Raw genomic sequence first — 56,253 nt, 5'->3', positions numbered from 1 at the left:
AGCTGCATCACAGGAACATAATGCATCAGCAGCATCCCAAGCATCAAAGGACTCGCAAGCACATAAGGAATCAGAAGCTAACAAAGAATCAAATGATAATAATGACAAAGATACATCAGAGGGTTCAGATGAGAATAAAGATACAAATGCAGATGGCAGTCAAGATGTAGATGACAATAAAGACAATGGCTCATCAACAGGATCAGATACAGACACATCAAAAGATTCAGATCAATCAGATACTGATACAAATACTGATACCGATACTGACACAGAAGAAAACCAATCAACTGACGAAGCTGTTTGGACTGAAACTGCCCAAAGTGGTGTGGTAACTGTTGGTGGATCACTTGCTAGTCTACAAAACGATAATAATGAAATTACTACTCGTTCACTTGCCGCAAATACTGCATGGCAAACTGACAAGTTCCGTACAAACAGCAAGACTGGCCAAGTTCAATACCGTGTTTCTACTCACGAATGGGTAAACGCAAGTAATGTCTCATTTGCTAAGAATGGTGTTGTTTCAGCATTGAGCAACATTACTAACCTTTCTGGCAGTCATTCAGTTAATTTAGCTGGACCTACTGGATTCGTTTATGCTCTATTCAGCGCTAATGGCAGCCGTTCAAGCCGTGGCCTTGCAGGAAATTCTGCTTGGTTCACTGATAAGTCAGCTACAGATGCACAAGGTAACACTTATTACTGTGTATCAACTGATGAATGGGTAAAATTCAGCAATGGTGTTTCCTTCAACTAATTGAATAGTTTTACTGAGAAGATCCCCGCTTAGGCGAGGATTTTTTTGTATCTAGTTTTCAATTATTATAATAAGGGTATAATTACTCTAATGAGGGAGAGAAAATGGCAAAATCATTAAGAACCACAATCAGAGCATTCGTTTATGAATTATGCGTCTTAGGTGTTATCTACTATGGACTAGTAATTCTCAAAGTAATGACAAAGGACTTTAATTATTGGGCATTATTGATATTCCTAGCCGTTATTTTCATCGCTCAGTGGGTCTTCTTTTATCGTAAAGAAGTCACCCGTTAAATTAAAAAAATTATTACAGGAAGGTGGATATTTTTATGACGTCAATCTATGATTTTTCCGAAAAGGAAATGAGTGGTCAAACGATCGACTTTGCTGATTATAAAGGTAAAGTTTTATTGATCGTCAATACCGCAAGTAAATGCGGCTTGGCACCTCAACTAGAAACAATTGAGAAGTTGTATAAGAAGTATCATGACCAAGGACTGGAAGTGCTCGGTTTACCTTCCAATCAGTTCCATCAAGAATTAGGCAGTGACGAAGAAACTAGCGAATACTGCCAAATGCACTATGGAGTGACTTTCCCAATGACACAAAAAGTAGTCATCAATGGTAAGGACGAAGATCCACTCTTCACTTACTTGAAGGATACTGCCGGCCATGGTCGGATCAAGTGGAACTTCACTAAATTCTTGTTAGGACGCGATGGCCAAATGGTCGACCGCTATGCACCAACGACCAATCCTAAGGCAATTGAGCCAGATATTGTCGCTGAACTAGCTAAAGAATAGCATCACGTTTACTAAATTGAATACAATTGTTAGGCCTGTAATTGACATCGATAGAGGAGTCAATTACAGGCCTATTTTTTTAAAAAATTAATCAAATTATAGAACGATATTAAAAGTAGAGTATAATTTAAGTTGCATTTAATTAGGGGGGATTACTAGTGAAAAAGGGGATATTTATACCATTTTTAGCCTTTTTTCTATTAGTCATCGCCGGCTGTAGCTCAAATCAAGCTGGCAAGACTGTCCACGGCGGATCAATATCGAAACAGTCGGTGACTAAGGTCAAAAAGGTTTTTTATGACGAATTAAGCAAAAAAGACAAGCGCAATATGAAATTCAAATTTACTGAAGCAGAAGATGAGACCGCAGATAATTTTGCTGATCCTGTCTATGTGCTTTCAATGAAGGTCACTAATAAAACTAAAAAAGTGGTCAAGTTTGATAAGAGTAAATTTATTGTCTATACTTCTCCGCAAACGAAGTTTCAATCTGTAAAATCAGGTACTCTTGTGGTTAAGCCTGGCCAAACTAAGAAGATTCATCAGTTGTTTGAAGGAGTCGCTGAACAATCGCTTGTCGGTAGTGGTAGTGAGTTTATCTACTTGAATAAAGATAACCGCTTGGCAGCAGCTAACTTTACGAAAGGTACCCTAGGGACCCAATCTGATAAAGATGATTCTGATACGTCAGATACTGACGATTCAGATACTTCTGATACAAGCGATACGGACGATACTGATTATGACACGGATGAATCCGATTCAGACTACGATTCCGATGATACTGATTATGATAGTAGCGATACGGATACGACCGATACCGATGATGATAGTGAATATCCTCCATTAACTCTTGAACAGGCTAAGCAACAATTGTTGAATGGGTTTAGTGACGCTCAGAGTTTTGGTGGCAGTACCATTGACGAATTGACACCTTCACGTGGTACTAGGCCGTGGAGTTTTATATCTGAGTATGGAGAAGCATGGGTATCATATGATGATGGTGGAGTTAAGGGCCCTGGAGATCATGAGGAAGTTTACCCTTAAAAGCAAAAATGTGTTAAGTTCACACAATGAACTTAACACATTTTTTTATACTTGGTCTTTGTCGACTAATCCGAAGGCTAAGACGATCAGGCCGATTACTAAAGCAACGATGAAGTAGAAGAAGATGGTGGTGATGGAGATTCCTAAACCTAATGACATACCGATCAGGTAAGGTCCGATTGTGGCACCGATTCTTCCGATTGATTGCGTAAAGCCGATACCCATACCACGAAGTTCCATTGGATATTGGGTTGGTGTCAGAGCAATCATGATTCCCCATGCACCTAGGGTGAAGAATGACAGCATGGCTGCACTGGCAATTACTAACCAAGTTGTTTGAGCTGTTCCAAAGAGGAAGGCACCGATCATAGTACCTACTAGGTAAATCGCCATAACTGTTTTACGACTGATTTTACCCATCAAATAAGCTGCTAAGAAGTAGCCTGGCAATTGAGCAAAACTCATCAATAACGTATAGCCGAAACTATGAACGACTGAGAATCCACGTTTGATCAAAACACTTGGTAGCCATAAGAATAATCCGTAATAAACGAACATGATCACGAACCACATGATACTTAAGCAAAGTGTCGTCCGCCAAAATTCTTTTGACCAAATTTGTGTGAAAGCATATTTAACATTGAGCTTTTCGTTTTTGACATTAGTCTCATCTGGTAAATGACGACGGATAACTAATGTATAAACAGCCATCAATGAAGTAACGATTACAGTTGGACGCCAACCGAAGTGGGGCATGAATAAGAAAGCTAAAAGTGACGCAAAGATCCAACCGATTGCCCAAAAACTATCGACTAAGATTAGCATCCGTGAGCGTTTGTGACCAGTAAAAGCGTCAGCGATGATAGTTGTTGCAACTGGTAATTCACCACCAAGACCGATACCAGTAACGAAACGGACTAACAGGAATTGCGAGACGTCCTGCGTAAAGGCCAGAGCCAAATTACTGATTGAGAAAATCAGCAGGGTAACGATGATAATGTTCTTTTTGCCAAAACGGTCCGCCAGATAACCAAAAAGGACCGCACCGATCATCATACCGACCGTCGTGATCGAACTAACTAGACCAACTTGGCCATCGGTCAAGCGCCATTCACCTTTGATCAGGGGCATGATAAACGACAATAATGCCACATCAGCAGCATCAAAAAGCCAAGCAGTACCAATGACCATCAACAGCTTGATACCACTATTTTGCTGTGTTGTTTCCAAGATAATACCTCCAAAATTTATAAAGAAAATCAATTATTTCTATTAAAGGTAAAATTTACCTTTAATAGATTAAAACAAGACTACCACGAGTCATGTTAGGGGTCAAGCAATCATTTCAAGCGATAAAGTTTTGCCGGCCGACCACTCTTGCCGTGTCTGACGCCAACCTCTTGAAACAAGTGGACGTGGGTCTTTCTAAAATTGGAATTATCGATATTTGCAACAGATTCTTTTAAGAAAGCAGCATAGACGATCCGAGCTTGTTTGAGTGTAAAATTTTGACCGAGAATTAGTAGGATGGTGGGTAAATAGTCGAGTCGATTAGTGATACGTCTGAATGCTTGACGCAGGATCAAGGAGTAATCTGAGATCAAATTTTCTTCTTGATCAGCTTGAGGAAGTTGTTGATAAAATTCATCTTCAGAAATTTCATCTTCGAGAGTCTTGAAGGTCAAATTTCCGTAATTTAAAGTGTATTGCTGTTTAAGATGACCGACTGAAAACCATTCAGCCTGTTTGGCTCCGTAACCAGCCGTCAATTTGGGAGCGGACGGCAGGTATGTCATGTACGTCAAGGCAATATTGCGGCCTTTGTTCGACCGATTGATGTTGCTAAAGGTGGCTAGTTGTTCGGTGTAAAAATTTGGTAAGTCGAGACCGATTTTTTCACGGATCAAGCGCAGTGAGGCATCATCAGCACTTTCGTCACTGCGGAGTCTAGTTGCGGGCAGTCCCCAGCGACCGATATTAGGCTCCAGAGAACTTTGGACTAATAAGACGAGGACTTTTTCACTTTCTGGATCGAAACTCCAGATGATATTGACGACATTGATCGATAAATCTTTGATTGGTTGTGATTGATTCATAGCAATAAGGCTTCCTCCATAGATTATCATTATTATAATTTACTTTGTGAAATCTGTGTAGGACCAAACAGCAGCAAAAAAGCCTGAATCAAAATTTTCAGGCTTTTAGGAACGTGTTAAATTATCGGTCGGTTGAGCGAAAAGGGAAATCGTATTGTCGTAAATGTGTCGAGCGGTGTCGGATTTATTCATCGTGTAAAGATGGATGCCGTCGACGTCGTTAGTGACCAAGTCAACGATTTGATCGATTGCGTATGCCATGCCGGCTTATTTTAAAGCAACTGGATTATCTTGGTATTTTTCGAGAATGGCCACAAATTTTTTTGGAAGATGAGCTGAGCAATTCTCGATCACGTGTAGAGCTTGCTTACGATTGATGATCGGCATGATCCCAGCCAAAATCGGTACGTTGATGTCAGCAATCGCACACTCTTCTTGGAAATGATAAAACTGTTCATTATCATAGAAAAGTTGTGAGATCAATTGGCCACAACCAGCATCGACCTTAGCTTTAAGATGTTTGATATCATCGATCCGATTATCGGAGTCAGGATGGACTTCAGGATAACAAGCGCCAGAAACTTGGAAGTTGGGTTTTTCTTGTTTGATAAAGCGCGTCAGGTCGCTGGCATAGCGGAAATCTTTTTCCGGAACGTATCCGTCGATGATGTCACCTCGTAAAGCTAGGACTTGGTTGATGTTCATCGCTTCTAACTGGTCCAAGATCCGGCTGACTTGTTTTTTGGTGACGTAAGCGGCTGGCATATGGACCATCGTCGAACATTTTAATTTGTCGTGGACATATTTGGCGAGATCAATGGTAGTTTTTTCGTAATTTAGTTTATGGTTGCTACAAGTGACGCTGATAAAGCTTGGATCAAGGTTCTTCAATTCATCTAATGTATCAGTTAGTTTGTCGACCCCACCTTGTGAATTTGGTGGAAAGACTTCAAATGACAAGCGAGGTCCAGTATTCTTCTTTGCCATATTACAGTTTCTCCTTGGCTTCCTCACGTACTTCTTGAGCAGCCTTCGTTAAATTCTCCACACTAGCTTTAGCTTCTTCGACACCACGAGTCTTCAAACCACAGTCGGGATTGATCCAAACCTTTTGTTCAGGGACTTTCTGCAAGATCTTGTGGATAGTGTTTTTGATCTCTTCGACTGAAGGGATACGTGGTGAATGAATGTCATAAACTCCTGGTCCAACTTGGAGCTTGAAATGCTCCTGTTGCAGAGCATCGAGGATCTCTAAGTTGGAACGTGAAGCTTCAAAGGAAATAACGTCAGCATCCATATTTTGGATAGCAGGAATAATATCAGTAAATTCGCTATAGCACATGTGGGTATGGATCTGTGTTTCGGGTTGAACTTGACTATGAACTAAGCGGAAAGCGGGAATTGCCCAGTCCAGATATTCGGAGTACCAGTCGGACTTACGCAATGGCAGTTTTTCTCGCAATGCAGCTTCGTCGATCTGGATGATTTTGATGCCGTTTTTCTCCAAGTCGAGAACTTCGTCTTGGATTGCTAGGGCGATTTGAATGGTCGATTCACGTTGAGAAATATCTTCACGTGGGAAGGACCAATTCAGGATCGTCACTGGTCCAGTCAACATACCTTTGACGATCTTGTCAGTCTGGCTTTGAGCGTAGGTCGACCATTTGACGGTGATCGGTTGGTTACGGGCCACGTCGCCCCAGATGATTGGCGGTTTAACGCCTCTAGTGCCGTATGATTGGACCCAACCGTTTTTGCTGAACAAATAACCATCGAGATTTTGACCGAAATATTCGACCATGTCGTTTCTTTCGAATTCACCGTGGACTAAGACGTCGAGCCCGATATCTTCTTGCCACTTGAGCCATTCGTCAATGTGACTAGCAATGAAGTCGTCGTATTGTTCTTGAGTGATCTCGTGCTTTCTAAATTGAGCCCGAGTTCGTCTGACTTCACGCGTTTGTGGGAATGAGCCAATAGTCGTAGTTGGTAATAGTGGTAAGTCGAATTCAGCCTTTTGAATCTTAGCTCGTTCTTCCAAATCAGGATGACGAACGAATGAGTCTTCATTTAAAGCCTCAACACGTTGTTTTACAGCGGGATTTTCTTGAACTCGAGGTTTAGCAAATAGAGCTTGATTGCGTCGTAAGGCTTCTGAACCAGCACCATCAAGAATTGCCTGTAATTCAGTTAGTTCAGTCAATTTCTCTTCGGCAAAAGCAAAGTGATTTTTGATCTCGGGAGCAAAAAGTTCATTTTTGACGGTGTAAGGTACATGCAGTAGCGAGCAAGACGTCGAGATGACCAAATTCTTGACTTGCAATGATTTTAACAAGTTAATCGTTTGCTCGTAATGGTTACGCCAAATATTTTTTCCATTGACCACGCCAGCAAATAAAATCTTGTCATCAGGGAAATGTGACTTAACTAATTCAGCGGTTTTACGACCTTCGTGAAAGCCTAAGCCGATAGCCTGTACCGGCAAGTTGATTAAATCTTCGTAAACATCACGGACATCGCCAAAATAAGTCTGCAGTAAAATTTTGATTTTAGGATGATCCTTCAATAGTTCCTTATAGATCTTCTTGAAAAGTTGATACTTGTCACCAGTCACATCTTTGACCAGTTCAGGCTCGTCCAGTTGGATCCATTCAGCTCCAGCTTGTTCCAGTTGGTCGAACAAGACCTTATAAGTGTCGACCAATTGATCGTAAAGTAAATCAGCTTTAGTATCATGAAATTCACTGATGCTCAACAACGTGAAAGGACCAACGATAACTGGTCTAGTAGTAATTCTAGCGTCCTTTGCTTCCAAAAATCCGTCGATGATCTTGTGAGCATTCAATTCAATCTTCGTATCTTTGAAAAATTGAGGTACCAAATAATGGTAGTTGGTGTTGTACCATTTCTTCATTGGCAAGGCTTTGAAGTCACCTTTTGGTCCATGGTAACCACGTGCGAGAGCAAAATATTGATCCAGTTCGGAAAGCCCTAGTTCTTTAACATCTTCAGGGATGATATTGAATAAGCAAGCTGTATCCAAAGTGTTGTCAAAGAAAGAAAAGTCATTACTGGGTATTTCGTCGATCCCGGCATCTTTGACCAAGTTCCAGTGCTTCAAACGCAATTCTTTGGCAGTTTCTTGTAACTGTTCGGCACTGATCTCGTCCTTCCAATATTTCTCTGTAGCATATTTGAGTTCACGGTTTTCGCCGATCCGAGGAAAACCAATAATTGATGTTGTCATAAATAAGTCCCCTTTAGAGTAGTAGTCGTTGGATATAAGATAACACCATATTTGCTTATTGAATAACTGCTAAAAATATGTACGCGTTATAGTTTTAAGTTATAAGATGACGTATACTTAAGAAAAAATTTGGAGGTGACCTATGCGAATCCAACAACTAGAATATTTAGAAACGATCGTCAAAACAGGTTCGATCAATGAAGCAGCTAAACAGCTTTATCTGACCCAGCCAAGTTTGTCCAAGGCAATCAAAGAATTGGAAAAAGAAATGAATATTCAGATCTTATTGCGAAGCAAATTGGGAGCGACTTTAACTGACGAAGGTCGTGAATTCATGGTCTATGCTCGGCAAGTCCTCGATCAAGTTCAGTTATTAGAAGGGCATTATCAAAAAAATGCTATTCGTAAACAGTCATTTTCAGTTTCAGCCCAGCACTATGCCTTTGTGGTCCATGCCTTCGTGGAATTGATCAAAACGGTCAAAGCTGACGAATACCAATTCACTTTACGAGAAACAGAAACTCGCAATATCTTGACTGACTTGACCAGTTTTAAAAGTGAGATCGGTATCTTGTATTTGAACGAATTCAATCATCAGATCATGGATAAGCTGTTCAAAGAACATGATTTGGAATTTACGCCACTGTTCAAGGCGCTACCACACGTTTTCGTCGGTCGTCCAAATCCCTTGACTAAGAAAAAATCGGTCACCTTAGATGACTTAGAAGATTATCCTTATTTGTCATATGAACAGGGCGATAATAACTCATTTTATTTTGCTGAGGAAATCTTAAGTACTCTCGTCCGCAAGAAAAATATCAAGGTCAGCGATCGAGCAACGATTTTCAATTTGATGGTCGGTTTGAACGGCTATACCATCAGTTCAGGAATCATCAGTAGTAAGTTGAATGATGACAAGATCGTGGCGATACCTTTAGAAGTCGATGATTCAATGACCTTAGGCTGGATCAAGCACAGTCAGGCGCAATTGAGTCCGATAGCTCAGTCATATTTAGAAATGCTCAAAGAACATATCCGCGGTTACGGTTTCGAAATAATCGATGATACAAAAAAATAACCACTATTTGAAATTTATTCAAATAGTGGTTATTTTTTAATAATGATCTTTTGAGATATGTTCAATATCCATTTTTTCGAGGATCTCGAGCAACTTCTGTTCATCATCCTTGAGGACGTAACCATTACGATAGAAGATGGAAACATTGAAGTTTTCTGGTAAAGGATTTTTGATGTCCAAACTAACAATATTATGGTCATATTGATTGATCTCGTCGCCGACTAAAATGCCGATGCCGATGTTAGCCCGGATCAAACTCTTATACCACGAGATATCAGGCGTTCGTTGGATGATCTCAGGTTTGATACCGGTGTGGTCGATATAGTCTTGCATGATTTGACCGTGAATGAACTGACCGGCGAACCCGATGAATTTCTCCTCGGACAAATCGCGAAAATCGACAGGTTGACTTGATTTGGCCAAGGGATGATTTTTACTGACGATGAGTTTGAAAGGACGGGTGCCTAAGTGTTTTGCCATCAAATGTGGGTTGTTGATCGGCAAAAGCGAACCAATGGCCGCAATGTCGATATCGCCATCTTGTAGCTGTTTCAACAATGAATGCGAGCCACTTTCAATCATATTCAATTTATCCAAAATGTTGGCCTGAGCTAACTTGCCGACTACTTGGGGAAAATACAGACTACCAATGATTGGCGGCAGTCCAAAGCGGATCTTCTGACATTTAGCTGCTTGGATTTCTTTATGGGCAAGTGCCAGGTCCTTTTGGATCCGTTTAGATTTTTCGAACAGCAATTTGCCGGTACGGGTGATCTCGTTTTTTTGATGGACTCGATCAATGGTGATCAGTTTGGTATCAAACTCTTTTTCTAAACGTCGAATGGCTTGGGTGATGGTTGGTTGAGAAACGTGGAAGATTTCAGCCACTTCGGTGAAATTCTTCTTCTCGACCAATTTTTTAAAATAATCCAAGTCCCTCGTGTTCATATTGTCCTCCATTTTTTACCACATACCGATTAGTTTCATCCAACCTGAACCGATGACGATCCAGATAACAAAGTAAATTATACCGAGAATCAAGTTCATTCTCCACCATTCGCTTTGCTTGACGTAACCAGATCCGTATAGGATCGGAGCAGGACCGTTACTATAGTGAGTCGTTGATGAACAGAGATTTCCGAAGAAACCAAGCATCAAGGCACCAAGCATCGGTGGGACACCTGCTGAAATAGCGACCGCTAGAAAGGCACTGTACATTGCTGAAATGTGAGCGGTCGAACTAGCGAATAGATAATGAGTATAGAAGTAAGCAAGTAATAAAATGATCAAAACAAAGATCCAATTCATTCCTTTAAGACTGCCACCGATGGCATTGCTCAACCAAGGGATGAAACCTAATTTGTTGAGTTGTGAAGCCATCATGACTAGGACTGAGAACCAGACCAAAGTGTTCCAAGCACCTGATTCATTCAGGATATCTTTCCAAGACAAGATCCCAGAAAGGATCAAGAGCGTTAAGGCGATGAAGGCGGTAAGTGTTGCATCGATCCCAAGCACACCACCGAGGATCCAAAGTAGTAGGGCGATGACGAAGATAACTGACATCAACTTTTCAGGTAAACTGAATTTACCCATTTGACTCAATTGTTTATCGGCCCAACCTTTGGCATCAGGTGTTTTCTTGATTTCAGGTGGGAACATTTTGTAGATCACAAATGGGATAACAATCAAAGAAACTAGACCAGGGACGATACCGGCGAGGAACCAGTTCATCCAAGAGATCTTAACCCCCATTTGACCAGCCAACGACTGTGCCAAAGGGTTTCCGGCCATGGCAGTCAAGAACATGGCAGCGGTGATCATGTCACCATGGAATTCCGAGAAGATCAAGAATGATCCCATTTTTCGTTCAGTGCCTTTTTTCGGATCCGAACCAAATTCTTCAGCTAAAGATTTGATGATCGGATACATAATACCACCGGCACGAGCGGTGTTACTTGGTGTAGCAGGAGCAAGGACTAAGTCGACACCGAGGAGTGAATAAGATAGTCCTAAAGTGCTTTTACCGAACATCCTGACGAAGAGGACGGCAATCCGTTTCCCAAGTCCAGTTTTGATGAAACCTCGAGAAATGAAGAAAGCCATCGCAATCAGCCAGATACTGCTATTACCAAAACCACGATAGCAGTATCCATTTTGACCGTACCAGTCAAAACAGTGATCGTGAAACCAATGATAGCCACGGCCCCGATTGGTAATGGCTGAGTGATACAGCCGATGATTGTTGCCACGAAGATAGCAAACATGTGCCAAGCAACTAAGGAAACGCCTGCTGGCTTAAATGGTGAGAGCAACCAAATAATTAGGCCAACGACGATCGGTAAAATAAATTTTCGATAATTCAGTTTTTCAAGAGTCATGATTATTTAGAGACACGACCTTGCTGTACATATTTGAAGGATTGTTGACCAGCTTGTCTCCCAAAGATAACTGTTTCGGCAATCGAGTTTCCGCCGATCCGGTTATTACCGTGTAAACCTCCGGCAATTTCCCCAGCTGCAAATAATCCCTTGATAGCATGGCCTTTTTCGTCTAAGACCTCAGTCTTATCATCGATCGAAACGCCACCCATCGTGTAGTGGACCGCAGGTGCGATGTGGATCGAGAAGAAAGGTCCAGTAGTGATACCACGATCCATGCCTGTTGTCCGTTTGAACTCTTTATCCCCAGTTTCGATAGCGGAGTTCCAGTCAGAAACGGTCTTTTCTAAAGCCTTAGGATGAAGTTTGATCTCAGCGGCTAATTTTTCTAAGGTTTCGCCAGTCGAAACTAGACCAATATGGTCATAAAATTCGATGGCTTTGACCCGGTCGCGGATGCCTTGATCAAAGATCAAATAAGCACCATGTTCGTTCAGATCATCGATAGCTGCGGTAACGTTCTTTCTAGTATCGAGCTCGTTGACGAAACGTTTTCCAGCTTTATTGACCAAGATAGCACCTTCACCACGGACAGCTTCACCGATCAAGTAAGGATGATCAGTATCTTGTTGAACAGTCGGATGAACTTGGACTTGATCCATATCGACTAATTTAGCACCGACATCGGCGGCTAAAGTGATACCGTCACCAGTAGCACCAGGTTGGTTAGTTGTTTTGTAGCCCTTGAGGTCTGGACGATATTTAGTTAGTAATTCTGGATTGGCACCAAAACCACCAGTTGCCAAGATTACGGCTGGAGCACTGATATTGACCGTTTTGGCATCAATGTCAACTTCGACGCCAGCTATTTGGTCATCACTCTTTAAAAGCTTATTGACATGGACATCGTTGAATAATGGGATATTGTTTTTCTCAATTTGTTTCAGCAATTCGGTCACTAGAAAGCCACCGATCGGTGCCATTGAGCTTGGGCGATGTGTCCGCATGACGCCCATTCCGCCGGTGATCGTCAGGTCATCCAAGATGATTTTGTGTTCCTTGAGCCAGTCGATAGCTAAGGCTGAATGAGTCGTGAAATACTTCAACAACTCAGGATTGTTCTTTTTGCCGCCGCCTTTGAAAGTATCGTCATAGAAATCCTGCATACTGTCGACAATTCGGTGGTCGAGCTGGACTGAAGTCTCACTGGCGTTCATTCCTGAAGATGCTCGGGTCGTGTTACCTCCGATAGCCGGCATCTTTTCAAGGATGACCGGGTTAAGACCTAGTTCATGAGCTTGCAAGGCACTAGTCAGACCAGCGCCACCGGAACCGACGACGATCAAGTCGTAACTAGTTTGCAACTCTTTGATGTCAGTAGGTTGAAACTTATATTTTGCCATAATTTCCTCACTTAATAATTATTTTTGATCGATATTAGTCATATTGATAGGAACGACCCATTGGTCAAACTGTTCAGCAGTTAACTTGCCTGATTTGATGGCAGCTTCACGCAGGGAGGTACCTTCTTTTTGAGCAGTTTGAGCAATCGTTGCACTTTCGTGATAGCCAATATGTGGTGAAAGGGCTGTAACTGTCATTAATGATTGATCAACCAATTCTTCCATTCTTTCTGAATTGACAGAAAGTCCATGGATCATCTTGTCAGCAAAGCCTGTCATTGTTCCGGCTAATAAGTCGGCTGACTCAAGAAAGGCACTGATCAGAACTGGTTTATAAACGTTCATTTCAAAATTACCTTGGGATGAAGCTAGGTCAACAACAACGTCATTTCCCATGACACGGACGGCAGCCATCGTAATTGCTTCAGCTTGGGTCGGATTGACTTTACCTGGCATGATCGATGAACCGGGTTCGTTAGCAGGAATGTTCAATTCGCCATAACCTGAACGAGGACCTGAACCTAAGAAGCGGATATCATTGGCAATCTTCATCAGATCAGCAGCTAATGTCTTCATTGCACCATGAACGACATTTAGTCCTGAATGATGTGCTAAACCATAGAATTTATTAGTTTTAGCAGTGAATTTGATACCATAAACTTCGCTCATTTTATCAGCGATGATATCTGAGAAACCAGGGGCAGCATTCAAACCAGTCCCAACAGCTGTTCCACCCATCGCTAATTCAGCCAAAGTTGGTTTCAAATCATTTAGATATGAAAGGTCATGTTCTAAAGCTGATACGTAGCCACTGACTTCTTGTCCAAAAGTCAATGGAGTAGCATCTTGCAAATGAGTCCGGCCAATCTTGACTGTCCGCCAGTACTTATCTTGTTTGATTTTCAATTCAGATATCAAATGTTCCAAAGCTTTTTCCAATTCAGCTCCTGCAACTGCGGCTGTGATGTTCATAGCAGTTGGGAAGATGTCATTAGAACTTTGACCTTTGTTGACGTCATCGTTTGGCAAGATCTCAACGCTGTCATCGAGTTTTGCAGCCATATGAGCGACAACTTCATTACAATTCATGTTGGTCTGGGTACCAGAACCTGTTTGATAAATTACCAGTGGAAAATCTTTGCGAAGATCAACATCATCTAAGGCCAACAATTCATCGATGGCTTTAACAATCAAATCTGCTTTTTTACCGTCGATCGATTTAACTTCTTTATTAGCGATAGCTGCAGCTTTTTTGATCTGCAATAAAGCTTTGATGATATCAAGTGGCATCTTTTCACCAGTTGGGAAGTTGTTCCGAGAACGTTCCGTTTGAGCTCCCCAAAGTGCAGTCTCAGGAATTTTAACTTCACCTAAGGTGTCAGATTCAGTTCTAAAATTTGTCATAGTAATTACCTCCAGTTGTTGTTGACAAGCAATTCTTAACTTTGTGATATTTATAGCATATTAGTGTGCTACTCTTATAGTCAAATGTTTAAAAGGTCATTAATAATATTTATGAGATTGCTATGTCAACAATTTCAATTTGAACCACAATTATTTCATTTATCGGAATAAAGATTTGTTAATGTTTATAATTTCACAATATAGTTAATTTAAAATTTTGAACGATTGAAACAGTAAGATTTGGTGTGATTCGTGTAAAATATATCATGTGAATATCTAATTTTGGTATATTAATATGAATAAAAGTTTTATAAATGGGGAATGTTTTATGGAAACAGCTGCAAAAAATGGTCACCGTCGATGGTGGGCCTTAACAGCTTTATGTTTAGCAGTATTTATGTCGTTACTAGATTCAACTATTGTCAACGTCGCTTTGCCGACGATCCAAACAGAATTGCGAGAATCCTATTCAGATCTGCAATGGATCATCAATGCGTATACCTTGGCGTTTGCCATGTGTTTATTACTCGCGTCGAAATTTGGTGACCTGTTTGGACGAAAAAAAGTCTTCATGATTTCTTTATCGATCTTTACTTTGGGATCGTTAGCGTCGGCTCTTTCGCAAACACCGATGCAATTGAATTGGTCACGGATGATTCAAGGTATCGGTGGTGCAGGTATGATGAGCTTATCGATGACTATCGTAGCCGAGACCTTTGATGATCGAGAGCGGGGGATAGCCTTTGGTGTCTGGAGTTCAGTCGTCGGGGTGGCGACAGCTTTAGGGCCAGTTTTAGGTGGCTTTTTGATCCGTTTCTTTGATTGGCGGGCAATTTTCTTCATCAATCTGCCGATCGGTTTAATAGCTTTGTTTATGAGTTTTAAATTTGTTGATGAAACGCTTGGTATCAAAAACGAAAAAATTGATTGGCTGGGAATGATTTTTTCAACTGCCATGATCTTTTGCTTCGTTTTTGGCTTAGTTCAAAAAGAAGTTCATCCAGCTTGGAAGTGGAGCAATCAAAATGTTTGGCTTTATTTCGTACTAGGAGCCATATTATTGATCTTGTTCCTGATCACTGAAAAGTTATTCGCAGAACCAATGATCGATCTGACACTATTCAAGTCATGGTCCTTTAATGGCACTGCCTTAGCATCGTTTTGTTTAGGCGCTGGACTATATGCATATCTAACATATTTGACCATTTGGATGCAAAACTATTTGAACTATACCGCAGAACAGACCGGTATCAGACAATTAGCCATCGGTCTGATGAGTTTGATCATTGGGCCAATCGCTGGTATTTTATCCAACCGTTTTGCTAAGCGTCGGCTGATTGCTGGTGGCTTGTTGTTAATAGCTTGTGGACTATTTGAAATCGAACAAGTGGTTTCGATGAGTGTGACTTATCCTGATTTCGTGATTGGATTTATCATTTTAGGTATTGGGAATGCCATCGTCAACCCACCGCTGTCGTCAGCAGCTGTTGAAAGTGTTGAAAATAAATTCGTCGGGATCGCCAGTGGGGTAGTCAACGTTTTCCGTCAATTAGGAAGTACGTTTGGGATCGTTATTTTAGGTATGGTATTGAACAATCATTATCAAGCTTCTATTGGTAAACAGATTGATAATTTATCGGTTCCAGAATCTGCTCGAAATGCGATTACTAAAAATTTCCAAGAAGCTGGACCAGTTTCTAGTCACGACACATTAAAAGTTGTTCAACATTATTTTGACCAGTTGATCAATGGTAATTTATTGATGGAAGATATTAGAAGAGATATCTTTATCGCATTTAATCAAGGTTATAAAACAGTTTTGTTAGTTTCGATAATGATCGTTTTGATCGGTGCAATTATTGCTATTTTGACTATCCGAGATAAAACTAAACAAACTAATATAAGTGAAGAGTAAATTTAGACAAAGTAAAACAGCCATTCCAGATTTGATCCGGAATGGCTGTTTTTGTTGAAATACTTAATCAAGGGTGTCCTACAAGATAACGCACAATTTACTGTTATTCAAGGAGATTGGGTTGGAATTTTGATTTTGTATTGTTAGATTTTGAAAAAACATGTTATCGAAAGCACCTCTTAATGCTCGAATAAAGTGTTGTGCTTTGTTGTGATTTTGCATTAGTGCGTGCGTTCTATCTTTATAGCGAAAACGTGCAAGAAACAGGCAGTTTGTTCCGCTTAACCTGAAATCGGCTCTTATTCCAGAACCGGGAATAAGTTCCGATTTCAGGTTAATGCTCGCAAACTAACCGCCTGTTTTTGCACTCTGATTTGAAACGTGCTACCAAAGGTAGTTTGTTCCGCTTAACGTGTAACCGGCTCTTATTCCAAGTTCAGGAATAAGTTCCGATTCCTCGTTAATGCTCGCAAACTGTGCACCTTTGGTACCACTCTGCTTTTTTAACTTTCGGCTTTATGGATTTCTCCTAAGACATCATCGTTTGAGAAATCGTGAGTCATATAGGCTGGATTATCTACGGGTAGATGTTGTTCTAGGCTGTCGAATTGTTGGAAGGTCACTTCTCCAGTTACTGATGCGAAGTCGAGGATGTGGCCACCGAAGTCGTGTTCGTCTGACATGAAGTGACTGTGGAAGCCTCCGACTGCTGCACCATCGAAAATTTGAGGTGAATAGTAACTCAACAAGGTTCCTTCGACTGACTTACGAGTGAAGATACTTTGATTCTCAGCTGTTTTAGCTAAAGTTGCGTAAGGTTCGGTCGATTTTTGAACCGCTCTGGTCGTGATGTTCTTAAATGTACCTTTGACTTTGATCGAGTAGAAGGTATTGGCACTTTGAACTTTTTTAGCCACGATATCTTTGAGTTCCTCACGTTTAACATCTTCGACGGTCGTCAAAGGATTGTACGCTGCGAAGTGACTGTTGGCAAAAGGTAGTGTGAAAGAACCATCAACTACATTGACGTTTCCTTTACTATCTACTTGATAAGGAGTGCCATCTAAGATGATCAATTCACCATCGAGACCCTCACCAGTACCGATACCAGTGTCGCCGTGTTGCAATAGTTCTTGCATCGATAAAGTTCCTTCAAGTAGTCCAGGAACTAATAAAGCTAATGTTCCGTGTTGATATAAGATGTTCGAGTTAGTCATAATGAATTCCTCTCTGTCTAAAATTAGTTCACGTAATCGTCCAATAGAGTTGATAATAACTTAATATTGTCGCTGTAATCAACCGGAATGTCGATCACAGTTGGACCCTCTTTAGCAAAAGCCTTTTTCAAGGCTCCGTCAAGTTCATCAGCACTATCGACGTGGATACCAGTAGCGCCAAAACTTTCAGCATATTTGGCAAAATCGACAGAACCAATAGCAACACCAGAGTTACGGCCGTATTTAGCTTCTTCTTGGAATTTGACCATATCGTAATAACCATCATTCCAAACTAGTTGCACGATATTTAAATTCAAACGGACAGCAGTCTCTAACTCTTGACCAGAGAAGAGGAAACCACCATCACCAGCAACTGAAACAACGTGGTGGTCAGGACGCTCTAAAGCAGCTGCGATAGCCCATGGCAAAGCAACGCCCAGGGTCTGCATACCATTACTGAAAAGAAGATGTCTTGGTTTGTAGCTACGGAAGTGACGAGCCATCCAGATATAGTGGGAACCAACGTCAACAGTGACTGTTGTGTCATCATTGACCTGATTTTGTAATTTGTTGATGATCTCTAATGGATGAACACCTTTAGCATCTTTGCGTTCAGGCACAGCATCTTTAGATAAAAAGTTAGTTTGCATTTGATGCAAATGAGATTTCAAATCATCATTCAGTGAAATATCAGGTAAATCTTGACTCAACTGATTCAAAGTTTTCGCAATGTCAGCTTGGACCACTAAATCTGGTTGATAGTCGTTAGAAATTTCTGGAGCAATACTATCAAGGTTAATGATCTCACCAGTCCGGTCAACGTTCCAAAGACGAGCTTCGTATTCAACTGGGTCATAGCCAATCGTGATAACTAGATCGCTTTCTTTAAGCATCGCATCACCGATTTGGTTACGGAATAAACCGACTCGACCAAAGTAGTTCTTTTCGAGGTCACGGTTGATAACACCAGCACCTTGGAAGGTTTCAACAACTGGGATCGAGAATTTTTCGAGGAAGTTTCTGATCGATGCAGTAACTTCTGAATCAGATGAACGCATTCCTGCTAAAATAACCGGAAGTTTGGCGTTCTTGATTTTTTCAATGATTTGATTGATAGTTGCCTGATCAGCACCGCCTTGTTGAATCGGTGTCAATGGATCGATTGTTTCAGTAGTAACGTTATCATCGAGCACATCTTTTGGTAGGGAAATAAAAGTTGCACCTGATTTAGGAGCCATTGCTGTTTGATAAGCGTTGGCAAAAGTTTCTGAGATGTTGTTTGAATCTTGAACTTCGACGCTATCTTTAGTAGCTGTGCTTAGAAGTTCTTTACTAGGAATACTTTGGTGAGTCAAACGAGCCACATCGTTACGTGGGACTTGGCCACCTAAGGCAACGACTGGGTCACCTTCAGAAGTAGCAGTGATCAACGCAGTTGCTAAGTTGGAAACTCCGGGGCCGGAAGTAGTAGCGACCACGCCAGGTTTGCCAGTTAGACGTCCGATACCGGAAGCGATAAAGGCAGCGTTTTGTTCGTGACGAGTGATGATTAGTTTGGGTGCTTTAGGATTATCACTGTATTGCATCAAATCGAACAATTTGTCGACTTTTGCTCCAGGCAATCCGAAGACGTATTTGATACCTTGATTGATCATTGATTCAAATAATGCTTCTGCACCAGTTTTCTTGTTAGCCATAAATATCTCCTTGTGAATAAGTGGTTAGAATGCTATTGTTATAAGATAAATCGTTAGTGTTGATTTGTCAACACACAAAAAATCGGGAGCAATTTTATGAAAAATATTGGATACCTAGCTCAAGACATTTCTATTATCCACCGCCAGTATTATAAAGATACTCGCGAACAATTCGATCAATTAAAATTAAATCCGACTGCCGCTTGTATTTTATTGTCAGTGGGTGACTATCCTGAAATTACGCAAAATCATGTCGCCAGACTTTTAGTGATCGACAAAGGCTTAGCAACACGAGAGATCAAAAAGATGGAACAACTTGATTATCTAGAAAAACACGATGGGGCAGGTAAGACAAAGTTGTTGCAGCTGACTGAATTAGGCCAGCAAATGGTCGAAAAGGTCCAACAGATCAGGACTGATTGGTGGGAAACGAAGTTTCAGATTCCAGGGCTAAAAAAGGATGGTCCTTTTGTTGATACTATCGAAACTGTCGTTAAAACCATCACTGACCCAATTGACGAGTAATATTATACAAACAAAACAAGTTTAAAAGCGTTCAAAAAAATGGCAGTATTTTTAGAAATAATGAAAAAAGATCTCCTTGATTTGATGAATAAATCATCCCAAGGAGGTCTTTTCATTTGTTTCTGAAATTAATCAAATAACGTATTGATGATAAATATATTTGTATTTTTTGCGAATTATAAAAATCCGCCAATAATGCTCATTTTTTAGTTGCTCTTTTTAAAGTAAACTCGAACCAATAAATGAATATTCGAGTAGAAATATTGGATTATCAAAATACTTGGATTTAATTAATTAATAATTAAATGAGTCATCCTAGAATATAACAAATATATGGAAATAAAAATAATTAAAATGAGTATCGTACGATATATAAAAAAAGTTACCTTTTTTGACTTTAAACGTTTCACAATATTGATGCTGATTATAGATTGATAAATGGTTCTGACGATATTCTAAATTAAGATTAGTCCGATAAAATACTGATATTACAGTATTTTGATGATTCAAAAAATAATCAAAATCCAATTCACACTGCTTTTTTATCATTGCTCGCAATTGTGAAATTACTTGTAAAAGAATATGCGGAGAGTTATGCTCACTCATAGATATAAATGTAAATTTATATCGTTCTTTTAATTAATTTTAAAAGTGAAGGGGGGACTTCATGTCATTGTTCAAAAGAGCTTTTGTCTGTGTTTCAGTTGCACTGTTGGCGGCGCCAATCGTCGCCAGTGGGACAGTTGGAGCTGTTTCGGCAGCCACTACTGACAACCACATTCGGACAACTGAGCCGGCAAAGCCCAATTCAAATTTGAAAACACCATTAAGGGATGCTAATAGTATTTTCAATTTGAGACTGAAGAAGCAAAATGGAGGCTATGCATTCGTTGGCAGCATAGTCGCTTCGGGGAATAATGTTATTCAGAAAGGCGAAAAATTGGTCGTCTCATTCGACCGCCAAAATGTCGATCTGAAGCATAGTACCGTTATCAATCAAAAGGGGGATGTTCCATATACAGCCACCAAAGATACCAATAATGATACTTTGACACTTTCTTTCAACCGTAATGTCGATTACGGGAATTATCAAATAGCTATGGGGATAGCCACTAAGAATGTTTACACTACTACCAAGGTCACCGCAAAGTTTGCTGGTTCGCCAGTAAAGATTGCTCATGATCAGCTGACTTCTAAGTGGCATCAGCCGCAGATGACGAAAAGTACGACGACAACTCAGCAGACTGCTCGTTACAGTAAGACTCAAAGTTACTCGCCAGCTTCTCAAACATCACAAACTGCTACAACGCAGACGACTTCAACCCAGACGCAAGCTGCCACGCAGCCGACATACCAGCAAAGTAGTAACCGTGCTTATTCGACCACGACCAGACAAACGACTGGCTACAAGACCGTTACTCAAGCTCGTACCCAACAGCAACAGCAGCAACAACAGCAACAGAGTAGTTCGCAAAACAACTACACGCCAACCTTTGACGAAGCACGCCAGGCCGTCATGTCACGCACAACAGTGGGAATTTCTGGCACACCAACGACTAATGGCTCCGGACAAACACCGACAGATTCAACTGCTGGTGCGACCGAGAAAAATTTGACTGGTGCAAATGGCACTGACTCGACGTCAACTTCTTCAACCGACTCAACGACTAAATCAGCATCCACTGGTCAGGCGAGTCCACAAGCTTCGTCAGCTCAAGCTGCTCCTACTTCTCGAAGACAAGTTCAAGTAGCAGGTACTGACAATCAACAAACTAGTTCTCAAACTAATCAGGAGTCGGGTGCGACTGAAACTGCCTCAACACCAACGACGCCAGCAACACCAACTACTCACACTGAAAGTTCTCAAGTTCAGCCGCAGGCTGCGCTTGAACAACAGGTCCAAGCTGGTGCGGCAGTTTCAAACGTGATCCAAACCCCTGATGGGAGAGCCAGTGATCCTCACGAAACTTTGAAACAAGCATTAGCTGATCAAAATCAAGCTGGTCAAAATCAAAATAAGGCTTACCAAAGCAATCAATCTTTTGAAAGCATCCGCACGGATGTTGCCAATAAGGTTCCTAATGCTGACGCTGAAGAGCAGGCCGAAGTGGTCAAGACTTTACCTTGGATCTGGTCATATATTAGTAACGCCCCAACACAAGCACAAACTTTCAGTTTTGAGACTCGTCTTTCGACTGGTCGCATTGCTAATACGTTTGTGAATGGTGCGGCTAATACTAATAGTGATAATATCCTGCAACAAAATATGCCCAAGTTATTGAAAGTATTCGGTGCCAACATTTCGGCCAATGCTTTTGATCGGGCTATGGATATTGATAATTTGCTCAAATCGCAAGTTTATCAAGATTATTTGCAGGGTAAAGATGCTTCATCTTCTGAAAAGCTCAACTCGAATGATGCTTGGAAGGCTATCAATGGTCGCCTGAATGTGACGAAAGTTGATGCTTCGACGAATGTTGCTGGTGCGACTGAGTTGCCGAAGACTTTCTACAATCCTAAAACGACTGTGGATCAGATGGCTTCTGCTTCTTTAGCTGCTCACAATGCAGGTCAATCCGGCAATGTCGAACCAATCGCACAGGCTGCAAATAGCCGTGCTGCTGGTCAATCTACTAATGATAGTGGGAATAAAGATTCTGCAAACTTGTTTTACAAGATTCAAAGCGACCTCTATAAAAAAATGGGAAATGCGTCAAGTGACGACAAAGCTCAGATGCTTGGAGCAATTCCTGACATTTTACACCAGGTATCGAACGGTACATCCTCCTCAGATAAAACCGGTCGGATCTTTAAATTCCTAAAATCTGCTATGGATGGTAGCGAGTTTCTCTTCACTGTAGATACTCGTCCTGTTGTTGGTAGTACTGACAAGTATTTATCGAACCTACCCCAAATCTTTAAATCCTTTGGTGATTCAATGAGGAAAGGTGATTTTGATAAAGCCATCAACATGCAATTGATGAAAAAATCGCAAGTTTATCAAGATTATCTCGACAAAAAGTATGTTCCTGATGCTCTGAAACGGAAGGTCGTTCAAAAGAATGACAAGACGGATCTCTTGGCAGCAATTATTTTAGCGATTATTGCCGTGCCAGTTTTGGCTATCTTGATGCCAATAATTGCCATCGTAACTGCGCCAATCTGGATCCCAATTGCATTAGTCGTCTTCACTGTCGTCTTTGCAGTTACTGCCTTGCCAATCTTGTTGTTGACATTAGGGATCCTTGCTTCGCCGTTTATCCTCCCTATAGCTGCTATCTTTACGATTGCAGCAGCTCTGATTGGATTAGTCGTTAACTTGATTCCAATCGTCAATTTGATCACGATCCCAATTACCTTCCTGGCTGTCGTAGCTGGTGCTATCGTAACGGTTCTTTCCGTTATCGGTATCTTGCTCTGGTTACCAGCTATCATCGTTACCGGAATTGTGGTTATCTTAGCTATCGCTGTTCCAATAGTAATGTTTGTCGCCTTAATAGCATTGCAGATTTTCGCCGGAATCGTTGCTTTAGCTATCGGATTATTGCCAATCTTAGTTCCAATTTTGGCTTTGATCGGTATCGTTATCGCATGTATCTTCGCCGGAATCGGCCTGTTATTATTCACGTTATCGCCATTGCTATTCTTCGCCTTGCCGTTGATCTTGTTCGTGATTGTCGCTGCTATCCTTGTGGTAGCGCTGATGGCCATCTTCTTCATCTTCACGGCAGGTTCAGTAAGTACGATCTTAGGTATTCTATTGATCGTCTTGATCCTCTATCCAATCTTTAATATTATTGCGCTAGTAGGAGCCGTGCTCCTCTTCCTATTGTTAGTAGCGGTAATGCCGATGTTCCTAGTACTCAGGTTCTTGTTATTCTTTATTGGCTTCGGATTCATGGCGTTGATCTTCACGGACTTAGCGATCCCAGTTCTTGGCATTGCTATCATCGTCGGTCTTGCCATGATGACCTTGTTCATTCCAGGGCTATTGATCGCCCTATCATGGCCATTCTGGATGAGCTTAGTGCTTTTGATCACTGTACCAATCATTATCCCACTAGTCCTACTTGGATTTATTCCATTTGTAGGTTTGATAATGGGACCTGTTGCTGGTATCGCAATCCTAATTCAAGCCGGACTCTTGATTGCAAGTATCGTCGTACCAATTATGATCGGACTTGCAATGATGACTACTGGTATTATCGGATTCGATATCGCCGCAGCTGCTGCAGCCGTCTTAGCATTACTAAAGGACAAGCTAATTGAGAAGAATCTCTACGTCGACATCGATGACCGACTTGATAACTTCAAGATTCGGCCGACCGGATTCTGGACGAAAGATGATCCACTCAGTTTTGCTTAAAGTCATGTACTAAGTTGTTGTAATTACCACTCCAATAAAACGAAAGGCCCGCCAATTAAATTGACGGACCTTTTTTTGCTTGCTTTTTCTTTAATTCAGTTGGGTCAGGGATGACCGTAATCGTGACATCATAAGTATTGAATTTCTGATGGAGCCGATTTTCAATCTTTTCATTGACGTTATAAATTTCCCAGATCGAGGCATTTGGATTTACCATAATAAAAATATCAACGATCAGCAGATTGCCACTGTAACGACTCGATAGATCCATCACTTGATGGACATGTTTGACCGTTTCAACGGTCTTCTTCATATCGGCTTCCAACTGCGGGTCAACGTAGTCAGCTAGATTTAAAGTGCATTCCTGAAAGACCTGCAGACCTTGCCATAAAATAAATAAACCGATTGCGATACTGACCGTACTATCAAGCCAGTTCAAATGAAGGAAGAAGGAGACCAAAACCGTGATCATCGTCCCCAAACTAGTCACCACATCGCCTAAACTATCTTTGGATGCCGCCAAAAGTGAAGCATTCTCAAGCTTTTTTCCAAAACGAAGATTGATAAAGTAGACCACTAGCATCATCAAAGTTGCCACAAAGGCACCTACGGCAGAAAGTAGATTTGGTGTGACGTTGTTTTCGAGATGGAATAAACCAGTGATTCCACTAATGATGATCTGTAGTGAGATCAGCACCATAATAAAACTGGTTAATAAAGTAAAAATCGTTTCCAATCGAAAACGGGATAGCTGTAAAGTATTTTGACTACGGACTCCTTGAACAGGGAGGTGTTTACCAATGATGTCATCGTCGTCGATATTAGTCGCTTCTCGAAGACCGATGATCAAAACGCCAGTCGATATGACTCCTGAGAGATTGTTTAAGGCATCAGCCCGCAAAGCTTGTGAATGACCAATAATAGCCAGCCAATACTCGATCCCAGTGATCAAAATATAGATGACAACATTGATCCATAAGTACTTGATCTAAGCGGTCAACTTTGAGATCTCTTGTTGACGGAACAAGTTTTGATGATAATTTTCCTTGAGTAGATATTTGGTCAGTCTATCCATAAAATTAAGACCTTCATTTCAAATTTGAGTAATAATTAATTAAAAGTGCAAAACAATTGACCTAGCTAAATAATAAATTTATCTTTAATATATAAAAGGAATATTTATTTAATATAATTTTGGAATATATCAGGAGGCACTCAAATGGTAAAAATTGGTGTGATCTTAGGTTCAACTAGAACTAAAGCATTGGGTGAAAAAATTTTTAAGTACTTAAAGAGCAACATTCAAGTCAGAGATGTTGAATTCAATTGGCTTGATCTAAAAGATTATCCGTTACCACTCTATGATCATCCACAAACTCCCTTGGAAGATGAGATCACCGATCTGAATTCTGCTGAAGCTAGTTGGTTAAATGATCTGGATCAGCAAGACGGCTATGTCATTTTGACCCCAGAATATGACCGAGCTATCACTGGTGTTTTGAAAAATGCGCTCGATTTCGTTGGTCCTCAGGTCAATCGCAAGCCGGTCCATGTGGTGGCTTATTCGCATTTCAGCGATGGCGGTATCGTGGCTGCTGCTTCGATCGTACCGATTTTACAAATGCTCAACATGATTGTTTTGCCATCACCAGCTTTGCTTTGGGATGCTGACAAAAATTTTGCTACCGACGGTAAGTTGATCACTGGTGCTGAAAATAGTGACCATTTTGAACAACGGCTGAAATCAGTTTTTGACGAGATCGGTTTTTACACGCAAGTTCTGGCTGAAAATCCTTATCAAGGCTAGATCAAGATGCCTGATAGGTGGTCGATCTCGTGTTGAATGATTTCGGCGATGAAGCCGTTGAAACTTTGTTGATGGGAATTGAAATTTTGATCCTGAAAGCTGACTTCGATATTTTTATAACGAGTCGTTTCTTTTTCGCCCTCTAGTGATAGGCAGCCTTCCTTAACTTGATAGGGCTGCGACTTTTTGGTGATAACGGGATTGATCATCGGGACATTGACCAGACCGACATTGACAGCAATAATATTTTTGCTGACGCCGATCATATTGGCGGCCATGCCGACGCAATCTTTTTTGTGCGCAGCTAGGGTGTCAAGTAGGTCAGTTATGACATCGTGATCTGATTTAGTAGCTGGTGTTGATGGTATTGCAAGGGTTAGACGGTTTTTGTTGATTGTTTTTTCCATATTTATCTCCTGTGGGACAATTATACCAATCGAATGAAAAAAGCACAGATAAATACTATTTGGTTAAAAATATCGGCAGACCTGACCGTGATATAATTTTCTTATCAAAGAGTCAGTGAGGTGGTCTGGTGAATTTACTTTTTGCAATCAACGACAAGGTCAGTCAACAACTGTTGACTTGTCTTTATTCGATCGTTATCAATAGTCCCACGAAGAGCTTGGATGTTTATGTTTTACAACAGGAGAAACTAGCTGACACTGAGCAGATCGAGAAATTCTGTCGACGTTTGCAGATCAATTACCATCCAATCATTGTTGATGGGAAGATCTTCGAGAACGCTCCAGTCAACGACCGCTATCCAGAAACAATCTACTATCGTTTGTTGGCTCATAAATATCTACCTAAAGAAGTTTCGCGGATCTTGTATCTGGATGTCGACTTGTTGGTGATCAATGATTTGAAGCAACTCTATCAAATGCCAATGGAAAGCAAGTTATATGCAGCTGCCAGTCACGCCGCTTTGACTAATAACATGACTGAGGATTTCAATCGTTTGCGCTTGGGCAACTATGAGGCTGAAAGTTATTTTAATTCCGGCGTTTTGTTGATGAATCTCGATCAGATCCGGCAGACAGTTAAGGCTACCGATATTTTCAATTATATCCGGGAGAAAAAATTGTCACTATTTTTACCAGACCAAGATGTCTTGAATGCTTTATATGGTCACGAGATCATTAAAATACCTGATGAGGTCTACAATTACGATGCCAGAATGAGTGCAATTTATTTGTTGCTTGGTGATGGAAAGTGGAATCTCGATTGGGTGATCGAACACACGGTTATCTTGCACTTTTGTGGTCGCGATAAACCATGGAAATCTGAATACACGGGCCGATACTCAGGTCTATACAAGCATTACGCTCATCGAGTGAAGAAGTTGATGAAAAGCTCAGGCCAACGTGATAAACTCAAATGAGTATAAATATGGAGGATATTATGACTTTTGAAGCAATTTTACCGCATTTAAAACAAGGCGAAAAAGCTGTTCGGACCGGATGGGAAGGAACAGAACTATTTGTAGTCCTTCAATCTGAAGATAAATTCGATGGGGATGTTTTGAACCCTTATTTCTTGATCAAAACAGCTGACGAAGCATACAGCATGTGGTCACCAACAGACTGTGATATTTTAGCGACTGACTGGGAGCTGGTGAATAAATAATGGCAGAAGATTTTACCGATCAAGTAGTTATCGTCACCGGTGCTGCATCGGGGATCGGTTTGGAACAAGCCAAATTATTTTTACAAAATCATGCTCAAGTGATCGGCATCGACAAGAATCAAATTCCGCTTGAGAATGAAAATTTTGAACCCATCACAGCTGACGTTAGCAACGAAAAACTTTTTGAAAAAATCACTAAATTGATTGAAACGACTTATAAAAGGGTCGATGTGGTTTGCAATACTGCTGGTAAACTGGACGATTATCGCGATGCTCGCGACACTTCGTTGGATCAGTGGAACGATATTTTGCAGACGGATCTGACTAGCCAATTCATGATGGTCAAATCTGTTCTACCAACGATGATCAAGCAACATCATGGTGTCTTCGTCAACATGGCGTCAATCGCTGGGATGGTCGCTGGTGGAGGCGGCATCGCATATACAGCCGCCAAACACGCAGTCGTAGGGATGACGAAACAATTGGACTTGGATTTTGCTGAACACGGTGTCCGGGCTAACTGTATTGCACCTGGTGCTATCAATACGCCGATGAATGGCTCTGACTTTGAAGGGGATGCCAAAATGGCTCAATGGGTGGCCGAACAAACTCCAGCTAGACGTTGGGCTGAACCGAAAGAAGTTGCCGAATTAACGCTCTTTTTAGCCAGTCAACAATCAGATTATATTCACGGAAGTGTGATTCCGATTGACGGCGGCTGGACTGCCAAGTAAGATATAAATAGATGTGTAATGCGTCACTACGATACTTATTTCCTTTGATCGTAGTTATTAGTAGCTAAAAGCTATAAAGGAGCCTTTTTAATGAAGAATTTAACCAAAACATCAAGTTCCACTGTTCAAACTATTGTTAGTACAGCAATCATCGCTGCCATGTATGTGGCTGTGACGATGATCATCCAACCGATCGCTTATGGACCAGTCCAGGTCCGGATCTCCGAGATGTTCAATTATCTTGTGCTGTTTAAGAAACGATACATTTGGGGTGTGACACTTGGTGTTTTTTTGTCTAACTTTATGTCGCCAACTTGGGCGCTTGACGTACCGATCGGGACTATTTCGACCTTACTGCTCTTATTGTTTATCTTGTGGATCGTCAAGTACGTCAAAAGTTTGAAGGTCAAGTTTGTTATCATGGGTGTTTTGTTCGCACTTTCGATGTTCACCGTTGCCGGTGAATTGTACCTTGCCTTCAAAACACCGTTTTGGATCAATTATGCTTCAATTGCGATCGGCGAAGGCCTGTCGATGGCCATCGGGGGCATAATCATGTATGTCGTCAATAAACGTTTAGACATTGCAAATATGAGAATGTAAATTTCTCCAAAAAAAATTGTCACCAATTCATTTTTGAATCGGTGACAATTTTTATTTTAGTGAAAACTTTTTAGTGGCAACGGCCTTCGAATCTAAAATTGGCGTGGCGTCCAGGTCCCATCGGACCACCAAAACCACCATGATTCATCATGTGGCACATTGGTCCATGACCATGTCCGTGACCGGGCATTCTCATACCCATAGCTTTCATTTGAGTGCGCATTTCTTTTCGAAAGGCACGAGCATCGTCTTCAGACATGTTCTCAAAGTCATCGCCATATTTTTCGATCATTTGGTTGCGGACTTTTTGCATAGCTTGGAAACGGTCCATCGGATCAACGAAGCTATTGGCTTGTTTTTGGAAGTCTTCATCCCAACCAGAAGCAACCTTCTCAAGGGTATCGTGAAGTGATTGCTGTTCAGATTCACTCAATCCAGCAAAGAATCCTTCAGTAGTGCTGCTTGCTTCACCAACAGCGTTGTCTTTGACTTCTTTACGTCCGGAGTCTGTCAAAGTGATCCGTTTGATCCGCTTGTCGTTGGCATCCTCCTTACGGGAGATGAGTTCTTTATCTTCCAATTTTTTCAAGAGTTCAGCCAGTGAGCTAGGGCGCAGGTCGAGGACTTCTTGAAGATAGCTTTGTGATAAGTTATCTTCCAAGTTCAAAATAGCCAAGACCCGTTGCTGACCAGTCAGGCGCTGCTTGTGTTGGTGCATGTATTGACTGCCGGCTTTACCGACAAAATGTAATTGTTTCATTAATTTATCTGTTAATTCAGTCATATAAAATTCCTCTTTTCGATTTAATAAAAACATTCGGTACCGAAATAAATGTCAAGAGGAATGATTAAGAAAATGATTGATCTTGAAAACGGGTGTGTTAGTAAGATTAAAGTGATTTATAATTTTAATTATAAAATATGCTTTAGTGGGGGACATAATGACAGAAGAGCAAGATTCAAAAGAAGTTCGAGGACAAGAAGAAAAACATTTTCAAGTATTGTGTCATGTCGGTAGTGCCATAGATGATGGTAACGGTATTGAAACTCGTGAAATAGATATATTATCTGATTTAAAACCAGATATTCAAAAAAGATTTGATGAACAAAAGAAAGATCCGGTTTTTTATCCTAATGATTTTTTTCAAGCTAATAAAATTACCACGAACGATTGGAAGGAAAAAACTGTTATTGCTACTGGAGTATATAGTGCAAGGCGTGATAGTTTTGTTTTTTGGATTGATAAAAACGATCCCAAGTACCTTTTTGATTCAAAGGAAGAATTTGATTCTCATAAAAATAAAAAACCGATGTATTTTGAATTTCCAATTCGTCGAGCTACAAATTCAGATGAAACAGTTGATGAGTACGTTAAGAAAAATGAACAAGCAAATTACAAATCAAAAAGTTCTAAAATTCTTTATGAGCAAAATGATAATTATACTTTATTACTAAGAAATTCTTTAAAGGATCATTATTCACGATTCACTAAAATACCATTTTCTGATGCAATGATTAAGGACTCGGTATACATTTCAGGCGATATAGCCTTTATCCCTTCTGTACAACGTGACGAAGAACAATTTTTGAATGATTTTATCCAGGAATCTAAAAATGAGAATCTTTATTATCGTGAAAAAGACTTGATCAACTTCCATACAGCTATGAAGACGAGTGGCTTGGTAGTTCTAGCTGGTTTAAGTGGGACTGGTAAGTCACAGTTAGTTAAATGTTACGGGAATGCTTTGAAGATCCGCGACAATGTAAAATTCATCCCGGTCCGTTCGAATTGGACTGATGATTCGGATCTCTTGGGTTATTACAATCCCCAGACGAAAGAATATAATCCTGGTAATAGCGGTTTGATTGAAACTTTGAGTTAATCGGAAAAGAATCCTGGTCAGTTGTATATCGTGGTCTTTGACGAGATGAATTTGGCCAAGGTCGAGCATTATTTTGCTCAATTCTTGTCTGTACTTGAGATGGATAAAGGGCAACGTTTGATTCACTTGTACGATGGTAAGGATAGTGCGAAGAATGGCATTAAATCTGACATAGCAATTCGTGATAATGTTTTGTTCGTCGGAACTGTTAATACTGATGAATCAACTTACAAATTTTCTGATAAAGTTTTGGATCGTTCGAACGTTATTAAATTATCGATGGTCCCTTTTACTGAGCTTCATCAAAATCAACAGCATAAAAAAATTGATTCCCAATCTGTCTCTTATGATCAATTTGCTAGTTTTCAAAAGAGCAATGATGACATTGATTTGAAAAGTAGTGAATTGAAATTATTGCAAAATATTAATAATGCAATCAATCAAGCTGATCGTAATACGGGTATTGGCTGGCGGATCGTGAAACAAATTGGCGAATATTTAGATAATCTGCCTGACGCATTCTCTAAGGAAATTGATCGACAAAAGGGACTCGACTTACAGATCAACCAGCGTGTCTTGACGAAGATCCGTGGCTCTGAAGAACAGTTGTCAGATTTACTAGGCGTTGATGGAAAAGAAAGCACACTTCAAAAGGTGTTGGACGAATTTGATAGTCAGGGATTTGTAGAATCCAAACAAACAATCAAAGCTAAAGCAAGGGATCTGGAAGCCAATGGATTCACAATCTAAGCTAAATTTTACCGTGACCGTTGCAGTTGGGAAAAAGCGCCTATCTAAAAAATTGATTCCATCGGAAGATAAAAGTTGTTTCGACCCCACAGTCCTTGAGCAATTTTCTGAAAAAGATGATTTAAAAATAAAATTTGAGTCGGGAAATAGTCAAGATAGGTTGTTTCTTGGAGATTTGGAGCAAATGGCAGAAGGGGATTCCCGCATTTACCTTCAAAAAGAAGTTAATGAAATTTGTCTGCGTGGCTTAATGCCAAAGGTCTATGGCTTTTGGGTCGAATCGGCTGGAAAGATTTTTAATTACGCTTTTGAGATCACACTCAAAAATGGTATGTCAGATTCACGCTGGTTCGATATGCGAAATAAGATCATTCAAAAAGTCGTTGGCGCTACTAATTACCATAAATTACTTTATGGATTATCCGACCAGAAATTACTTGGGAGTCAGAGTGACGAGGCAAAGCTTGGTTTTATCCTTCAAGACTATAAGAAATTGAATGCCGCTATACATGAATTTATCGATCGGCCACGTTTTACCGTCGATAAAGATTACCAGTGGGAGCACGACAATCGTGATTATCGAATCGATGCTAATTCCATCAAGGAGTCAATCCAACATCCTGATAAAATTAGGAAAGTGTATACACCACACAATACTTTGGACTATAACATCAAAGCCAATCAATATATTAAGTATATTTTGGAGGACTTCCGCAAACTAGTCATTCGAAGAAAAACTAATTTGAAGGACCAGCCAGCAAAAACATTGGCCATCAAGGACCGTTTTCAACAGATAAATCATGAATTAGCTAAGCTGCAGTCATTGATCGATGAGGCATTGATGAGTGATGTTTTGGAACAGGTTGATAGTCATAAATCAAATTTGATACCTAAGACGCTGATTTTAAATCCGGTCTATCGAGCTATTTTCAAAGAGTATCAAGAGACTGAAAAGCAGAAGTTGATTCTTGAGGAGTTTCGGAAATCTCATGCGGAATGGAATTCGACTAATGAACTTTACGAACTCTGGGCTTATTTCAACTTGGTCGATGAATTGATAAAGAAGGGCTGGAAACAGGTCAGACAGTCTTCTCTGGAAAAATTCAAATGGGATGAGCTTAAAGATGATGAAAAGCCGATCCTGACTACTTTGACTAGGGGTGGCCAAGTTTTAAAAGTCACTTATCACAAGCGGATCAACAACATCTTGGATCCCGGTCAGAGTCCCAATGAAGAAGGTGTTTTTGCGACTACTTATCACTACAAACCGGATATTTTTTTGGAATTGTTGAATGGTAAGGAATCACTAGGTTTGATCGTTTTGGATACGAAATATAAACCATTAAGGAATATTTTGTATGATCCGCATCTAGGTAAAAAAGAGCGGACGGCTGGTGATATCGATCAACTTTTATCCTACAAGTATGCTTTGCATAAAAAAGATCATCAATCAGGCGTCCAATTTCCAGCTATCATTAGTGTTTATGGACTTTTGCCTGACGATCAAAATACGGATGATAAAAATCAGCAAACGACTACTGAACGTCGTAAATTATTGGAATTACTTGGTATCAAAATCAGGAAATTCAACACTGAAGAAGACGATTTGATCGAAGAACTTGAAAGCGATATCGAACATCGTCTGCAATTAAGAAAGTAAAATAAGAGCTAGGCTATTAATAAGCTATAACTTATGCTAAACTCGAATCAAACGAATAAGCACTAGGGGTGTTTCTTTTGAAACTGAGATAGGCTTTACCTGATCCCTTTGAACCTGTAAGTCGATACTTGCGTAGGAAAGTGCGAAAATCTGGACAAATTTTGGCCACGATTCTTAATCCTACGATGAGAACCGTGGCCTTTTTATATGGAGGTATTAAGATGCAATTTGATTTGTTACAAAAGTTAAGAACTAATAAACCGATGGTATTGAACATCGCCAATTCAGTCACACAAGGTGATGTGGCCAATGGTTTAAGTGCCATCGGCGCTTCACCATTAATGACCAATTATGATGATGAGTTGAAAACTTTAGCTCAATTTGCCGACGGCGTCTGTATCAATATCGGTACTTTAGATGACCATCAAAATATGTTGAGCAAAGACTTGTTAAACTTAGCCACTGACTTTAATAAACCAGTCGTCTTAGACCCAGTAGGAATTGGAGCCGTACCAGAACGACTGAATTTTGTTGAAGAGTTGATCAAAATCGACCATCCAACTGTGATTCGTGGCAATGCTGGTGAAATAGCCAGTTTAGTTGGTGTCTCTTGGCAATCAAAAGGAATCGATTCACTCGACACCACTGAACAAAGTGAGGACATCGACAAAATCGCCCAATCATGTGCCAATAAATTTACCTGCGTGACCGTTGTGACTGGACCAACTGACACGATTGCCACAAGTACTGAACTGGCTCATGTCCAAAATGGTAATCCAATGTTCACTGTCCGTGTAGGAACAGGCGACATGTTATCATCCATTATCGCCGCTTTTGCAGGAGTCAGTGATGACCCCTTTGAAGCTGCGAAAATGGCTAGCTTGACCTTCAGCTTAGCAGGAGAAATGGTCATGAGTGACCACCCAGAGGTTGGACCAGCCGAATTTTCGACCCGTTTGATAGACAATCTTTATAGTTTGAGCTCTGATCAATTGGAGGAATGGGGCAAATTCGATGAATAAGATAAATAGTTTTCCCCAAGCCCTGACTATCGCCGGAACTGACAGCGGTGGTGGAGCTGGGATCATGGCTGATATGAAGACGATGCAAGAATGTAGAGTCTTTGCGACTGCGGTCGTCGTGGCTGTGACAGCTCAAAATACGGTAGGCGTCCAAAATTTTCAAGCCTTGTCCGAAGAGATCATCAATGACCAGTTCAGTTCATTGAACGATGATCTTGAGATCAGGGCTTGCAAGTCGGGGATGCTAGCTGACGCTGATCACGTTGATTGGGTCTATCAAAATTTAGATAAATATGATTTTGGCCCCTTCGTTCTCGATCCTGTCATGATTGCTAAAGGTGGCGCTCAATTGCTATCTGATCAAGGAATCGAAATGATCAAGACTAAATTGATCAAACTAGCGACTTTGATCACACCTAATATGCCAGAAGCTGAACGCTTGATCGACGATAAAATCGAAAGCCAAAGCGGCATGTTGATTGCTGCCCAAAAGATTCAAAAGCTAGGTGCCAAAAATGTTTTGATCAAAGGTGGCCATGGCGATTCTGAGACCGTCCGTGACCTAGTCCTATTAGAAGATGGGAATTATTTTTGGATGGACAGTAAAAGAGTTCATACTGACCGGACCCACGGAACGGGAGATACCATCTCCTCAGCCATCGTTTCCAGATTGGCACTGGGTGATGACATGAGATCAGCCATTTTATTCGGTAAAGATTTCGTTGAAAAAGCTATTAAAAATACAATTCAAGTAGGTCATGGCCATGGTCCGTTGAACCACTGGGCCTACAATTTGGAGCAAAATAAAAATGCAATTTAATCAGGATATGTTGAAAGCTTATTTTGTTTGCGGGAGTCAGGACCTAGTCGGTCAAGACTTTGAGAAATTGTTGGAGCAAAGTATCGAAGCTGGTGTCACGGCATTTCAATTTCGCGATAAAGGTGCGTCAATTTTGACTAATCAGCAACGCTTGGAGTTAGGTCAAAACTTACGAGCCATCTGTAAGGCTACCAATGTGCCTTTTATCGTTGACGATGATGTCAAACTTGCCAATGCTCTCAAGGCTGACGGAGTCCACGTTGGTCAAAAAGATGAGCTGATCACCAAAGTCATCAAAGAAGCTGATCCTGACATGATGATAGGCCTATCATGTCAGACGATTTCTCAAGTTCAAAAAGCTAATAAGATCAAAGAAATCGATTATATTGGTGCTGGTCCAATTTTTCCAACAGCTTCAAAAGACGATGCTGTTGCTCCGATGGGATTGCCTTTAATGAAGGAAATGGCTGAGTCTAGCCGAGTACCGATCGTTGCCATTGGTGGGATAACTGAGGACAATGTTTATAAATTGAAACCTAATGGTGCTGTTGGGGCTGCTTTTATCAGTTTTGTCACACGCTCGCAAGATGTTTCTGCCAGCGTGAAAAATGTTTTAACTGCTTTTGCCTAAAAATTAGTTAGCATTTCAATACCAAAATGAGTTTTTTTGGTGTAATTTAAGGGTAAGTTAGTTAAAGGGGTAAAAGCATGCGTAAAAGTTTAGAAGCTTTGTCAACTGGGGTATTGGTTTTATTAGCTAATGCAGGAGTAGTGATTCCATATTTTTTCTGTTTGATGTTGTACAACCAAAATAAGTCTGATTCGGTATATGCTCTGCCATTTTTGATGCTCTACACTTTTCGTTGTATCGGGATGCTGTTGACTGCACACCTGAAATATCCAGCCACAACGATGTTGAATGTTTCCAGTGCTTTCGGTGTTCTAGGTTCACTTTTGATGTTGTTTTCAGAATATTCACTCTTTGGTGTCCTAGGAGGCATCTTATTAGGCTTGTCTTCTAGCTGGATCTGGCCGTATTTTTTGACCATCCGTTCACGAGGTAAATTAGCAGATCAGTATTCTTTAGGTCGTGATTCAAACCTATCATCTTTGATTGCTCTGATTGTATTATTGATCGTGAGTTATTATGCCTCACTTTCACAGGCCATCAATCTGGCTTTTGGTGTTCTAGCAATTTTTTATGTTTTAGCTTGGCTTGGTGGAATCTATATTAAAAGAGAAATCGATTTTTATCAGGTGAGTGATTTTAAATTGTCACGACCGAAAGCCAATCGGGTCATATTGAATTTAGTTTATTTAACTATTTTAGTTATCTTGATTTTTATGATTCGTTATTCACGCCTGACTACGACTTCACATGTGATCGATCTTTTGATGTGTCTATTAGCAGCGATTATTTTAGGCATCTTACTTTACTATCAACTGGAGATCCACAAACGGATCTTTCCATTAAGTTTAGGTGCTTTGAATCGTGGCGTTGTGATGAACTTTTTACTATTGTACTCCGCCTTTGACAGCTCTCTTCGTTTCAAAAGTAACACGACCGCAATGATCTTCATCGTTTATATCGTTGGTTTTGAAGCCGGACCGATCTTGTTGAAGAAGATTATCGAGTGGCGCTATCCATTGTTGATCATTGGTCTATTGCTGACTTTGTTCAATTTTTTACCACTGTACTTTTTAGGTCTGTTTTTCTGTGCCATCTTTGTCGGTTCCGACAACGTTATTTTGAATCAATCACTCTACAGCCATCCTAATCTGGATGGTGAACGGGCCTTTTTGATCAAATATCAACTTTCAAGTATTGGCAACATTTCTCAACAACTGCTTTATATGACGTTTATTTACATTTTAAGTTATAGTTTCAACTTAAATGTGCTTTCGTTTTTCAATGCTCAAAGTCAGGGAGCTAGCTTTAAGTTACTGACGATGATGCATACTGTCATCACACTTTGGATCGTTATCTTTGCGAGCGTAACTTATTATTTTGTTCACAAAAATGGTGAGATTCAAACTACCAAATAAAAATTTAATCGAAACTAAAAGATACCACTGCCTTAAATGACAGTGGTATTTTGCTTTCTTCTGATAAATCGGAAATTGTGAAGGTATTACCAAAATATAAAAAAAACAGTTTTATTTATCAATAAACGGTTGGTCTTATTTATTCTAATGGTCATAGGTGACGCCATATAATAAAGTCGAAGCAAATATCTAGTGAATTTGTTGAGAAGGTGATTGTATGAAAAAGAGAATATTGATTTTGATCTTTTCATTGGCAACAATCATGATGGCTCTATTTTCATTTGGGTCGTTTTGCAGTTATTCAGTTAAAGCGGCCGAGATACCGATCACCGGCAACACAGGCGCTGATGCTGTTATGGTCGATAACAATGGTAATTCAGCTACAGCCGATGATCAATTGATGCAGTGGCAACGGGTCAAAGTCTCCTATGATTGGAGTATCCCTGATAATCAAGCCATCAACGCTGGAGATACGGCGGCTTTTACTTTGCCGAACAACGTGGTTGCTAAAGACAATTTAAAGATCCCTGTCTATGATTCAACTGGCAAGATTTCAATTGGTACATTTACGACTAAGAAAGGTGATAGTACCGGCACATTGACTTTTGATCATGCGATGTCTATTACTGATATCAATCGCAAAGGTAAGTTATCTTTTTACGCTGTTGGTACGAAAGAAACGACTGAGAACCCTAATGATTTTGTGATCAATAAAAACGGTTGGATCCCCAATCAGAAAGCTTTGGCTGCTGGCCTTCCAGATAAAATAACTTGGAACATCGCCTTTAATTCAACTGGTGCTGATTGGGAGCACGTTGATGTGATCGATACTTTGGGCCCTGGACAAAAGTATGTTCCCGGTTCGATCCATGCTTATACTGGCTATTATTTGGATGGTAAATTCATCACCACTGGAGAAGTCGAACCAATAGTGACCGTTGATGGAAATAATGTTACTTTTCATTTTATGAAAGTAAATACTGTAGTCAACATGGTTTATGATTCTATCTTAACGGATGTTAACGCCGAAGGTCAGAATACTTGGGTCAACAACGTCACAATCAAAGGCAAAGACATCGAAGCATCGACTAGCCACAAAGTTCATTGGGGTGGTACCGCTACTGGTGGTGGCAAAATCGAAACTGGCGATGTTATCTTGAATAAAACCAGCACAGCTGATGGATCAGCCGTTCCTGGAGCTAGTTTCAAGTTGCTCGATGCTGTCGGCAATGTAGTCCAAGAGAATCTTGTAACTGATAACAATGGTCAAATCGTGGTCAAAGGACTTGATCCCGGCGATTATGCCTTTGTTGAAACAGGTTGTCCAGTTGGATTTCAACCAAATTCCAATACTGAATACCCATTTACCATCAGTCCAGGTCAAACCGCACCAATTCAAGTTAGTGCCGTCGATACGCCCGATGAACCTGCACCAGAACCAGTGGATGATGGTGATTTAGCTTTCTTCAAAGTCGATTCAGATACTAAGAGTCCATTGTCTGGGGCTGTCTATAATTTATTAGACGATCAAGGCAATGTCATCACAAGTGGATTAACCACTGACGAAAGTGGGTTACTGGCTCTGACTGGCTTATCTGCTGGTAATTATCAATTGGTTGAAACTAAAGCTCCCGAGGGCTATGACCTCGACGCAACACCAATCAAATTTAAGATTGATTCCGGTAAAATGACGACGCTATATGCTCAAGACAAGAAGACTGTAGCAACTGTCACACCTCCGGATAACAAAACTAATGTAAAACCACCAGATAACAACAATAGCGTCACACCTCCAGATGACGATGATAATGAAACACCTAGTCAAACTCCTGGCGGTGGTCAAGAGACTCCTGGTGGCAATGGTTCAAACACCACAAATCCCGGGACAGAAACGCCTAGTGGCAATCAACCTGGTACTAGTAATCCAGGAACAGAAGCACCTAGTGGCAATCAACCTGGTACTAGTAATCCAGGTACAGAAACACCTAGTGGCAATCAACCGGGAACAACGAATCCCGAAACGGAAACTCCTGCAACCAATGAACCTGGTGAAACTGAATCAAATGAAACCACACCAAGTGGCAACACTTCTGAATCCAATTCACCACTTCCTAATGAAAATTCTAGTAGTGAGTCGGAGATATTGAATCCTGAATATCCGGCTTCACAAATTCCAGAATCTGCTTGGGAACAATCAATCAAAGCTCCAACGACTAATTCGAAGAAACCTGGATCTGGCTTGTTCCCACAAACAAGCAATCAGGCTGAAGGATTATTGGCCATTATTGGCGGTATTATTTTAGCTTTATTGATTGGCTTGAGATTGTATCATCATAAAATCAAGAAATCATAATTAAAAATTTCGGTGTCGATTCACGAGTGAGTGAGTCGACACTTTTTTATCAAAAACGCTTTCATGGTAATTTTAGGGTAAAAATTTGTGAAATCGGCTTTTCCGGGAATTAATTTGGAGTAGACTTATGTTTATAACTTTGTTAATTGGGGATGCTATTTAAGTTTTGAAAATTAAATCGATATTATTGATTTTAATACCAACATTTTTATTTAGTTCTATGGAAATTGCTTTGAAGGTGGCCGGGAATACCTTCAATCCGGTGGAATTGAACTTTATCCGTTTCTTGATCGGTGGACTGGCTTTATTGCCGTTTGCCTGGTCATACATGCGAAAACACAGTGTTTTGCTGTCGAAGTCTGATTGGCTACGATGCGCCGTTACCGGCTTCGTTATCGTGGTCGTCAGCATGTCCTTGTACCAGTTGTCGATCCAAATGACTGATGCTTCGATCGTGGCTATCATGCTCAGTGCTAATCCAATTTTTGGCCTGATCATCGGCTTTGTCTTTCTACGTGAAAAGCTTTCACGTACCAATATTTTCGCCTTGGTTTTGACTTTGGTGGGATTGTTAGTCATTATCAACCCCTTCAATTTGAAAAATCCTGTCGGGATTACTTTAGGGTTATTGTCATCAATTATTTTTGGTGTTTATGGCGTTATGTCCCGAGTAAATAGTCACAAGATAGGTATCAATGCTTTAACGATGACCTGTCTATCATTCTTGTTCGGGGCTGGCGAATTAGCAATTTTAATGGGATTGAGTCACACAAGCTTAGCTTCATTTATCCCACAAAATTATAGTGAATTCGTTAATATCCCATTTTTCCAAGGCCTGACATGGGGCAATTTACCATTGATCTTGTACATTTCTGTCTTGGTCACTGGTGCTGCTTTTGGACTTTACTTCGTCTCGATGGACGAAGTCGGAGTTGTTCAAGCTTCACTGATCTTCTTAGTAAAACCAGCCTTAGCTCCAATTTTAGCTTTAGGTATCTTAGGCGAGGCAATCGTACCAAGAACCGTTATCGGTATCATCATTATTTTACTTGGTTCAGCTATCACTTTGGTTGGTGCCAAAGTGGCTTACAGTGTTATTTCGCTGTTCGTCAGGGACTCCAAATTGCCGAAAGAAGAAGTTGAGTCAGAGATCGAACATGATATGGCTAATGTTGATGAGCCAGAACCTTCAAAGAAGGAACAATTGGAAGCTCATTTGAAGGAAACAATTGAAACTCAAAAAGAAGTTGAGGCAACCATCAAAGAAAATATCAAACATGATGGATCGACTGTTGGCGAGAAGGATTAACCAAGATCGTTTGTTTTTAAACGGAGGCCAATAATGTTTGTTTTTAGCAATTTTGAGATAAATAACAAGCGAGTTCAACTAACTTTTCCGGAAGTTGAACAAGCAAAAGAATTATATTCAGCCATCAAGGATGATCGAGAATCACTTTCTCGCTGGATGCCTTGGACGAAATCGACTAAGTCAGCTGGATCAGAAAGAAACTTTATCAAATACGCTCGTGAGCAGAACGCTAAATATTTGTTGCTGGAACATGTCATCGTTGTTGATGGAGTGGCATCAGGAATGATCGACTTGCACGATATTAGCTGGGAAGACCATACTGCCAAAATTGGCTATTGGTTACACAGTCAGCAACAAGGATATGGCATTATGACTGAGTCCTTGAAGCGCTTGGTCGAGCATGCTTTTAGTGAGTTGAAGCTAAATAAGTTAGTTTTACAAGCTGAAAGTGAAAATGAAAAAAGTATCGCAATAGCTAAACGACTGGGATTTGTCCGGGAAGGGACTTTGAAACAGCAGGTAGCATATGGCGATGAATTCAAAGATTTGAATATTTATGGATTATTGAATGAATGAAATAGAAAAGTGCATTCCCATTTGGGAATGCACTTTTTTAGGTTGTATTTCTTTTTTGTATTTTTCTCAAGTATCGGAAACGCTCTGAATAACACAGCTGGCTCCGCTTTGGTACGCCAGTAAAGGATTGCCAAGAGCGCAATCAATTCACTGCCTAGCCAATGCTCACCAGCTCCCGTGTTATTTTGCGCTCTTATCGATAAAGTACTGGAATATTCTATTCTTGGTGATCTTCCCGATGACGTGGCGGGGATTCTTTTCATCGACGACTGGTAGTGAGTCGACTTCGTGGGTCAATAATTGTTGGCCTACTTCTTTGATGGTCATTGTGGGTGTTACGGTTATGAGATTGGGCATTCTGGTCATTACCATACTGGCTGACATAGTGCTTGTGTCATGATTGTTGACTGTGACTGCTAGGAGGTCTTTCCTGGAGATCAGACCTAGCAATTCTTTATTTTCGTCTACGACATAGAGTGAACCGGTGTCTTTTAAGAAGAGGCTGTTGATGCACTCTTGAAGACTGGTGCTTGGTTCGACGAAGGTCGCCTTTTTGATGATGCCATTGATTTCTTTATTATATAATTCGTCGTAGTTTAATTGGCTAGCTTTCATGCCTGCATATTCATAGCCAACTTTTGGTCGAGAATCGAGAATACCGACGGCTGTCAGTAGTCTTAGATCGGCTCGAATCGTTGGTACGCTTAGATTTAATTCTTTTGCAATCTGGTCGCTGGTTAGGGGACTGGTTTGCTTAGTCATTTCGATGATTTCTTGTTGTCTATTGGTAAGTTCCATGTTGATACCCCCATATTTTCATGTATATGTGCCAATTGATATTATATATACAATCATACTTACTATCAATATAACGTCATATATTATTTTTGCAAGCAAATTTAATTACGAAAAAATTTTCAGTAAATTAAGTTCAGACATTGACCTGTTGCAGTTTAGGACTACAATAAAAATTGTATTGAGAAATAATAATTATCGTGAATGGAGCCAATTGATGAAATATTCAAGTCGTAAACAAGAAAAAGAGCTATATTCAACATCATTAAAGCCCCAATTTGTTGAAGTACCAGAGCAGAAGTTTTTCTCACTGCATGGAGTGGGTGACCCTAACGGAGCAGAATTTAAAGAAAAGATGGAAACACTTTTCCCAATGGCTTACGCTTTGAAGGCTGCCTATAAAAAGTATTGTGAAAATAAAACCGTCGAATTTGACGATTATGTAGTTTTTCCTTTGGAAGGTGTTTGGTCCTTGACCGAAGAAGGACAAGCAATGGATCAACTTGATAAAGATGAATTCGAATATGACGTCATGATCAGAATCCCTGATTTTGTACCGGATGATTTGATTGAACCAACGATCCAAGCTACCAAAGAGAAGAAGCACTTAAAACTATTACCGCAACTCGAGATCAAAACTTATCCAGCTATTTCAGCAATTCAGATCTTACACGTCGGTCCTTACGATGACGAACCTACCAGTTTTACTAAAATGGACCAGTTGCTTGAAGAAAATTCGAAGCAACGTGTTTCCAAAAGTCATCGTGAAATCTACTTGTCAGACGCTCGGAGAGTCGATGCTGACAAGCTGCAGACCATCTTGCGTTATGAAATAAATTAATTGATTTTTTCAAAACAAATTTATTGCTATCCAAGTTGATTACTGCTATTCTCGTACATGGACTTAGTAATTATTACTATTAGACACTGACTTCCCATAATATAGATAAGGGTAGGTAAGTGCATGGCACGTAAAGCAAAAATTGAACGTGAAAAAAGATTACATCGTACAGTAGCTCGATATGCTACTTTGCGTCAAGAATTGAAAGATAAGGGTGACTATCAAGCACTAAGCCAGTTGCCTAGAGATGCTTCGCCAACACGGTTGCATTCTCGTGATAAGATCGACGGCAGACCCCATGCTTATTTAAGAAAGTTTGGGATGTCGAGAATCAATTTTAGAAATTTAGCACACCAAGGTCAAATACCTGGTGTCCGTAAGGCTAGTTGGTAATTTTCTGGGCCAGTCACTTGAACAAGTGAATCTGTTATGTCGAGATTTTTGCAGGAACTGTGACTGGCCTGGACTTATTGAGGTAACATTACACTCAAGTGGTCTACGATCCTCCTCATACACAAAACCCGGGACAGAATCTCGGGCTTTTTTTATGCCCTGATTTTCAGTCGTGCGAATTCTTAAAAGAAAGTGTAATCTAATAGGTAAGATTTTTATTTCGGGAGGCATGTTCCATGAATCAAACAGGTATCAAAACAGTCAGACAGTATCTGACCGACCAAAATCTTCAAGCATTCTTAATTAGCGACAACGCTGACCAATTTTATCTCAGCGGATTTCTAGGTGATGAAAGCTACGTCGTAGTTGATGCAGATAATATTTTCATCGTAACTGACGCAAGATTTTTTGAACAGATCAAGCAACAGGCACCAGATACTACAGTTGTCGACATCAAGGAAACATCGTTGGCTGATTTCTTGGCCGCACACTATCAAAATATCGCTATCGAAAGCGACTACTTGTTGACCAAAGATTATCAATCAATCGTTGAAAAAGGTATCAAGACGACTAATGCTGACCTTGTCGTTAAACAATTGCGGATGCACAAGACCGACCAAGAGATCGACTTGATCAGCCAAGCCGCCGAAATCTCTGATAAAGTTTATGACCATATCGTCCAATTCATGAAAGTCGGCATGACTGAACTCGAAGTTGCTCATGAAATTGAAAGCACCGGATTCAAATTAGGTGCTCAAAAGCTTTCCTTTGATACCATTGTTGCCTCTGGAGCACGTTCCGCCCAACCACATGGTTCAGCGACCGATAAGATAATCGAAGACGGCGACGTCGTCACCCTCGATTTCGGATTCGTCTATCAAAACTACTATTCAGATATCACGCGGACCGTCGTCATGGGCAAAGCTAGCGATGAAGTCAAAAAAGTATATCAAGCCGTCAAGAAAGCTGAAGAGTGGGGAATCAAATTCGCTCCTTTAGTCGAGACGTTCGGTGACTTGGATCGAGTTATCCGCGGCTCCATCGATGACAGTGGTTACGGCAAATATTTCAACCACGGCAGCGGTCATGGACTTGGCCTAGTTTGTCATGATTATCCAATCATGCGCCGTTCTAACAATGACCAACTTGAACCAAAAATCGTCTTCACTGTTGAACCAGGAATCTATTTGCCAGGCCGTTTCGGAGTGAGAATCGAGGACGATATTTATAAGAATGAACAAGGTGAGTCGATCCGTTTGACCCATTCAACTAATGAGCTAATTGAGATCTAGAAGATTTTCCAAATAATGTAAATATTTTTAGTCAAAAAGGCATCCGCGAGTCGGATGCCTTTTTATTATAATAATTGTATAGAGATATCGAAAAGTGAATATTATAGTAAATAATTTAAGATAATTTGACACAGTCGTATATCAATGGTTGAATAATAAACGGCTGTTCTTGAAGTTAACTATAAGTCGTAATTAATTTAAAGCGTGGTTTAGTCGATATCTTTTGTGGATTTTCAATCTTACAAAACTGTAAGACGGATGTAAGGAAATCCGATGTCAGTTTAATTAGCTGAGAACTAAGATGACAAATATAATTCAAAGGTCCAAGAGGTAAATGAGGTGAGTGATTTGAAAATAAAATTGATCAACTTCTTAAGAAAACCAGTGACAGTATTTGTTCTACGGACAGTTTTTTATTTCGCAATTCTACTGATCCTACTGTATATCTACGGATATAACGGGGTCGGAAGCGCCAAATTCATTTATAACGATTTCTAGTTTTAGGTTAGCTGAAGGAAGGGAACGCAAATGAATATCATAATTGATAGAATCACTCAAATTGCTAAAAATGATCCAAAGCAACTTTGTTACCAAAATGGTGAGCAAATTGCAACGTATCAACAATTGGATCAACAATCTAACAAGATTGCCAACTATTTACAGAAAAGTAATATTCCATCTAAGAGCCCGATCATCGTCTTCGGTGGTCAACAATTCGAGATGTTGGTGATGTTTTTAGGAGCTATCAAGGCCGGACATGCTTATATCCCAGTTGATGATACTTCTGATTCAGAACGGATCCACCAGATTAATGCCGTTGCTGAGCCATCAGTTGTTTTTAATTGGAGCGACAAGGACGACTTCGAGATTGACACCCCAGTAGTCAGTCAAAATGATTTACAAGAAGTTATGAATAACGGTGTTGCTGAATACGATGAGACTAAGAGCGTTGGACCAGATGAAAACTTCTATATTATTTTCACTTCTGGCACGACTGGAACTCCTAAAGGTGTTCAGATCAGCACGAATAATTTAGTCGATTTTACTGACTGGGTCAATCAAACCTATCACTATACAAAAGATGAGCATGTCATGTTGCAAGCTCCATTCTCGTTTGCTTTATCAGTCTTTTCGATTTATCCCGTATTGACTAACGGCTCGACTTTAGAAGTATTGGATAAGCAAACAGCAAAGAACTTAGCGTTATTGCAGCAAGCAGTCTTGAATTCTCAAGCCACGACTTGGATCTCGACTCCTTCGTTTTTCGAGATGTGTATGTTTTTCAAAGATTTCAATGGAGCTACTCTACCAAACTTGAAGAAATTCATCTTTTGTGGTGAGGAACTGACACATATGACAGCCAGTAAGTTGTTGAAACGTTTCCCAGAAGCTGAGTTGTACAACACCTATGGTCCGACAGAAAATACGGTGGCTATCACTTCGATCCAGATTACTCCGGAAAACTTAGCAGTCTATGATCGATTACCGATTGGTTATTTGAAAGCTAATATGGATCAACGCCTAGCTAACGTTGAAGAAAAAGATGGTGAAAAGGTCGGCGAATTGCTCGTCAGCGGGCCTGATGTTTCTAAGGGATATCTGAATAATCCAGTTCAAACTAATAAAGCATTTGAGATCATCGACGGTAAGGTCTTTTACCATACTGGCGATATGGTCAGCGAAGATGAAAACGGATTGCTATTTTACAAAGGTAGAACGGATTTCCAAATCAAGATGCATGGATATTGGATCGAGCTTGAAGAAGTCGATTCACTCCTAGCTGAGCTACAACAAGTTAAACAATCTTGCACGGTTCCGCTTTACAACAATAAGAAACAAGTCAATAAGATCATTGCTCACATCGTTTTGGAAGATCAATTCGAAAGTGTCGACGGCAAGCAACTCAACCGCGATATTAAAGCCGAATTGCAAAAGAACACGATGGAATACATGATTCCGAACGTCTTCAAATTCGTAAAACAATTGCCTATTAGTAAGAATGGAAAGATTGATAGAAAGGCATTGATAGGCGAAGTAAATGCATAACATTACACCGTACAGTAGTCCAACTTACTTTATTTATTTAATACTACTGTTACTGCCAATTATGATTGGTTTATACAATGGCAAACGTTTTCGAGTTTATGAAACAATAGCAACCGTTATTATTTTGATCACCGCCTTTTTCGGTGGCAATATGAGTCAAGGTATCTCCTTGATTTGTTACATTCTCTTAGAAATGGTTTTAGTTCTTTCGTATTTGAGATATCGCACCAAAGAGAATTCCAAGAACAGTTTCTGGATCTTCTTCTGGGCCGTTATCTTAGCCATCATTCCGCTGGTGTTCGTCAAATTGGATCCATTGATCAACAACGCGACCATCTCGCTCTTTGCCTTCATGGGGATCAGTTATTTGACCTTCAAATCAGTCGAAATGATCATGGAGATTCGTGATGGGGCAATCAAGGAAGTGAAACCTTGGGAGTTTATTCGTTTCTTACTATTCTTCCCAACGATTACTTCTGGGCCAATTGATCGTTTTAGACGTTTTCAAAAGGATGTTTTAAAAGTCCCATCTCGTGAAGATTATTTAAAACTACTGAAAAGTGGTACTAATCGCTTGATGCTCGGGTTCCTTTACAAATTCATCATTGGTTATGTCTTTGGTACCTTGTTATTGCCAAAGGTTCAGATACTAGCCATGTCGTATCGAGGTCAAGCACCATTAGATTTATCTTGGTGGGTACTCGCATACATGTATGTTTACAGTATGTATCTGTTCTTTGACTTTGCTGGATATTCACTCTTTGCAGTCGGTATCAGTAATTTCTTAGGCGTTAAGACACCAATGAACTTCAATCGTCCATTCCAGTCTCACAATATCAAAGATTTCTGGAATAGATGGCACATGACTTTATCATTCTGGTTCCGTGATTTCATTTATATGAGATTGATGTTCTTCATGATGAAGAAAAAATTGATCAAGAGTCGGATAACGATGGCTAATATCGGCTATCTAGCTTTGTTCTTGATCATGGGATTTTGGCACGGTGAGACTTGGTTCTACATCGTTTATGGTTTGTTCCACGCTGGAGCAATGATCACTAATGATGCTTGGCTACGTTTCAAGAAGAAACACCGTAAGGCTATCCCACACAACAAATTGACTGAAGGTTTTGCAATTTTTCTGACCTTCAATATCGTATGTTTCAGTTTCTTGATCTTTTCAGGCTTTCTAAATACATTATGGTTTAACTAAGGAGAAAAATTATGGACGTAAAAGTAAAAGAAGGAATTATTGAAATTCTTAAAGATGTAACAGGTTTAGATGATGTAGGTACTAACGCAGACGAAGATTTATTTGCGGATGGTATTCTCGATTCAATGGCAACAGTTGAAGTGCTCGTAGCATTACAGGATAAATTTGATATTCAAGTACCAGTTTCAGAATTTGACCGTAGCCAATGGTCAACAGTCAATAAAATTGCTGATCGGGTAGGAGAATTGGAAGAGTAAACTATGAAGAAAAAACTGTGGATGATTTTTGGACCTGTAATTGTTGCGATTGCAGCGCTCTTAATTCTTCTCTGGACGCCGATCAACTTCAAAAATATCACGCCAGAAAAGGTTAACCAAGCTGCACTTCATTGGATGCTCGGGTATTAAAGGGTGAAGCTATCAAAAATACCGCGGAAGACGAAAACTATATTCCTATTATTGGTTCGTCAGAACTTTCCCGGATGGATCCGTTCCACCCATCTTCCATGGCACAAAAGTATCACTGGAAAAATCAACCTTTCTTACTAGGGAATCCCGGTACCGCCTCATTGACACAAGCAATGAACGTCAGTGGGATGTCTAATTTAAGAAACCAAAAAGCAGTCTTTATTATTTCACCGCAATGGTTTACCAAAAAAGGCGCTCGTAGCGATGCCTTTAAGTTCTACTTTTCTCCGATGCAATTGACGAGTTTATTTTGAAAGCTAATCCGCATCATCGCTATCTTGACGAATATATTGCTCAACGGATCATTCAATTAGGTATTAGCAAAGGACCAATTGAAAATGATGCCATCAGACGGATAGCCGCTGGAGAAAAGATCACTGGGTTTGAACGTTTTTACTTGGAGAGATCCTTATCAAGTTTGCAAAGTCAGGATTACTTATTTGGTTCGGCCTTTCTAAATGATCACGAAAAACGGATCAATAAAGCTGCTGACCAATTACCTAATAAATACGACTACAAGCATCTTGATAAGTTAGCTGTTAAGTTAGCAAAACGTCACTCGCATGAAAATGATCTGCAGATCGGTGACTCCTTCTATAGAAGAGAATTGAATCATCGGATCGCTCAGTATGCTAATTCACATACTAAAGCTGACTATCTGCACTCACCAGAATACAATGACTTTGAAGCTTTGCTTTATATGTTCAAGCAAAATCACGTTCAAGTACTATTCGTAATCCAACCAGTCAACAAGAAATGGATGGAATACACAGGGATGCCACAAAGTTCATTGGACAATTTTGACAGAAAGATCAAGTATCAACTCAATAAACAAGGCTTCAACGATGTCGTCGATTTAACGACTGTTAAGAATTCAAATTATATTGCTGAAGATACCATTCACATGGGCTGGCGGGGCTGGCTGATGCTCGATAAGAAGTTGATCCCATATTATCGAGACAAACATGCTGATCCGAAGGCTACCCAATACCATATGGATAACTATTTCCTGACAAATTCATGGGCTAATAAAGCTAAAAAATTCAAATAATTCAAAAAATATGACGGACTCAGAACTTGAGTCCGTCTTTTTTGACGTATTTTAAAATTATTTTCATAAAATTGATTAATTCCTCATGATATGTCGTAAAATAGACCTAATCAATGGGAATGAACCGCTTACAAATATCAATAAATATTTTTGAGGGACCAGTCAAATAAGGAGTCCAATTATGACAAATATTTCAAAATTATAAAGTTTTTATTAAGATTTTGAATATCGCGTTATATTAACCCTGAGGACTGCTAAATGGGCTGTTTGAGAGTCAATCCCGGGCGTGTCGTTTGAATGAAAAAAAAATATTTGTTAAGGTATATAAGCAATTGCGGTTATTTATGTTCGATACGTTCGATAAGTAATTGCTTTTTTTATTTCCAAGAATGGAGGATTAAATGGCTGTTAAAGTTGAAGTTAAAAATTTAACTAAGATTTTTGGTAGACGTGTGAATAAAGCCAAGGAATTGATCCAAGAGGGCAAATCCAAAGCTGAAATTCTCAAAGAAGCCGGAGCAACCGTCGGTGTTGATCAAGCAAATTTCAAGATCAACGATGGGGAGATTTTCGTCATCATGGGTCTTTCCGGTAGTGGTAAATCAACATTGATCCGAATGATCAACCGTTTGATCGAACCCACTGATGGTGAGGTTTTGATTGATGGGGAGAATCTTATGGAGATGGACAAGAACCATCTTCGAGAAGTAAGACGAAAGAAAATGAGTATGGTTTTCCAAAACTTTGGTCTATTGCCAAATCGGACCGTACTAGAAAATGCTGACTATGGTTTGGAAATACAGGGTGTCGATAAAACGACACGTGAAGAAAAAGCCAAAACAGCACTCGAACAAGTAGGTATCACCGGATATGATGATGAGTATCCAGCACAATTATCAGGTGGTATGCAACAGCGTGTCGGTTTAGCCAGAGCTTTGGCTAACGACCCACAAATTCTATTAATGGATGAGGCTTTCTCAGCACTTGATCCATTGAATAGAACTGATATGCAAGATCAATTGCTCGATTTGCAAGAGAAAATGCATAAAACAATCATTTTCATTTCTCACGATTTGAATGAAGCTTTGAAGCTCGGTGATCGAATCATGATCATGCGTGATGGTGAAGTCGTTCAAACCGGAAAACCAGAAGATATTTTGACACATCCAGCTAACGAATATGTTGAAAACTTCATCGAAAACGTTGATCGTAGTAAGGTCTTGACTGCTGGTAACGTTATGATTAGACCTGTAACTATCAATATCGATAAGGCTGGTCCAAGATTGACTATCAAACGGATGAGAAATAACGAAGTTTCAACTGCTTATGTAATTGATAATTCTCGTCATTTAGTTGGTATCGTCGATGCCAATGATGTCATCAGTTTGATCCGTAACAATAGTAGTGATTTACGTTCTGTTGTTAAATCTGATGTACCAACGACACAAGAAGATAAACCTATCTCAGAATTGATGGATGATATTTCGCAAACTGGTATTCCGATTGCCGTTACTAACGACAAGAAGCAGTTGCTTGGAATTATCGTTCGTGGTGCCGTTCTAGGTGCACTTGCAGGAAATGAGGTGAAAGATGTTGACTAATATCCCGCAATTACCATTGGCACATTGGATCGATGCGTTTGTTGATTGGCTAGTTCAGTTCACTGGATTTTTCAATGCCGTCACTAACTTTATTGGTTCAATCAATAGTGCCTTTCAATGGGTCTTCGATCTCTTACCAATTTGGTTATTCATCTTGATCGTGGTGGCTTTGACATTTTATGTTAACCGTCATGAACAAAATTGGACCCTTTTGGTGTTCGAACTCCTAGGTCTCATCCTAATTTGGAACTTAGACTATTGGCGTGATATGACACAAACTTTGTCATTGGTTTTGACATCTAGTTTGATTGCCTTAGTCATAGGTATTCCATTAGGTATTTTGATGGCTAAAAGTAATATCGCTGAAATTATCTTGAAGCCGATCCTAGACTTCATGCAGACAATGCCAGCCTTTGTTTATTTGATTCCTGCTGTTGCATTGTTCGGTATTGGGATGGTTCCTGGTATCGTTGCCTCAGTTATCTTCGCAATGCCTCCAACAGTTAGAATGACTAACATGGGTATTCGTGAGGTTCCTGATGAATTGATCGAAGCTGCTGACTCATTCGGTTCGACTGAATGGCAGAAGTTATTTAAAGTTGAATTACCACTTGCTAAGACTAGTTTGATGGCTGGTGTTAACCAAAGTATGATGCTTTCACTATCAATGGTTGTTATTGCATCAATGATCGGTGCTATGGGCTTAGGTACTAAAGTTTACTTCGCCGTTGGCCGTAATGATGCTGGTAATGGTTTTGCTGCTGGTTTGGCAATCGTTATCTTGGCAATTATCCTTGATAGATTGACACAATCATTAACTAGATCACGTAAGCAAGGTTAGGAGGGATTTTTTGAAAAACAAAAAACTAATAGGCCTGTCCCTATTACTCATCTTGTTGATCCCAATTATTGCCTCGTGTAGTTCACAAACAGCCCCATATAATAGCAAAGAAAAATTGGGACCACAGGTTAATTACACAATCACTGGTGTTGATGCCGGTGCTGGTGTAATGGCCTCAACACAAACTGCTTTAAAGAGTTATGGCCTTGAAAAGCAAAAATGGCAATTGCAACCTAGTTCAACAGCTGCCATGACAAGTACACTTGATAAAGCTTATAAGAACAAACAACCAATCGTCATTACTGGATGGCAACCACATTGGATGTTTACTAAATATAAACTTAAATTCTTAAAAGATCCTAAAAACGTCTTTGGACAAGCTGAACACATCGATACCGTTGTTCGTAAAGGTTTGAAGAAAGATAAGCCTGAAGCTTATGAAATTTTGGATAACTTCCATTGGAATGCTAAACAGATGTCTTCAGTTATGTTGAAGGTCAATGGTGGTATGGATCCTAATAAAGCTGCTAAGCAATGGATCAAGAAGAATCCTAAGATGGTTAACGAATGGACTAAAGGTGTTAAAAAGGTTCATGGTGATAAGCTTAAGTTGACTTACGTTGCTTGGGACTCTGAGATTGCATCAACTAACGTTATTGCCCAGGTTCTTAGAAATCAAGGCTATAAAGTAACGATCCAATCAATGGAAATGCAGCCAGTTTGGGCTTCTATCGCAACTGGAGCAGCTGATGCTCAAGTTAGTGCTTGGTTACCTAAGACTGCCGCTAAATTTGCTAAAGATTACAAGGGTCAATATGAAGATCTCGGTCCAAGTTTGAAGGGTGCAAAAGTTGGTATTGTAGTTCCACAATACATGCACAAGATCAATACGATCGACGATTTGAAAAATAAATAGTAATTAAGGAAGCTGAATCTTGTAAGAGATCAGCTTTTTTTTTTAGATTTATATTCCATAACGCTATATTTAAATTTTTTTATTAAAAAAATCATTGAAAGATGGGTCACATTTGAGATATAGCGGGAGAATTTCACAAACTTTGAATACCTTTGTGAGATTGTGCAATCGGTTGTCTGTAAACCCTTACAGAGAAGTCCAAATCAACTTCACAAATAAAATTTCACAATGTATATAAAATGGGAATATTTTATATATAAAATGGTTATTTACAAATCTCGGCAATGATACTAGACTAGTATAGAAATCAGCTATTAGAATTGTTTGTATGGCTATACAAAGGAGGATAATAAAAGTATATAATTTAGTTTGTAACGAAATAATTATGATACAGGGGTGGTCACCACATGAATATTCAGTCTTTTGTCGATAAGAGAAAAGAAATGGGGCTATCACAAAAGGAATTGAGTAAAGGGGTTTGTACCCAAGCTACTCTTAGCAAGTTTGAAAATAATGGTAAAATTCCATCAATGAAAATTTTGATCCAGTTGTGTAACCGTCTTGGCATAGCTTTAGATGAAATTATCGGTATCAATGGTAATGGTTCGAAAAAGTTAGTGAAGATGATGAACACAGCTGAATTCAATCTCATTATTAGTGATTATCAAAATTCATGGAAGATTTTAAATAGCATCGAATTAGATTCACTAAAGGATGACAAACAAGCAACCATGCAATATTACTATTTGCAAGGTTACTTGAATGTTCTCGATGATGGAGATCTATTGGAAGCTGTCTTTGATTTTAATCAGATTATTGCTGTTTTAGATCCAAAAGGGGAAACCATTTTTACATTCTTGGCTTTTGTGGGCTTAGGAATGGTATATGCACAGCAAAGTGATGATGATAAGAGCGAATATTACTTTAGCAAAGTATTTAACGATATTTACGGTATGCCAATCGATGATGTAACGAAGATTTGGCGTTACATCAACATTATTTTCTATTGTGCCATTTACTACTCAAATCGGCGCGAATTCGAGACCGCTAATGCATTATTGCGTTATGGAGTTAAGGTCTGTGAAGATAATCATGTGACCTACTACATTGCCAGGATCTACCAGCAATTAGCAGTCAACGAATGCGAATTGAATGGACATAGTGACTTAGTTTTGAACCTCTTAAACAAAGCTGAAGTTTTCTCAGAATTTAATCATAATGACAACGAACTAAAAAAAATACGTAAGCTGATTGAAGACTGTAAGTAAACGAGGGGATTAAATTGACGTCTTATAAAAAGCTGAACAAAATTTTGATTTGGACGCTAGTCGTTGCTTTCACAATTCTGATTCTTGGGGGATTATTGATCTTCAAAAATGAAGCTCCACGTCCTTCAAAGATCGTTAATGAGCAGGGAACGACTGTCGTTACCAAGCAACAATTGATATCAGGACAAGCCGTATATGAAAAGTATGGTTTGACCGACTATGGTACCTACTTAGGGAATGGTACTTATTTCGGACCTGATTACACTGCACAATCTTTACATATCTATCTACAAGGTATGAACAGATATTATGCACAAAAGGATTTCAATCAAAACTGGAACCAATTGAATACCGAGCAAAAATCTGGTATCAAGGGTAAAGTCCAGAAAGAAATCCGAGTCAATCGCTATAATGCGTCGAAAGACCAGTTAGTCTTGACTAAAGCACAAGTTGCCGGACTCAATCATTTAACGAAGTACTATCGTGAAGAGTTCCACAACAATCCAAAAGAAGCCGGTATGCCGGAAAATATGATCAGAAACAATACCGATGATTTCATGCATCACGGTAACAAGATCGATCAATTGACATATTTCTTCTTCTGGGGAGCTTGGTTGTCATCAACCAACCGTCCACATCAAACATATTCATATACTAATAACTGGCCATACGACCTGGACGCCGGGAATGTCATGACCAGTGACGCCATGCTTTGGACAGCTATTTCCGTAGCCTTGTTCGTCGCCGGTGTCGGAATCGTCATTTACTACTACAAGAAGTACTCCTTCGATATGGATTACACCGAAGCCTACAGCAAGATGGGTGAGATTAAGACTTCAGAACCGATCACACCATCGCAAAGAAAAGCTGCCAAGTATTTCTTAGTCGTAATGCTGATGTTCTTAGTTCAGGTATTATTAGGTGAGTTAATGTCTCACTACTACGTAGAGCAAGGATTCTTCGGCCTGCCGTTACAATACATCTGGCCGTTCAACTTAGCGAAAACGTGGCATTTACAATTGGTTATCTTCTGGATCGCCACAGCCTGGTTAGCAACCGGTATCTACATAACACCACGTGTATTAGGGCACGAGCCGAAACACCAAGGATTGTTAGTTGATATCCTCTTCTGGGCTTTGATCATCGTTGTCGGTGGTTCAATGCTCGGTGAATGGGGTTCAGTCACAGGTTTCATCAACGGCAAGTGGTGGCTTTTTGGTCACTACGGTTGGGAATACGCCGAAATGGGTAAATTCTGGCAATTGCTATTTATTGCTGGTATGTTGCTTTGGGTCGTTATCCTTTGCCGTGGATTTGTACCTGCCATCAAGAAGAAAGTCAACAAGGACAGATCTGTGCTATTGACGCTACTTCTTTGTGGTTCGATCGCTATTCCATTGTTCTATCTAGCATCACTCTTCATCCTGCCTAACTCCCACGTAACCTTTGCTGATTACTGGAGATGGTGGATCGTCCATCTATGGGTAGAAGGAATCTTCGAGTCGTTCGCCGTTATCCTGATCGGATACTTACTGGTCGATATGAAGTTAACGACTATCAAATCTACTATCAGAGCACTATATTTCCAATTGATATTATTACTTGGTACAGGTGTTGTCGGAATGGGTCACCATTACTTCTGGGAAGGTGATCACTCGATCTGGCTAGCACTTGGTGCATGTTTCTCAGCTATGGAAGTTATTCCTCTTTGCTTGTTAGTTTGGGAAGCTTATACACACTACCGTGTCTATAAAGACAGTAAGATGAACTTCCCTTATAAGGGAACCTTCATGTTCTTAGTTTCAACAGGTCTATGGAATGCCGTCGGTGCTGGTGCACTTGGCTGGTTGATCAATGCACCTGCTATCAACTACTTTGAACACGGAACACAATGGACTTCAGCCCATGCCCACGGTTCAATGGCCGGAGTATACGGATTCTTCTCAGTCGCCATCATGCTCTACGCAGCACGTCATTTGACGAAGACAGAATTCTGGACTAAGTCAGTTGAAAAATGGGTCAAATGGTCATGTATCGTCATGAACGTAGGATTAGCCGGAATGGTCTTCATCACTTTGATGCCATTAGGATTCCTACAGTTGAAAGATGCTCTAGAGTTCGGTTATTGGCACGCCAGACAAGCCAGCTTCTACCAGCAATCAATCACCAGAGGCCTAACGATCGTCAGATCAGTACCAGACGTCATCTTCACCGCCGGAGTCGTAATACTATTAGTAATCTTCTTCCGGGCAATGTTCAATTTGAAGAAGTCATCTGATAAATTAGATCCGATTGATTATGATATTAAGTAGAGCGTTAAGCGGAGCTCGCTGCCGTTTGATTCGCGTTTCCACTATAAATCAGTGATTAGTACAATAATTTGGCTCTAAGTCAAAT

The 56,253-nt window shown here is 40.1% G+C and carries 48 protein-coding genes, 3 pseudogenes and 2 riboswitches; of the genes and pseudogenes, 37 read left to right on the top strand and 14 right to left on the bottom strand.

Annotated features, from left to right (window positions below; all coding sequences use genetic code 11):
* The 4 genes from FC27_RS11880 to FC27_RS08320 form a co-directional block, all read left to right on the top strand.
* On the top strand, window positions 1–760 hold a 760-nt coding region (locus FC27_RS11880), incomplete at its 5' end, for a hypothetical protein (protein ID WP_162253186.1).
* Window positions 761–864: 104 nt separating this feature from the next.
* Window positions 865–1,056 (top strand): hypothetical protein, encoded by a 192-nt coding sequence (locus tag FC27_RS08330; RefSeq protein WP_010625081.1) that lies wholly within the window; start codon window positions 865–867, stop codon window positions 1,054–1,056.
* 35 nt (window positions 1,057–1,091) lie between these two features.
* Complete coding sequence (locus FC27_RS08325) at window positions 1,092–1,565, top strand: glutathione peroxidase (protein ID WP_010625080.1); 474 nt, start codon at window positions 1,092–1,094, stop codon at window positions 1,563–1,565.
* 158 nt (window positions 1,566–1,723) lie between these two features.
* Window positions 1,724–2,611 carry a hypothetical protein gene (locus FC27_RS08320; protein ID WP_010625079.1) on the top strand — a complete coding sequence of 296 codons (888 nt, stop codon included), beginning with the start codon at window positions 1,724–1,726 and terminating at the stop codon, window positions 2,609–2,611.
* Window positions 2,612–2,656: 45 nt separating this feature from the next.
* Here the strand turns inward: FC27_RS08320 and FC27_RS08315 are convergent, their stop codons facing one another.
* From FC27_RS08315 to metE, 4 genes and pseudogenes are all read right to left on the bottom strand, one after another.
* Window positions 2,657–3,841: an MFS transporter gene (locus FC27_RS08315; protein ID WP_010625078.1), complete on the bottom strand. Its 1,185-nt coding sequence runs from the start codon at window positions 3,839–3,841 to the stop codon at window positions 2,657–2,659.
* A 110-nt stretch (window positions 3,842–3,951) separates the two neighbouring features.
* Window positions 3,952–4,707 (bottom strand): NrtR DNA-binding winged helix domain-containing protein, encoded by a 756-nt coding sequence (locus FC27_RS08310; protein ID WP_010625077.1) that lies wholly within the window; start codon window positions 4,705–4,707, stop codon window positions 3,952–3,954.
* Between the two features lie 105 nt (window positions 4,708–4,812).
* Window positions 4,813–5,694: pseudogene (metF, locus tag FC27_RS08305) on the bottom strand (methylenetetrahydrofolate reductase [NAD(P)H]).
* A gap of 1 nt (window position 5,695) precedes the next feature.
* Window positions 5,696–7,954: a 5-methyltetrahydropteroyltriglutamate--homocysteine S-methyltransferase gene (gene metE, locus FC27_RS08300; protein ID WP_010625075.1), complete on the bottom strand. Its 2,259-nt coding sequence runs from the start codon at window positions 7,952–7,954 to the stop codon at window positions 5,696–5,698.
* Window positions 7,955–8,096: 142 nt separating this feature from the next.
* Here metE and FC27_RS08295 point away from each other — a divergent pair, with 142 nt between their 5' ends.
* A complete protein-coding gene (locus tag FC27_RS08295) occupies window positions 8,097–9,032 on the top strand; it encodes a LysR family transcriptional regulator (protein WP_010625074.1) in 936 nt (311 codons plus the stop codon).
* Window positions 9,033–9,068: 36 nt separating this feature from the next.
* Here FC27_RS08295 and FC27_RS08290 read toward each other — a convergent pair whose 3' ends face one another.
* From FC27_RS08290 to FC27_RS08275, 4 genes and pseudogenes are all read right to left on the bottom strand, one after another.
* Window positions 9,069–9,980 (bottom strand): LysR family transcriptional regulator, encoded by a 912-nt coding sequence (locus FC27_RS08290; RefSeq protein WP_010625073.1) that lies wholly within the window; start codon window positions 9,978–9,980, stop codon window positions 9,069–9,071.
* 15 nt (window positions 9,981–9,995) lie between these two features.
* Window positions 9,996–11,413: pseudogene (locus tag FC27_RS08285) on the bottom strand (anion permease).
* Between the two features lie 2 nt (window positions 11,414–11,415).
* Complete coding sequence (locus tag FC27_RS08280; RefSeq protein WP_010625070.1) at window positions 11,416–12,816, bottom strand: flavocytochrome c; 1,401 nt, start codon at window positions 12,814–12,816, stop codon at window positions 11,416–11,418.
* 18 nt (window positions 12,817–12,834) lie between these two features.
* Window positions 12,835–14,220, bottom strand: a complete 1,386-nt coding sequence (locus FC27_RS08275; RefSeq protein WP_010625069.1) for a class II fumarate hydratase — start codon at window positions 14,218–14,220, stop codon at window positions 12,835–12,837.
* 328 nt (window positions 14,221–14,548) lie between these two features.
* Here FC27_RS08275 and FC27_RS08270 point away from each other — a divergent pair, with 328 nt between their 5' ends.
* Entirely contained in the window at window positions 14,549–16,135 is a 1,587-nt protein-coding gene (locus tag FC27_RS08270) for an MFS transporter (protein ID WP_010625068.1), read from the top strand.
* A 503-nt stretch (window positions 16,136–16,638) separates the two neighbouring features.
* Here FC27_RS08270 and budA read toward each other — a convergent pair.
* Entirely contained in the window at window positions 16,639–17,352 is a 714-nt protein-coding gene (gene budA / locus FC27_RS08265) for an acetolactate decarboxylase (RefSeq protein WP_010625067.1), read from the bottom strand.
* A gap of 23 nt (window positions 17,353–17,375) precedes the next feature.
* Entirely contained in the window at window positions 17,376–19,049 is a 1,674-nt protein-coding gene (gene alsS / locus FC27_RS08260; RefSeq protein ID WP_010625066.1) for an acetolactate synthase AlsS, read from the bottom strand.
* A 96-nt stretch (window positions 19,050–19,145) separates the two neighbouring features.
* Here alsS and FC27_RS08255 point away from each other — a divergent pair, with 96 nt between their 5' ends.
* Both FC27_RS08255 and FC27_RS08250 read left to right on the top strand, forming a co-directional pair.
* On the top strand, window positions 19,146–19,574 hold the full coding sequence (locus FC27_RS08255) for a MarR family winged helix-turn-helix transcriptional regulator (protein WP_010625065.1): 429 nt from the start codon (window positions 19,146–19,148) through the stop codon (window positions 19,572–19,574).
* 667 nt (window positions 19,575–20,241) lie between these two features.
* On the top strand, window positions 20,242–23,940 hold the full coding sequence (locus tag FC27_RS08250) for an MFS transporter (protein ID WP_010625064.1): 3,699 nt from the start codon (window positions 20,242–20,244) through the stop codon (window positions 23,938–23,940).
* A gap of 55 nt (window positions 23,941–23,995) precedes the next feature.
* On the opposite strand, the gene FC27_RS08245 is transcribed toward FC27_RS08250, so the two are convergent.
* A complete protein-coding gene (locus FC27_RS08245; RefSeq protein ID WP_010625063.1) occupies window positions 23,996–24,892 on the bottom strand; it encodes a cation diffusion facilitator family transporter in 897 nt (298 codons plus the stop codon).
* 267 nt (window positions 24,893–25,159) lie between these two features.
* Here FC27_RS08245 and FC27_RS08240 point away from each other — a divergent pair, with 267 nt between their 5' ends.
* Complete coding sequence (locus tag FC27_RS08240) at window positions 25,160–25,747, top strand: NADPH-dependent FMN reductase (RefSeq protein WP_010625062.1); 588 nt, start codon at window positions 25,160–25,162, stop codon at window positions 25,745–25,747.
* On the opposite strand, the gene FC27_RS08235 is transcribed toward FC27_RS08240, so the two are convergent.
* A complete protein-coding gene (locus FC27_RS08235) occupies window positions 25,744–26,154 on the bottom strand; it encodes a peptide deformylase (RefSeq protein ID WP_010625061.1) in 411 nt (136 codons plus the stop codon). The genes FC27_RS08240 and FC27_RS08235 overlap by 4 nt on opposite strands.
* Window positions 26,155–26,282: 128 nt before the next feature.
* Here FC27_RS08235 and FC27_RS08230 point away from each other — a divergent pair, with 128 nt between their 5' ends.
* From FC27_RS08230 to FC27_RS08215, 4 genes are all read left to right on the top strand, one after another.
* On the top strand, window positions 26,283–27,131 hold the full coding sequence (locus tag FC27_RS08230; RefSeq protein WP_010625060.1) for a glycosyltransferase family 8 protein: 849 nt from the start codon (window positions 26,283–26,285) through the stop codon (window positions 27,129–27,131).
* A 20-nt stretch (window positions 27,132–27,151) separates the two neighbouring features.
* Window positions 27,152–27,376 (top strand): DUF2829 domain-containing protein, encoded by a 225-nt coding sequence (locus tag FC27_RS08225; RefSeq protein WP_010625059.1) that lies wholly within the window; start codon window positions 27,152–27,154, stop codon window positions 27,374–27,376.
* Complete coding sequence (locus tag FC27_RS08220) at window positions 27,376–28,110, top strand: 3-oxoacyl-ACP reductase (RefSeq protein WP_010625058.1); 735 nt, start codon at window positions 27,376–27,378, stop codon at window positions 28,108–28,110. Before FC27_RS08225 ends, FC27_RS08220 begins: the two co-directional genes overlap by 1 nt.
* Window positions 28,104–28,200, top strand: a riboswitch (PreQ1 riboswitch). It overlaps the preceding gene by 7 nt.
* On the top strand, window positions 28,201–28,713 hold the full coding sequence (locus FC27_RS08215) for a QueT transporter family protein (RefSeq protein ID WP_010625057.1): 513 nt from the start codon (window positions 28,201–28,203) through the stop codon (window positions 28,711–28,713).
* A gap of 70 nt (window positions 28,714–28,783) precedes the next feature.
* Here the strand turns inward: FC27_RS08215 and FC27_RS08210 are convergent, their stop codons facing one another.
* Complete coding sequence (locus tag FC27_RS08210; RefSeq protein ID WP_010625056.1) at window positions 28,784–29,497, bottom strand: MarR family winged helix-turn-helix transcriptional regulator; 714 nt, start codon at window positions 29,495–29,497, stop codon at window positions 28,784–28,786.
* A 157-nt stretch (window positions 29,498–29,654) separates the two neighbouring features.
* Between FC27_RS08210 and FC27_RS08205 the strand changes: the two genes are divergently transcribed.
* The 10 genes from FC27_RS08205 (at window position 29,655) to FC27_RS08160 (ending at window position 41,132) form a co-directional block, all read left to right on the top strand.
* Entirely contained in the window at window positions 29,655–30,596 is a 942-nt protein-coding gene (locus tag FC27_RS08205; RefSeq protein WP_050901070.1) for a hypothetical protein, read from the top strand.
* A gap of 45 nt (window positions 30,597–30,641) precedes the next feature.
* Window positions 30,642–31,346: a hypothetical protein gene (locus tag FC27_RS08200; protein WP_056938097.1), complete on the top strand. Its 705-nt coding sequence runs from the start codon at window positions 30,642–30,644 to the stop codon at window positions 31,344–31,346.
* A 184-nt stretch (window positions 31,347–31,530) separates the two neighbouring features.
* Window positions 31,531–33,006: a DUF2357 domain-containing protein gene (locus FC27_RS08195; RefSeq protein WP_162097652.1), complete on the top strand. Its 1,476-nt coding sequence runs from the start codon at window positions 31,531–31,533 to the stop codon at window positions 33,004–33,006.
* A gap of 54 nt (window positions 33,007–33,060) precedes the next feature.
* Window positions 33,061–33,162, top strand: a riboswitch (TPP riboswitch).
* Window positions 33,163–33,227: 65 nt separating this feature from the next.
* The gene (gene thiM / locus FC27_RS08190) at window positions 33,228–34,028 is read left to right on the top strand and encodes a hydroxyethylthiazole kinase (RefSeq protein ID WP_010625054.1); all 801 of its coding nucleotides are present in this window, start codon (window positions 33,228–33,230) and stop codon (window positions 34,026–34,028) included.
* Window positions 34,021–34,848 (top strand): bifunctional hydroxymethylpyrimidine kinase/phosphomethylpyrimidine kinase, encoded by an 828-nt coding sequence (gene thiD, locus FC27_RS08185; RefSeq protein ID WP_010625053.1) that lies wholly within the window; start codon window positions 34,021–34,023, stop codon window positions 34,846–34,848. The genes thiM and thiD overlap by 8 nt, the downstream gene beginning before the upstream one ends.
* The gene (gene thiE / locus FC27_RS08180; protein WP_010625052.1) at window positions 34,838–35,479 is read left to right on the top strand and encodes a thiamine phosphate synthase; all 642 of its coding nucleotides are present in this window, start codon (window positions 34,838–34,840) and stop codon (window positions 35,477–35,479) included. The genes thiD and thiE overlap by 11 nt, the downstream gene beginning before the upstream one ends.
* Window positions 35,480–35,556: 77 nt before the next feature.
* Window positions 35,557–36,894 (top strand): hypothetical protein, encoded by a 1,338-nt coding sequence (locus FC27_RS08175; protein ID WP_010625051.1) that lies wholly within the window; start codon window positions 35,557–35,559, stop codon window positions 36,892–36,894.
* Window positions 36,895–37,111: 217 nt separating this feature from the next.
* On the top strand, window positions 37,112–39,247 hold the full coding sequence (locus FC27_RS08170; protein ID WP_010625050.1) for an MSCRAMM family protein: 2,136 nt from the start codon (window positions 37,112–37,114) through the stop codon (window positions 39,245–39,247).
* Between the two features lie 166 nt (window positions 39,248–39,413).
* Window positions 39,414–40,556 carry a DMT family transporter gene (locus FC27_RS08165; RefSeq protein ID WP_010625049.1) on the top strand — a complete coding sequence of 381 codons (1,143 nt, stop codon included), beginning with the start codon at window positions 39,414–39,416 and terminating at the stop codon, window positions 40,554–40,556.
* A 33-nt stretch (window positions 40,557–40,589) separates the two neighbouring features.
* A complete protein-coding gene (locus FC27_RS08160) occupies window positions 40,590–41,132 on the top strand; it encodes a GNAT family N-acetyltransferase (RefSeq protein WP_010625048.1) in 543 nt (180 codons plus the stop codon).
* A gap of 180 nt (window positions 41,133–41,312) precedes the next feature.
* Here the strand turns inward: FC27_RS08160 and FC27_RS08155 are convergent, their stop codons facing one another.
* Entirely contained in the window at window positions 41,313–41,930 is a 618-nt protein-coding gene (locus FC27_RS08155) for a CBS domain-containing protein (RefSeq protein WP_010625047.1), read from the bottom strand.
* Between the two features lie 214 nt (window positions 41,931–42,144).
* Between FC27_RS08155 and FC27_RS08150 the strand changes: the two genes are divergently transcribed.
* The 14 genes and pseudogenes from FC27_RS08150 to FC27_RS08090 all read left to right on the top strand — a co-directional run bounded on the left by FC27_RS08150 (window position 42,145) and on the right by FC27_RS08090 (window position 56,168).
* Window positions 42,145–42,768, top strand: a complete 624-nt coding sequence (locus FC27_RS08150; protein ID WP_010625046.1) for a GyrI-like domain-containing protein — start codon at window positions 42,145–42,147, stop codon at window positions 42,766–42,768.
* Window positions 42,769–42,891: 123 nt separating this feature from the next.
* Window positions 42,892–43,161, top strand: coding sequence for a 30S ribosomal protein S14 (rpsN, locus tag FC27_RS08145; RefSeq protein WP_010625045.1), 270 nt, complete (start codon window positions 42,892–42,894; stop codon window positions 43,159–43,161).
* A 236-nt stretch (window positions 43,162–43,397) separates the two neighbouring features.
* Window positions 43,398–44,453, top strand: a complete 1,056-nt coding sequence (locus FC27_RS08140; protein WP_010625044.1) for a M24 family metallopeptidase — start codon at window positions 43,398–43,400, stop codon at window positions 44,451–44,453.
* A 348-nt stretch (window positions 44,454–44,801) separates the two neighbouring features.
* The gene (locus tag FC27_RS11640; protein ID WP_193364104.1) at window positions 44,802–44,951 is read left to right on the top strand and encodes a teichoic acid D-Ala incorporation-associated protein DltX; all 150 of its coding nucleotides are present in this window, start codon (window positions 44,802–44,804) and stop codon (window positions 44,949–44,951) included.
* A 30-nt stretch (window positions 44,952–44,981) separates the two neighbouring features.
* The gene (gene dltA / locus FC27_RS08135; protein WP_010625042.1) at window positions 44,982–46,499 is read left to right on the top strand and encodes a D-alanine--poly(phosphoribitol) ligase subunit DltA; all 1,518 of its coding nucleotides are present in this window, start codon (window positions 44,982–44,984) and stop codon (window positions 46,497–46,499) included.
* On the top strand, window positions 46,492–47,712 hold the full coding sequence (gene dltB / locus FC27_RS08130) for a D-alanyl-lipoteichoic acid biosynthesis protein DltB (RefSeq protein ID WP_010625041.1): 1,221 nt from the start codon (window positions 46,492–46,494) through the stop codon (window positions 47,710–47,712). The genes dltA and dltB overlap by 8 nt, the downstream gene beginning before the upstream one ends.
* An 11-nt stretch (window positions 47,713–47,723) precedes the next feature.
* A complete protein-coding gene (gene dltC, locus FC27_RS08125) occupies window positions 47,724–47,969 on the top strand; it encodes a D-alanine--poly(phosphoribitol) ligase subunit DltC (protein WP_010625040.1) in 246 nt (81 codons plus the stop codon).
* 3 nt (window positions 47,970–47,972) lie between these two features.
* Complete coding sequence (locus FC27_RS11820; RefSeq protein ID WP_010625039.1) at window positions 47,973–48,119, top strand: hypothetical protein; 147 nt, start codon at window positions 47,973–47,975, stop codon at window positions 48,117–48,119.
* Window positions 48,101–49,230, top strand: a pseudogene (gene dltD, locus FC27_RS08115) (D-alanyl-lipoteichoic acid biosynthesis protein DltD). Before FC27_RS11820 ends, dltD begins: the two are co-directional and overlap by 19 nt.
* 401 nt (window positions 49,231–49,631) lie before the next feature.
* Entirely contained in the window at window positions 49,632–50,831 is a 1,200-nt protein-coding gene (locus tag FC27_RS08110) for a quaternary amine ABC transporter ATP-binding protein (protein WP_010625036.1), read from the top strand.
* Complete coding sequence (locus tag FC27_RS08105; protein WP_275452736.1) at window positions 50,821–51,672, top strand: ABC transporter permease; 852 nt, start codon at window positions 50,821–50,823, stop codon at window positions 51,670–51,672. Before FC27_RS08110 ends, FC27_RS08105 begins: the two co-directional genes overlap by 11 nt.
* 10 nt (window positions 51,673–51,682) lie before the next feature.
* Window positions 51,683–52,588 (top strand): glycine betaine ABC transporter substrate-binding protein, encoded by a 906-nt coding sequence (locus FC27_RS08100; protein ID WP_010625034.1) that lies wholly within the window; start codon window positions 51,683–51,685, stop codon window positions 52,586–52,588.
* 407 nt (window positions 52,589–52,995) lie between these two features.
* Window positions 52,996–53,856: a helix-turn-helix domain-containing protein gene (locus FC27_RS08095; protein WP_056938096.1), complete on the top strand. Its 861-nt coding sequence runs from the start codon at window positions 52,996–52,998 to the stop codon at window positions 53,854–53,856.
* A 14-nt stretch (window positions 53,857–53,870) separates the two neighbouring features.
* Window positions 53,871–56,168, top strand: coding sequence for a nitric-oxide reductase large subunit (locus tag FC27_RS08090; RefSeq protein WP_010625032.1), 2,298 nt, complete (start codon window positions 53,871–53,873; stop codon window positions 56,166–56,168).
* Window positions 56,169–56,253: the final 85 nt, after the last annotated feature.

Source organism: Companilactobacillus versmoldensis DSM 14857 = KCTC 3814 (genome assembly GCF_001434295.1).
Taxonomy (GTDB): domain Bacteria; phylum Bacillota; class Bacilli; order Lactobacillales; family Lactobacillaceae; genus Companilactobacillus; species Companilactobacillus versmoldensis.
This window is presented reverse-complemented; position numbering and strand designations above follow the sequence as displayed.

Bases quoted from the DNA above. Each gene is read 5' to 3' on its own strand.
- FC27_RS08330 (WP_010625081.1), top strand. From the start codon at position 865: ATGGCAAAATCATTAAGAACCACAATCAGAGCATTCGTTTATGAATTA.
- FC27_RS08325 (WP_010625080.1), top strand. From the start codon at position 1,092: ATGACGTCAATCTATGATTTTTCCGAAAAGGAAATGAGTGGTCAAACG.
- FC27_RS08310 (WP_010625077.1), bottom strand. From the start codon at position 4,707: ATGAATCAATCACAACCAATCAAAGATTTATCGATCAATGTCGTCAAT.
- metE (WP_010625075.1), bottom strand. From the start codon at position 7,954: ATGACAACATCAATTATTGGTTTTCCTCGGATCGGCGAAAACCGTGAA.
- FC27_RS08295 (WP_010625074.1), top strand. From the start codon at position 8,097: ATGCGAATCCAACAACTAGAATATTTAGAAACGATCGTCAAAACAGGT.
- FC27_RS08290 (WP_010625073.1), bottom strand. From the start codon at position 9,980: ATGAACACGAGGGACTTGGATTATTTTAAAAAATTGGTCGAGAAGAAG.
- FC27_RS08280 (WP_010625070.1), bottom strand. From the start codon at position 12,816: ATGGCAAAATATAAGTTTCAACCTACTGACATCAAAGAGTTGCAAACT.
- FC27_RS08275 (WP_010625069.1), bottom strand. From the start codon at position 14,220: ATGACAAATTTTAGAACTGAATCTGACACCTTAGGTGAAGTTAAAATT.
- FC27_RS08270 (WP_010625068.1), top strand. From the start codon at position 14,549: ATGGAAACAGCTGCAAAAAATGGTCACCGTCGATGGTGGGCCTTAACA.
- budA (WP_010625067.1), bottom strand. From the start codon at position 17,352: ATGACTAACTCGAACATCTTATATCAACACGGAACATTAGCTTTATTA.
- alsS (WP_010625066.1), bottom strand. From the start codon at position 19,049: ATGGCTAACAAGAAAACTGGTGCAGAAGCATTATTTGAATCAATGATC.
- FC27_RS08255 (WP_010625065.1), top strand. From the start codon at position 19,146: ATGAAAAATATTGGATACCTAGCTCAAGACATTTCTATTATCCACCGC.
- FC27_RS08250 (WP_010625064.1), top strand. From the start codon at position 20,242: ATGTCATTGTTCAAAAGAGCTTTTGTCTGTGTTTCAGTTGCACTGTTG.
- FC27_RS08240 (WP_010625062.1), top strand. From the start codon at position 25,160: ATGGTAAAAATTGGTGTGATCTTAGGTTCAACTAGAACTAAAGCATTG.
- FC27_RS08235 (WP_010625061.1), bottom strand. From the start codon at position 26,154: ATGGAAAAAACAATCAACAAAAACCGTCTAACCCTTGCAATACCATCA.
- FC27_RS08225 (WP_010625059.1), top strand. From the start codon at position 27,152: ATGACTTTTGAAGCAATTTTACCGCATTTAAAACAAGGCGAAAAAGCT.
- FC27_RS08220 (WP_010625058.1), top strand. From the start codon at position 27,376: ATGGCAGAAGATTTTACCGATCAAGTAGTTATCGTCACCGGTGCTGCA.
- FC27_RS08215 (WP_010625057.1), top strand. From the start codon at position 28,201: ATGAAGAATTTAACCAAAACATCAAGTTCCACTGTTCAAACTATTGTT.
- FC27_RS08210 (WP_010625056.1), bottom strand. From the start codon at position 29,497: ATGACTGAATTAACAGATAAATTAATGAAACAATTACATTTTGTCGGT.
- FC27_RS08205 (WP_050901070.1), top strand. From the start codon at position 29,655: ATGACAGAAGAGCAAGATTCAAAAGAAGTTCGAGGACAAGAAGAAAAA.
- FC27_RS08200 (WP_056938097.1), top strand. From the start codon at position 30,642: ATGAATTTGGCCAAGGTCGAGCATTATTTTGCTCAATTCTTGTCTGTA.
- FC27_RS08195 (WP_162097652.1), top strand. From the start codon at position 31,531: ATGGCAGAAGGGGATTCCCGCATTTACCTTCAAAAAGAAGTTAATGAA.
- thiM (WP_010625054.1), top strand. From the start codon at position 33,228: ATGCAATTTGATTTGTTACAAAAGTTAAGAACTAATAAACCGATGGTA.
- thiD (WP_010625053.1), top strand. From the start codon at position 34,021: ATGAATAAGATAAATAGTTTTCCCCAAGCCCTGACTATCGCCGGAACT.
- thiE (WP_010625052.1), top strand. From the start codon at position 34,838: ATGCAATTTAATCAGGATATGTTGAAAGCTTATTTTGTTTGCGGGAGT.
- FC27_RS08175 (WP_010625051.1), top strand. From the start codon at position 35,557: ATGCGTAAAAGTTTAGAAGCTTTGTCAACTGGGGTATTGGTTTTATTA.
- FC27_RS08170 (WP_010625050.1), top strand. From the start codon at position 37,112: ATGAAAAAGAGAATATTGATTTTGATCTTTTCATTGGCAACAATCATG.
- FC27_RS08160 (WP_010625048.1), top strand. From the start codon at position 40,590: ATGTTTGTTTTTAGCAATTTTGAGATAAATAACAAGCGAGTTCAACTA.
- FC27_RS08155 (WP_010625047.1), bottom strand. From the start codon at position 41,930: ATGGAACTTACCAATAGACAACAAGAAATCATCGAAATGACTAAGCAA.
- FC27_RS08150 (WP_010625046.1), top strand. From the start codon at position 42,145: ATGAAATATTCAAGTCGTAAACAAGAAAAAGAGCTATATTCAACATCA.
- rpsN (WP_010625045.1), top strand. From the start codon at position 42,892: ATGGCACGTAAAGCAAAAATTGAACGTGAAAAAAGATTACATCGTACA.
- FC27_RS08140 (WP_010625044.1), top strand. From the start codon at position 43,398: ATGAATCAAACAGGTATCAAAACAGTCAGACAGTATCTGACCGACCAA.
- dltA (WP_010625042.1), top strand. From the start codon at position 44,982: ATGAATATCATAATTGATAGAATCACTCAAATTGCTAAAAATGATCCA.
- dltB (WP_010625041.1), top strand. From the start codon at position 46,492: ATGCATAACATTACACCGTACAGTAGTCCAACTTACTTTATTTATTTA.
- dltC (WP_010625040.1), top strand. From the start codon at position 47,724: ATGGACGTAAAAGTAAAAGAAGGAATTATTGAAATTCTTAAAGATGTA.
- FC27_RS11820 (WP_010625039.1), top strand. From the start codon at position 47,973: ATGAAGAAAAAACTGTGGATGATTTTTGGACCTGTAATTGTTGCGATT.
- FC27_RS08110 (WP_010625036.1), top strand. From the start codon at position 49,632: ATGGCTGTTAAAGTTGAAGTTAAAAATTTAACTAAGATTTTTGGTAGA.
- FC27_RS08105 (WP_275452736.1), top strand. From the start codon at position 50,821: ATGTTGACTAATATCCCGCAATTACCATTGGCACATTGGATCGATGCG.
- FC27_RS08095 (WP_056938096.1), top strand. From the start codon at position 52,996: ATGAATATTCAGTCTTTTGTCGATAAGAGAAAAGAAATGGGGCTATCA.